This is a genomic window from Paenibacillus massiliensis subsp. panacisoli DSM 21345 (genome assembly GCF_000426545.1).
GTDB lineage: Bacteria > Bacillota > Bacilli > Paenibacillales > Paenibacillaceae > Paenibacillus > Paenibacillus panacisoli.
The window spans coordinates 173015-230685 of sequence record NZ_AUFO01000009.1 but is presented as its reverse complement, the minus strand read 5'-3'; the positions used below and the strand labels follow the sequence as shown (position 1 = coordinate 230685).

The 57671-nt window shown below is 50.7% G+C and carries 57 protein-coding genes, 1 pseudogene and 2 riboswitches (2 of these 60 running past the window's edge); of the genes and pseudogenes, 41 read left to right on the top strand and 17 right to left on the bottom strand.

Annotated features, from left to right (window positions below; translation table 11 throughout):
• From K331_RS0107765 to K331_RS0107750, 4 genes are all read left to right on the top strand, one after another.
• On the top strand, nt 1-1968 hold the 3' portion of the coding sequence (locus K331_RS0107765; RefSeq protein WP_028589842.1) for an ATP-dependent DNA helicase. Its footprint begins 387 nt before the window's first position; only the last 1968 of its 2355 coding nucleotides appear in the window; the start codon falls outside the window, past its left edge; its stop codon occupies nt 1966-1968.
• The gene (locus tag K331_RS0107760; RefSeq protein ID WP_028589841.1) at nt 1958-2521 is read left to right on the top strand and encodes a MarR family winged helix-turn-helix transcriptional regulator; all 564 of its coding nucleotides are present in this window, start codon (nt 1958-1960) and stop codon (nt 2519-2521) included. The genes K331_RS0107765 and K331_RS0107760 overlap by 11 nt, the downstream gene beginning before the upstream one ends.
• Before the next feature lie 199 nt (nt 2522-2720).
• Entirely contained in the window at nt 2721-3212 is a 492-nt protein-coding gene (locus tag K331_RS0107755) for a cysteine hydrolase family protein (RefSeq protein ID WP_028589840.1), read from the top strand.
• 45 nt (nt 3213-3257) lie between these two features.
• Nucleotides 3258-3503, top strand: a complete 246-nt coding sequence (locus K331_RS0107750; protein WP_028589839.1) for a DUF7660 family protein — start codon at nt 3258-3260, stop codon at nt 3501-3503.
• Between the two features lie 83 nt (nt 3504-3586).
• Here the strand turns inward: K331_RS0107750 and K331_RS0107745 are convergent, their stop codons facing one another.
• Complete coding sequence (locus K331_RS0107745; RefSeq protein WP_028589838.1) at nt 3587-4225, bottom strand: hypothetical protein; 639 nt, start codon at nt 4223-4225, stop codon at nt 3587-3589.
• 182 nt (nt 4226-4407) lie between these two features.
• Here K331_RS0107745 and K331_RS0107740 point away from each other — a divergent pair, with 182 nt between their 5' ends.
• The 13 genes from K331_RS0107740 to K331_RS0107680 all read left to right on the top strand — a co-directional run bounded on the left by K331_RS0107740 (nt 4408) and on the right by K331_RS0107680 (nt 18553).
• Nucleotides 4408-5298 (top strand): diacylglycerol/lipid kinase family protein, encoded by an 891-nt coding sequence (locus K331_RS0107740; protein WP_028589837.1) that lies wholly within the window; start codon nt 4408-4410, stop codon nt 5296-5298.
• Nucleotides 5299-5428: 130 nt separating this feature from the next.
• Nucleotides 5429-6382, top strand: a complete 954-nt coding sequence (locus K331_RS0107735; RefSeq protein ID WP_018884018.1) for a nucleoside hydrolase — start codon at nt 5429-5431, stop codon at nt 6380-6382.
• A 230-nt stretch (nt 6383-6612) separates the two neighbouring features.
• Complete coding sequence (locus K331_RS0107730; RefSeq protein ID WP_028589836.1) at nt 6613-7350, top strand: class I SAM-dependent methyltransferase; 738 nt, start codon at nt 6613-6615, stop codon at nt 7348-7350.
• Between the two features lie 64 nt (nt 7351-7414).
• The gene (locus K331_RS0107725) at nt 7415-8119 is read left to right on the top strand and encodes a Crp/Fnr family transcriptional regulator (protein ID WP_028589835.1); all 705 of its coding nucleotides are present in this window, start codon (nt 7415-7417) and stop codon (nt 8117-8119) included.
• A gap of 122 nt (nt 8120-8241) precedes the next feature.
• Nucleotides 8242-9081 (top strand): DNA alkylation repair protein, encoded by an 840-nt coding sequence (locus tag K331_RS0107720; protein ID WP_051289708.1) that lies wholly within the window; start codon nt 8242-8244, stop codon nt 9079-9081.
• Between the two features lie 159 nt (nt 9082-9240).
• A riboswitch (Lysine riboswitch) is annotated at nt 9241-9453 on the top strand.
• Between the two features lie 313 nt (nt 9454-9766).
• Nucleotides 9767-11302 (top strand): amino acid permease, encoded by a 1536-nt coding sequence (locus tag K331_RS0107715; protein WP_084165388.1) that lies wholly within the window; start codon nt 9767-9769, stop codon nt 11300-11302.
• A gap of 266 nt (nt 11303-11568) precedes the next feature.
• Nucleotides 11569-11919, top strand: a complete 351-nt coding sequence (locus tag K331_RS0107710) for a Na-translocating system protein MpsC family protein (protein WP_028589832.1) — start codon at nt 11569-11571, stop codon at nt 11917-11919.
• A 186-nt stretch (nt 11920-12105) separates the two neighbouring features.
• Nucleotides 12106-13173, top strand: a complete 1068-nt coding sequence (locus K331_RS0107705; RefSeq protein ID WP_028589831.1) for an ABC transporter substrate-binding protein — start codon at nt 12106-12108, stop codon at nt 13171-13173.
• Entirely contained in the window at nt 13173-14111 is a 939-nt protein-coding gene (locus K331_RS0107700) for a nucleoside hydrolase (RefSeq protein WP_028589830.1), read from the top strand. The genes K331_RS0107705 and K331_RS0107700 overlap by 1 nt, the downstream gene beginning before the upstream one ends.
• 11 nt (nt 14112-14122) lie before the next feature.
• On the top strand, nt 14123-14944 hold the full coding sequence (locus tag K331_RS0107695; protein WP_028589829.1) for an ABC transporter permease: 822 nt from the start codon (nt 14123-14125) through the stop codon (nt 14942-14944).
• Nucleotides 14945-14951: 7 nt separating this feature from the next.
• Entirely contained in the window at nt 14952-15740 is a 789-nt protein-coding gene (locus tag K331_RS0107690) for an ABC transporter permease (protein WP_018884026.1), read from the top strand.
• Nucleotides 15741-15755: 15 nt separating this feature from the next.
• Nucleotides 15756-16817 (top strand): ABC transporter ATP-binding protein, encoded by a 1062-nt coding sequence (locus K331_RS0107685; RefSeq protein WP_028589828.1) that lies wholly within the window; start codon nt 15756-15758, stop codon nt 16815-16817.
• A 23-nt stretch (nt 16818-16840) separates the two neighbouring features.
• Nucleotides 16841-18553 (top strand): adenine deaminase, encoded by a 1713-nt coding sequence (locus K331_RS0107680; RefSeq protein ID WP_028589827.1) that lies wholly within the window; start codon nt 16841-16843, stop codon nt 18551-18553.
• Between the two features lie 166 nt (nt 18554-18719).
• On the opposite strand, the gene K331_RS0107675 is transcribed toward K331_RS0107680, so the two are convergent.
• On the bottom strand, nt 18720-21278 hold the full coding sequence (locus K331_RS0107675; protein ID WP_028589826.1) for a GH36-type glycosyl hydrolase domain-containing protein: 2559 nt from the start codon (nt 21276-21278) through the stop codon (nt 18720-18722).
• Between the two features lie 536 nt (nt 21279-21814).
• On the opposite strand from K331_RS0107675, the gene K331_RS0107670 reads away from it, so the two are divergent.
• Nucleotides 21815-23035 carry a nitric oxide synthase oxygenase gene (locus tag K331_RS0107670; protein ID WP_028589825.1) on the top strand — a complete coding sequence of 407 codons (1221 nt, stop codon included), beginning with the start codon at nt 21815-21817 and terminating at the stop codon, nt 23033-23035.
• Nucleotides 23036-23294: 259 nt separating this feature from the next.
• On the opposite strand, the gene K331_RS0107665 is transcribed toward K331_RS0107670, so the two are convergent.
• Together K331_RS0107665 and K331_RS0107660 are read right to left on the bottom strand one after the other, a co-directional pair.
• Complete coding sequence (locus tag K331_RS0107665) at nt 23295-24014, bottom strand: 3-ketoacyl-ACP reductase (RefSeq protein ID WP_028589824.1); 720 nt, start codon at nt 24012-24014, stop codon at nt 23295-23297.
• A gap of 127 nt (nt 24015-24141) precedes the next feature.
• Nucleotides 24142-24450: an antibiotic biosynthesis monooxygenase gene (locus K331_RS0107660; protein ID WP_028589823.1), complete on the bottom strand. Its 309-nt coding sequence runs from the start codon at nt 24448-24450 to the stop codon at nt 24142-24144.
• Nucleotides 24451-24697: 247 nt separating this feature from the next.
• Between K331_RS0107660 and K331_RS0107655 the strand changes: the two genes are divergently transcribed.
• Nucleotides 24698-25066 carry a VOC family protein gene (locus tag K331_RS0107655; protein ID WP_028589822.1) on the top strand — a complete coding sequence of 123 codons (369 nt, stop codon included), beginning with the start codon at nt 24698-24700 and terminating at the stop codon, nt 25064-25066.
• A gap of 203 nt (nt 25067-25269) precedes the next feature.
• Here K331_RS0107655 and K331_RS0107650 read toward each other — a convergent pair whose 3' ends face one another.
• From K331_RS0107650 to K331_RS0107630, 5 genes are all read right to left on the bottom strand, one after another.
• On the bottom strand, nt 25270-26142 hold the full coding sequence (locus K331_RS0107650) for a DUF4097 family beta strand repeat-containing protein (protein ID WP_028589821.1): 873 nt from the start codon (nt 26140-26142) through the stop codon (nt 25270-25272).
• Entirely contained in the window at nt 26139-26741 is a 603-nt protein-coding gene (locus tag K331_RS0107645) for a DUF1700 domain-containing protein (protein WP_028589820.1), read from the bottom strand. The genes K331_RS0107650 and K331_RS0107645 overlap by 4 nt, the downstream gene beginning before the upstream one ends.
• Nucleotides 26728-27063 (bottom strand): PadR family transcriptional regulator, encoded by a 336-nt coding sequence (locus tag K331_RS0107640; protein WP_018884038.1) that lies wholly within the window; start codon nt 27061-27063, stop codon nt 26728-26730. The genes K331_RS0107645 and K331_RS0107640 overlap by 14 nt, the downstream gene beginning before the upstream one ends.
• Before the next feature lie 287 nt (nt 27064-27350).
• On the bottom strand, nt 27351-27884 hold the full coding sequence (gene nrdG / locus K331_RS0107635) for an anaerobic ribonucleoside-triphosphate reductase activating protein (protein ID WP_028589819.1): 534 nt from the start codon (nt 27882-27884) through the stop codon (nt 27351-27353).
• Nucleotides 27881-29824 carry an anaerobic ribonucleoside triphosphate reductase gene (locus K331_RS0107630; RefSeq protein ID WP_028589818.1) on the bottom strand — a complete coding sequence of 648 codons (1944 nt, stop codon included), beginning with the start codon at nt 29822-29824 and terminating at the stop codon, nt 27881-27883. Before K331_RS0107630 ends, nrdG begins: the two co-directional genes overlap by 4 nt.
• 295 nt (nt 29825-30119) lie before the next feature.
• Here K331_RS0107630 and K331_RS0107625 point away from each other — a divergent pair, with 295 nt between their 5' ends.
• The 7 genes from K331_RS0107625 (at nt 30120) to K331_RS0107595 (ending at nt 36415) form a co-directional block, all read left to right on the top strand.
• Complete coding sequence (locus K331_RS0107625; protein ID WP_025680537.1) at nt 30120-30554, top strand: Rrf2 family transcriptional regulator; 435 nt, start codon at nt 30120-30122, stop codon at nt 30552-30554.
• Nucleotides 30555-30950: 396 nt separating this feature from the next.
• The gene (locus tag K331_RS0107620) at nt 30951-31346 is read left to right on the top strand and encodes a Fur family transcriptional regulator (protein WP_018884042.1); all 396 of its coding nucleotides are present in this window, start codon (nt 30951-30953) and stop codon (nt 31344-31346) included.
• On the top strand, nt 31322-32131 hold the full coding sequence (locus K331_RS0107615; protein WP_028589817.1) for a response regulator transcription factor: 810 nt from the start codon (nt 31322-31324) through the stop codon (nt 32129-32131). Before K331_RS0107620 ends, K331_RS0107615 begins: the two co-directional genes overlap by 25 nt.
• Nucleotides 32132-32269: 138 nt before the next feature.
• The gene (locus K331_RS0107610; protein ID WP_018884044.1) at nt 32270-32683 is read left to right on the top strand and encodes a BlaI/MecI/CopY family transcriptional regulator; all 414 of its coding nucleotides are present in this window, start codon (nt 32270-32272) and stop codon (nt 32681-32683) included.
• A 2-nt stretch (nt 32684-32685) separates the two neighbouring features.
• Complete coding sequence (locus K331_RS0107605; RefSeq protein ID WP_028589816.1) at nt 32686-33546, top strand: M56 family metallopeptidase; 861 nt, start codon at nt 32686-32688, stop codon at nt 33544-33546.
• A gap of 67 nt (nt 33547-33613) precedes the next feature.
• Nucleotides 33614-34021 carry a DoxX family protein gene (locus K331_RS0107600; protein WP_226383550.1) on the top strand — a complete coding sequence of 136 codons (408 nt, stop codon included), beginning with the start codon at nt 33614-33616 and terminating at the stop codon, nt 34019-34021.
• Nucleotides 34022-34360: 339 nt separating this feature from the next.
• The gene (locus tag K331_RS0107595; RefSeq protein WP_084165385.1) at nt 34361-36415 is read left to right on the top strand and encodes a methyl-accepting chemotaxis protein; all 2055 of its coding nucleotides are present in this window, start codon (nt 34361-34363) and stop codon (nt 36413-36415) included.
• Between the two features lie 19 nt (nt 36416-36434).
• Here the strand turns inward: K331_RS0107595 and K331_RS0107590 are convergent, their stop codons facing one another.
• From K331_RS0107590 to K331_RS32615, 8 genes are all read right to left on the bottom strand, one after another.
• Nucleotides 36435-36650, bottom strand: a complete 216-nt coding sequence (locus tag K331_RS0107590) for an aspartyl-phosphate phosphatase Spo0E family protein (protein WP_028589813.1) — start codon at nt 36648-36650, stop codon at nt 36435-36437.
• A gap of 241 nt (nt 36651-36891) precedes the next feature.
• Nucleotides 36892-38322, bottom strand: a complete 1431-nt coding sequence (locus K331_RS0107585) for a DKNYY domain-containing protein (protein ID WP_028589812.1) — start codon at nt 38320-38322, stop codon at nt 36892-36894.
• Nucleotides 38323-38731: 409 nt separating this feature from the next.
• Nucleotides 38732-39001: a hypothetical protein gene (locus K331_RS0107570; protein WP_028589811.1), complete on the bottom strand. Its 270-nt coding sequence runs from the start codon at nt 38999-39001 to the stop codon at nt 38732-38734.
• A 201-nt stretch (nt 39002-39202) separates the two neighbouring features.
• Nucleotides 39203-39694, bottom strand: coding sequence for a hypothetical protein (locus tag K331_RS0107565; protein WP_028589810.1), 492 nt, complete (start codon nt 39692-39694; stop codon nt 39203-39205).
• 582 nt (nt 39695-40276) lie between these two features.
• Nucleotides 40277-40471 (bottom strand): hypothetical protein, encoded by a 195-nt coding sequence (locus K331_RS0107560; protein WP_028589809.1) that lies wholly within the window; start codon nt 40469-40471, stop codon nt 40277-40279.
• 167 nt (nt 40472-40638) lie between these two features.
• Complete coding sequence (locus K331_RS0107555; RefSeq protein ID WP_051289706.1) at nt 40639-41301, bottom strand: hypothetical protein; 663 nt, start codon at nt 41299-41301, stop codon at nt 40639-40641.
• Between the two features lie 643 nt (nt 41302-41944).
• Complete coding sequence (locus tag K331_RS32620; protein WP_226383549.1) at nt 41945-42391, bottom strand: hypothetical protein; 447 nt, start codon at nt 42389-42391, stop codon at nt 41945-41947.
• A gap of 264 nt (nt 42392-42655) precedes the next feature.
• Nucleotides 42656-43303, bottom strand: a complete 648-nt coding sequence (locus K331_RS32615; RefSeq protein ID WP_226383548.1) for a helix-turn-helix domain-containing protein — start codon at nt 43301-43303, stop codon at nt 42656-42658.
• Between the two features lie 327 nt (nt 43304-43630).
• Between K331_RS32615 and K331_RS0107545 the strand changes: the two genes are divergently transcribed.
• The 15 genes and pseudogenes from K331_RS0107545 to cobM form a co-directional block, all read left to right on the top strand.
• Nucleotides 43631-44449, top strand: a complete 819-nt coding sequence (locus K331_RS0107545; protein ID WP_028589807.1) for a uroporphyrinogen-III synthase — start codon at nt 43631-43633, stop codon at nt 44447-44449.
• A gap of 5 nt (nt 44450-44454) precedes the next feature.
• Nucleotides 44455-45048 (top strand): LOG family protein, encoded by a 594-nt coding sequence (locus K331_RS0107540; RefSeq protein ID WP_028589806.1) that lies wholly within the window; start codon nt 44455-44457, stop codon nt 45046-45048.
• A complete protein-coding gene (locus K331_RS0107535) occupies nt 45045-45239 on the top strand; it encodes a hypothetical protein (RefSeq protein ID WP_028589805.1) in 195 nt (64 codons plus the stop codon). The genes K331_RS0107540 and K331_RS0107535 overlap by 4 nt, the downstream gene beginning before the upstream one ends.
• A gap of 124 nt (nt 45240-45363) precedes the next feature.
• A riboswitch (cobalamin riboswitch) is annotated at nt 45364-45554 on the top strand.
• A gap of 400 nt (nt 45555-45954) precedes the next feature.
• Nucleotides 45955-46704 (top strand): energy-coupling factor ABC transporter permease, encoded by a 750-nt coding sequence (locus tag K331_RS0107530; protein ID WP_036634383.1) that lies wholly within the window; start codon nt 45955-45957, stop codon nt 46702-46704.
• Nucleotides 46704-46967, top strand: a pseudogene (locus tag K331_RS29090) (energy-coupling factor ABC transporter substrate-binding protein); the annotation flags it as partial. The gene K331_RS0107530 and the pseudogene K331_RS29090, both read left to right, overlap by 1 nt.
• A gap of 118 nt (nt 46968-47085) precedes the next feature.
• A complete protein-coding gene (gene cbiQ / locus K331_RS0107520; protein WP_028589803.1) occupies nt 47086-47874 on the top strand; it encodes a cobalt ECF transporter T component CbiQ in 789 nt (262 codons plus the stop codon).
• A 138-nt stretch (nt 47875-48012) separates the two neighbouring features.
• Complete coding sequence (locus tag K331_RS0107515) at nt 48013-48909, top strand: energy-coupling factor ABC transporter ATP-binding protein (protein ID WP_028589802.1); 897 nt, start codon at nt 48013-48015, stop codon at nt 48907-48909.
• A complete protein-coding gene (cobJ, locus tag K331_RS0107510) occupies nt 48906-50885 on the top strand; it encodes a precorrin-3B C(17)-methyltransferase (RefSeq protein WP_028589801.1) in 1980 nt (659 codons plus the stop codon). The genes K331_RS0107515 and cobJ overlap by 4 nt, the downstream gene beginning before the upstream one ends.
• Nucleotides 50886-50955: 70 nt before the next feature.
• Nucleotides 50956-52062, top strand: coding sequence for a sirohydrochlorin chelatase (locus K331_RS0107505; RefSeq protein ID WP_028589800.1), 1107 nt, complete (start codon nt 50956-50958; stop codon nt 52060-52062).
• On the top strand, nt 52059-52823 hold the full coding sequence (cobK, locus tag K331_RS0107500) for a precorrin-6A reductase (RefSeq protein ID WP_028589799.1): 765 nt from the start codon (nt 52059-52061) through the stop codon (nt 52821-52823). Before K331_RS0107505 ends, cobK begins: the two co-directional genes overlap by 4 nt.
• Nucleotides 52824-52897: 74 nt before the next feature.
• Entirely contained in the window at nt 52898-53542 is a 645-nt protein-coding gene (locus tag K331_RS0107495) for a precorrin-8X methylmutase (protein ID WP_028589798.1), read from the top strand.
• Between the two features lie 40 nt (nt 53543-53582).
• Complete coding sequence (locus tag K331_RS0107490; RefSeq protein ID WP_028589797.1) at nt 53583-54755, top strand: cobalt-precorrin-5B (C(1))-methyltransferase; 1173 nt, start codon at nt 53583-53585, stop codon at nt 54753-54755.
• Between the two features lie 85 nt (nt 54756-54840).
• Entirely contained in the window at nt 54841-56061 is a 1221-nt protein-coding gene (locus tag K331_RS0107485) for a bifunctional cobalt-precorrin-7 (C(5))-methyltransferase/cobalt-precorrin-6B (C(15))-methyltransferase (protein WP_028589796.1), read from the top strand.
• A 252-nt stretch (nt 56062-56313) separates the two neighbouring features.
• Nucleotides 56314-57027, top strand: coding sequence for a precorrin-2 C(20)-methyltransferase (cobI, locus tag K331_RS0107480; protein WP_018884073.1), 714 nt, complete (start codon nt 56314-56316; stop codon nt 57025-57027).
• Nucleotides 57024-57671, top strand: the 5' portion of a protein-coding gene (gene cobM, locus K331_RS0107475; protein WP_028589795.1) for a precorrin-4 C(11)-methyltransferase. It continues 156 nt past the right edge of the window; the window shows 648 of its 804 coding nt (coding positions 1-648); its start codon is at nt 57024-57026; its stop codon lies beyond the right edge, outside the window. Before cobI ends, cobM begins: the two co-directional genes overlap by 4 nt.

Here is a 57671-nt window from a genome sequence, read left to right as displayed (position 1 = left end):
GTGCAGCTGACATATGTAGATGTGGCTACGGGAAGTGTGAGCCGCTTGAGGCGCAAGCTGTCCGCTGCCGAGCTCGAAGAGCAGGTGCGGAGCATCCTGTCGGCCTATGCTCCATACGTACGAATGCTGCTCGCTCATGAGGAGCAACGCAATCGCAGCATCCGTATGCTGGAATTTCCATTCGCAGAGTATCGTGCGGGGCAACGAAGATTGGCAGGTGCCGTCTATAAGACGGTTGAGGAGGGGGCGGATCTGTTCGTTCAGGCCCCAACGGGAATTGGCAAGACGATCTCGACAATGTTCCCAGCGGTAAAAGCCTTGGTGACGGAGCATGCGAGCCGGATGATGTATCTGACGGCACGAACGACCACCAGAGCGGCTGCCGAGGATGCGCTTCGACTCATGCAGTCAAAGGGTCTACAAGTGCATGCCGTGACCCTAACGGCGAAGGATAAAATATGCTTCAAAGAAGAGCAAGGCTGTGATGCGGGTCAATGCTCCTTGTGTGACGGGTATTATGACCGGGTTAACCATGCCGTGATGGATATACTTAAGCATGAGACGATTATGACCCGCGAGATCCTGGAGCGCTATGCCCGCAAGCACCGCGTCTGCCCGTTCGAATTCTCTCTCGACGTAGCCTACGCGTCGGACTGTATTATTTGTGACTATAATTATGTGTTTGATCCCCGAATCTCACTCAAGCGTTGGCTGGAGGAGCAAAAGCGCAAGACTATACTGCTCGTTGATGAGGCTCATAATCTGGTCGATCGAAGTCGGGAAATGTTCTCGGCAGAGCTTAGTAAGCGCCCCTTTCTAGAGCTCAAGCGAGCGTACAAGCAGCGAAGCGGAGTGCTGGCTACCGCAGCGAGCCAAGTGAACAACTATTTTATTAAGCTGCGCAAGGAGCTGCCGAGCTCAGGAGCGATCACCCGCGGAGAATTGCCAGAGGAGCTGCTGTCGCTACTGGAGCCCTTTGTGGATGTGGCAGAGAGAGAGCTTCTTGCGATGGGGGCTGGAGGAGCGGATGCGGACCATGCTCTGCTGCTGGAGAGTTATTTTGCTGTACAGAACTGTTTGCGCATTGCAGGCTTGTACGATGAGCGTTATGTTACTTATATAGAGCAGAATAGCAGTGACGTCATCCTCCGTCTGATGTGTCTGGACCCGTCCAAGCTGCTTGAGCGAAGCGTCAAGTCTTATCGCTCTGCAGTGTATTTCTCGGCTACGCTCAGGCCACTGGCCTACTACAGAGAATTGCTTGGAGCCTGTGAAGATGATTACACCTTAACGGTACCTTCGCCTTTTCGGCAGGAGCAATGGGACGTCAGGCTGCTGCCTGTGTCGACTCGCTATCATGCAAGGCAGCAGTCGATTCGCCCGATTACAGAGCTGCTGACTCGGTTAGTACAGGAGCGTAAGGGCAACTATTTAGTATTTTTCCCGTCTTATACTTATCTACGGGACATAGCTCTGGCCTTCGAGCAGATGGGTACTGATGCCGAACTGCTCGTGCAGAGCTCAGGGATGACGGAGGAGGAGCGCACCGCATTTTTGGATCGTTTCCAGCCGGACCCGCCCAGAAGCCTGATGGGAATGGCTGTACTGGGAGGCGTTTTTTCAGAGGGTGTCGATCTGCCTGGTGAACGTCTGCATGGTGTCGTCGTTGTTGGTGTGGGACTTCCTCAAGTAGGAGAGCAGCGGGATGTATTGAAGGATTATTACCAGCGTGAGGGCAAGAATGGCTTTTACTATGCCTATGTTTATCCGGGGATGAACAAAGTGCTGCAGGCGGGCGGAAGATTGATTCGTACGCTTCAGGACTATGGGCTGTTAGTACTCGTTGACGATCGGTTCATGCAGGAGCCATATGCTTCCCTGCTGCCAGAGGAATGGCGCACATACCGGATCATATCGCCTTCCTCAGAATTAGATCATTCAGTAGAAAGGAATAGCCATGAACTTTAACTTTCACAACGATTCGATTCGCAAGACGCTTCGCAAGCGTGGTGCTACGGATCAGGACCTTATGGATATTGAGACCTTTGTATCGTTCGCCCATCTGGCTAATGGGATATTCCGTGATATGAACCGTGACTTTGCGCGGATTGGAGTGTCGCAGGGGCGAATTATCGTGTTGAGTGTGCTGCTCAGCCATGCTCCGCACGATATGACCCCATCCGAGCTGGCCGATGAGGCCGATGTGACAAGGGGCACGATGACCGGATTGATCGATGGTCTGGAGCGTGACGGCATGATTGAGCGGATTGCCCACTCCAGTGACAAGCGTATGATCACGATTCGTCTCAAGGAGAAGGGCAGAGACTTTCTGAGTCAGGTCATTCCGTATTACAGGAATCTCATTCAGACGATGCTGTCTGAGTTCACGTTGGAGGATCACCAGCTTATGAGGGGATTGCTGGACAAGATGAAGAGAGGCTTTGAAGCCTGTGAGGCGCAGCCATCCTTCACTATTCAAGAGCCTAAGCAGTCCTCCTGCCAAGATGATGGGGAAGGCTGAGGAAGAAGTCTGCGAAATCCTATGCTCATTAGCTATGGTCTAATCCATTATAGCGGAGTTCGACCCGTTCCCTATTTACTGAACAAGGCGGACGTCATGGATGAAGAGGTCGTTAAATAGCTTTAAGGAATACACCTATATTATGGTATGCTTAATTATGTCGTTTTACTAAAACTGTACGGAACGAGGGGGCTATTTTGTGAAAATTGGCTTGTTGATCATTGATTTGCAGCATGTACATCTGGAAGAGGAGCCTGTGGAGAAGAGTCTCCTGAACAAGGCATGTATGCACATTAACTATGTGTCTGGGCTGCTGCGCTCCCAAGGCCATGTCATCGTTCATATTCAGGATATTGAAGGCATGAATGACAGCAATCAGGCTAGCTATGATATTATCCCAGATATTCAGATCGAGGACGGAGATCTTAAGCTGACGAAGGAGATGCCGAACGCCTTCTGGCAGACAGAATTGGAGGACATGCTGCGCAGTCGTGGGGTCGAGCTACTCATCATTGCAGGCTTCGCGGCTGAGCATTGTGTGCTATTCACCTTTAATGGCGCCAGAGAGCGGGGCTTCAAGTCGGTTATTTTGCAAAATGGGATCGTCAGTGCCAGACAGGACGTTATCACCTCTACCTATCGTGATCGCAATCTGATCTCCTATCCTGTCGTAGAAGCGCTTGTGCAGTAGGGCTGATGTCCTTTGTTACACCCAAGCGAAAGGGAAGGTGAGCCTATGAAAAGTCTGTTTGAGCTTGTCAATGCGGTTACCGATGAAGCTTCATTTCTCCACTTCTTGCAGGAGCTCGCGCAGGACAAGGCAGAGGGGCATGAGTGGGCTAATGAGCCTGTCGAGGCGTTTCTGGAGGCAGCTCAGGAGTGGGGCAAAGCCTCTATTCACGGCCTGGAGTATTATGAGAAGCCTCAGAATCCCTGGAAGCGATGTGCCCAGATGCTGTATATGGGCAAAATTTACGAGTAGCCCATAAAGCCCTACATTGTTGAATACCAAAGCGGACCCGCCCAGCCTCGGACTACGAGGACATGGCATAGGGTCCGCTTCTTTTATTTAGGCTGTTCGAATGTAGGCTGTTCAGATGATGGTTGCCGCTCAAGTACAGGTTCGGGTTGCCCCTTGGATGGCGGCAGCAAGAGAGCAGATTGCTCATGAGACTCAGGGACCTCAAGCGGTTCAGTTGTGATTTGTGGCGTCTGTGCATTCTGGACGGCTGCCGCGAGATTCCGTTGCTCCAGAAGATGCTTCGCTACCTCATAGCATTCATCGACATGGCGATTGCCTATGATCCGCATTGCGGTATAACCAATGGCTGCGGAGAGACCTTGCCCAAGGATGGGTACAAATCGCGATACCTGTTTGGTTGCAATCCTTACCCCCATTTTGCGAAGCAGCTGGAGAATCAGCTCATGCGTAACGACGCGACCAATGATCTTGCTGCCAACAGAAGTAATGAATCCATAGATCATGGATTTGGTCTCGGCATCCAGGCCTTCTAGCTGTTCCTGAGATAGCTTGAATTTTTTATTAATTGAAGGCAGCAGCTCCATTAGGATACCCACATCCGTCAGGACATCCGCTCCCGGAACCGGAAGCAGGGATACCGTACCGGATACTGCCGCTCTCTTGGCCACCATGGACCTGCATTCTTCCCGTATGAGATCCAGCTCAGCGATCGTTTGCACCATGGTAATCACTCCTTTAATAACAGATTCAGATGGATAAGATCGGTTATGCTGACTATTGTACCTTATACATACCCCAGAATGACATGTGTTGACTCGTTGGGACAGCTCACACCGTTTATGGCCCTACCTCTTAGGGGTAATCTTATAGGGAGGCTTACATAGCTCTAATAGGAGGTGTGAGTATGTTCCGCAAAGCGCTACTAATCTATAATCATCATGCAGGTAAGGCGGGTGCAGACAAGCGTCTCGGTGATGCTGTAGCTGTCCTTGCTCCCCATATAGCGGAGCTTGTGCTGCGTCAGATCGAATCCCCCGGTGACGGCGAACGGATCTGTCGCAGTCTGTCGTCAGAGACAGAGGCTGTGTTCATCCTGGGCGGGGATGGCACGGTACATGAGTGTATGAATGGACTCGCTTCCCTGTCGCATCCTCCGAGTGTGGGCATTCTGCCTGGAGGCACCTGTAACGACTTCTCACGCTCACTCGGGATTCCCCAGGATATACCGGAAGCTGCTCGAATGCTATTGGAGGGGATGAGCCGCAGCTTGGATATCGGGGTAGTCAATGACAGGGTATTTACGAATTTTTGCGGCATTGGCCTAATCACAGAGACCTCGGAAAATATTGATCCCACCCTGAAAAGCTCGCTTGGCAAGCTCAGCTATTTTATCAGCACACTACAGACGTTACGCAGTGCGCAGCCCTTTCGTTTCACGATGGTAAGTAGTGGTGAGCGCAGGGAAGAGGAGGCCGTTATGATCCTGGTGGCGAATGGGCGCTATCTGGGTACCCATCCCTTGCCACTGCAGCCTGATTCCTTGTGCGATGGTCATCTCGATGTTCTCATTATTCGTGAAGCCGGATTACCCTTGCTTAAGGAGCTGCTTGCACGGAAATCGGAGGAGCCCTGGGAGCCCAAGGACAAGGCGATAGATTACTTTAGAGCCACTTCGCTTACGATTCAGACACATGAGCCAATGAAGGTAGATACGGACGGTGAGATTTATCTCCAGACACCTATAGAGCTGAGTCTGCTCTCAACACCGCTCAAGCTGTTGGTGGGAGCCGAATGATTCGATAACTGTAACCCTTGAGCATAGCGACAGAAGCACTGTCCCAAATCCTGCATTTACGGGCCCGTCTACTTTACGGCATAATATAGAAGACAGCTTCGAAATTGCAGGAACAGGAAGGAAGAGATCAATGAGCAAGCGTAATGTATATTTCAATCATGATGGAGGCGTGGATGACCTCGTCTCATTATTTATGCTTTTGCAAATGGAAGATGTTCATCTGACAGGTGTATCCGTGATCCCGGCAGACGGCTATCTGGAGCCAGCTACGGATGCGAGTCGCAAAATTATTGACCGTTTTGGCCATGGAGCACAGGTAGAGGTAGCCAAGTCCAACTCCCGTGGGAAGAACCCTTTCCCGGCAGCGTGGCGTCTCCATTCCTTCTATGTAGATGCTCTGCCTGTACTCAATGAGACGGGCACGATGGAAGCTCCACTGTCCTCATTGCCTGCCCATCTTCACTTGATTGAGAAGGTACGTCAGGCTGATGGCAAGACGACATTGCTGTTCACAGGCCCACTCACGGATCTGGCTCGCGCACTGGATGAGGCGCCGGATGTAGAAGAGCGGATTGAGAAGCTCGTATGGATGGGTGGCACCTTCGAGAAGGGGAATGTCGAGGAGCCAGAGCATGATGGGACTGCGGAATGGAACGTATTCTGGGACCCAGAGGCTGCCCTGCGTGTATGGCAGAGCGGGATTCCTATTGACCTGGTCGCACTGGAGAGCACGAATAAAGTACCACTGACCCCTGCGGTACGCAGACTCTGGGCCAGCCAGCGCTGCTATGAAGGTGTTGATTTCATCGGGAATTGCTATGCAGGCTGCCCACCGCTGGTCTACAGTGAGACAAATTCCACTTACTATCTGTGGGATGTACTGACAACAGCTGCACTTGGACGTCCAGAGCTGGTACGCAGAAAGACCGTTCATTGTACGGTTATTGCAGATGGACCTAGTCAGGGCAGAACGGTAGCCCAGGCGGATGGCCGTCCGGTTGAGCTTGTATATGATACAGATCCGGATGCGTTCTTCACCTATATGACAGATCTCGGCAAGAAGGCAGCACCTAAGCGCTATTAAGTGATTACATTGGCTATAGGAGCGGAGCGACCCAGAACGGGTCGCTTTTTCTTTAGATAACAGAATTTATAACCTTTCAACGGAACTGAACGATTCGCTGAGCGTAAGATAACTTCCGCAGAATGCGGTCGGTCATCTGTGAAGATATGTCGATAGCTGTATATCTTATGATTATGGCCTCTGTAGTTTGCAGTATAATGGTTCTATGCGTAAGGGAGGGTGCGAGAAATATGAAGGAGAAGATTGCAGCAGCTTACGATAGACTGGCTAAGGATTATGAACAGAATGTGGACGTGTACAGTGGACATAACGCCTATTACGAACGACCTGCTATGCTGAAGCTGATGCCTTCGGACATGAAGCAGCTCACGGTATTGGACGCCGGCTGTGCCGCAGGATGGTATACCGAACAACTGCTCAGTCGAGGGGCCACAGTGACAGCTGTAGATCTGAGTGCAGAAATGGTGGAGGCATGCCAAAGACGAGTTGGCGACCAAGCCACTGTGCTTCAATGCGACTTGTCGGAGCCCCTTCCTTTTGAAAATGAATCATTCGATCTGATTGTCAGCTCCTTAACACTCCATTACATTGAGGATTGGAAGCCTACATTTTGCGAATTTCATCGTGTGCTGAAGGCAGGAGGGAGCCTGCTCTTCTCGGTGCATCACCCTTTTATGGATTTTACGTATTTCGACCGACCAGACTATTTCGCGCATGAGCAGCTGCGTGAGGTGTGGCATAAGAAGGAGTCAGGTCCCGTGGAGGTCACGTTCTACAGGAGGCCGATTCAAGACATCATCAACGTAACAGTGGAACAGTTCTCCATTCAATGTATGGTCGAGCCACAGCCTGTAATGGATAATAATGCAAGGGAAGTGTCTGAAATCGCCAATTGGTACGACAAGTGGTTCGAGCGACTGATGACCCATCCTCATTTTCTAGTGATCCATGCCTGCAAGCGCTCATAATACATCAATACAGAAAGAATCTGTAACTATCAGTCAATATAGCTTCGATAACTCAGGAGGAATCATGGACCGTATTGAATATTTGTCACAGTTCAACCTGATGCGCTCGCTGTCCAGGGAAGATTTGATTGAAATGGATAAGCTGACCTCCATCACAACGTATCCGAAGCATACGTACATCCAGACACCCGATACATTCGTTGACGGGTTATATTTTGTGAAGAGGGGAACCGTGCGGCTGTATCAGCTTAATGAACAGGGAAAGCAGTTCACCTTGGATATTTTGAGTGAGGGGAACATCTTTGGAGAGATGGGTGATATATCGCTGGGAACGAGGAGCCTACTAATCGAGGCGATCGAGGATTGCGACATTTGTGTGATGGACCGTGAGCGGTTCGAAAGCTACCTCATTCAGCATCCAAGGTTCATGATGAATATGATCAAGGCCATGAGTCAACGCTTGTCTCAGCTGAGCAGTCTGGCTCAACATCTAGCGCTGGGCAGGCTACACGATAAGATCATTCATGTGCTTGCTGAGCTTTCAGGACGCTACGGTGTTCAGGACGAGGGTAATGACTACCGCCGTATCGACATGCTTCTGTCACAGCAGGAGGTTGCTCATTTCGTGGGCGCTTCGCGGGAGGCCGTCTCTGTGGCACTGAAGGAGCTCGTGGAGGCTGATATGATTCGTACCGGATTCCGAACAGTATCTATCCGCTATGACATTCTTGCAGCAATACAACAAAAAGCTACTGGCTACAGCTTGTAATCTAGATTACATCTATTCACTCCTTTCGTCTCGTATCCTTGGTGAATGACCTGGATTCTATAACGAAATGGAGCGATTCCCATGAAAGATACACCGAAGTATAAGGTTGGAGGGTGCTGCTGATGGTGCTCGACAACAAAGCTCTCATTCCAGAGGCTATAGTGCATCGGAAAGGAGCCCGTAAAGCCGGCGATATTCTACCCGAGGTGCTCGAATGGTTGAATTACGGTCGAATCGAGTCCGTCAATCTGACCGAATGGCTGGCTGTTGATCATATCCAGTTGCTCAAGCACGTTCTGAATGAATGTGGGCTACGCCAACGAACTCATGAGGTAATGTCTGCCCTGGGGGGCATCATGGGACAGTCGACTATAAAGATGATCCCCGCTATTGCTGGCGAATGGCTTGGAATTCTCCGGGAGCAGTCGGATCAAGAGCGTGCGAAGCTATTCGTGCACCTCTCGACGCATCGCTCGGATAGTGTGCGGTGCTGGGCAGCCTACGTGGTAGGATTGGATCAGCTAGAGCTAGATTACAAGCTAGAGCTCATTCGTCCGTTCGCTGCAGATCTTCACTTTGGCGTGCGCGAACTCGCTTGGATGGCCATGCGGGAGACTATTTCACAGCAAGTGAAGCCAGCAATCCATCTGCTCAGCAATTGGGTGCTTGAGGAGGACGATAACATCCGGCGGTTCGCCGTCGAGGCGACTCGTCCGCGCGGGGTGTGGGCTCGGCATATTGTGGAGCTTAAGGATAATCCAGCGTGGGGACTCCCCTTGTTGGAGCCGTTAAAATCGGATCCATCCAAGTATGTGCAGGACTCGGTGGCCAACTGGTTGAATGATGCTGCTAAAACTTCGCCAGATTGGGTGGCTTTTGTATGTGATGCATGGCTAAAGGCATCGGACGGGAAGACAACCAAGCGAATCACTATGCGTGCACAACGTAATTTGAAGTGCTAATATGTGGAAGTGAGACGGAAGCTATTGCAACAGATTCGCAGGAGCAGTATACTAAACGTCTATCTAGGAGGATGCTGCCGTCTTATGTCAGTTACCTGAGCCTGGATGTGGATACTAACATTAATGATAATTGAATACATGCAGATACACCTCATCCTATGATGAGGTAGAGGTCGCGGATATGATCAGTAAGCTGAGGGAGGCGTCAAGGAACCGCCTATGAATTCAGCCGAAAGGCACATCCGCCGAAGTCCGCGGGACCGTTTCCTTGGTTCGTCCTGCGCGGCTGGGGCTGCTGCCGAAAGGAGCAGAACTGTCACTGGAGATATGGCACCATTGTGTGTCAGACTCCTGTGTTGAGCTATCTTCATCATCAGGACAGGTGCGAACGTTCATGGAAGAACCGCGGCCTACAGCCTGCGGTTCTTTTTGCTATACCTGGATGCAGGGGATTGCCGCTAGTAGTAAGCGCCTTGTGGGGGAGCACGGAGTTCACTGAGATGAATGCTGACTGACTTTTGATAGATACAACGCAATGCTGATCTTCCTGATCGCATGCATGCTCCGTTAACCGCTGCTGAATCATTCTGACCCATCCTGGGGACCCTGAGCCTCATACGGTCAGTTGGGATTCACTCTCTGTGTGTCTGTTCGTTATCAGCTATTCAAGAAGGAGTGTTCTCATTTGCAAGCAAGCCATCATACAAGCAACAATCAGAGCAGTACCCACCATCATTCCAGCAATAATAGTAATAACAGCAACAGCAATCCTCCCACACTGAAGAAATCGTTGCGCGCTCGTCATATGACGATGATCGCACTGGGGGGTTCAATCGGAACAGGTCTGTTCCTCGCCAGCGGTACAGCGATCTCCAGCGCCGGTCCTGGCGGGGCACTGCTCGCTTATGCAGCGGTCGGCATCATGGTCTATTTCCTGATGACCAGTCTGGGAGAGCTCGCGACGTTCATGCCGGACTCCGGGTCATTCAATACGTACGCAGCCCGCTTCGTTGATCCGGCTCTCGGGTTCGCGATGGGCTGGAATTTCTGGTACAACTGGGCGGTCACGATTGCTGCCGAGCTGGCAGCGGCCACGGTATTGATCAAGTACTGGTTCCCGGAGAGCAACTCGATGCTGTGGAGTCTGCTCTTCCTCGTGCTTATATTCGGGCTGAACGTCATGACTGTAAAAGGCTACGGAGAGTCTGAGTACTGGTTCGCGATTATTAAGGTCGCTACGGTGATCATCTTCCTGACGGTCGGGGTGCTGATGATCTTCGGCATTCTGGGCGGCGAAGCTGTCGGCTTCACCAATCTGACGATAGGAGATGCCCCGTTCCATGGCGGATTCTTCGCTGTGCTTGGAGTCTTCATGGCAGCAGGCTTCTCGTTCCAGGGCACGGAGCTGATCGGAGTGGCTGCTGGGGAGAGTGAGGAGCCTGCGAAGAATGTTCCGCGTGCGATCCGGCAAGTATTCTGGCGCATCTTGATTTTCTATATTCTGGCCATCCTAGTCATCAGTCTGATTATCCCTTATACCCACCCGAATCTGCTCAAGGACGGGCTGGAGAACATCGGAGTCAGTCCGTTTACGCTCGTCTTCGAGAAGGCTGGCCTTGCGATGGCGGCTTCGGTCATGAATGCAGTCATCCTGACCTCTGTCCTGTCAGCTGGTAATTCCGGGATGTATGCGTCAGCCCGGGTGCTCTACGCTCTCGCCAGAGACGGTAAGGCACCGCGTTTCCTGAAGCAGCTGAACAAGCGTGGTATCCCGATGAATGCGCTGCTGGTTACGACGGCTGTAGGTATGCTGGCCTTCCTCGCCTCGCTCTTCGGGGATGGTGTCGTATATACCTGGTTGCTCAACGCCTCTGGCATGTGCGGCTTTATTACCTGGCTTGGTATTGCTATCAGCCACTACCGCTTCCGCAAAGCCTACGTGGCACAGGGACGTGACCTGAGTGCACTGCCATACCGTGCGCGCTGGTTCCCGTTCGGACCGATATTTGCTGTTGTGCTCTGCATTATTGTCATTCTGGGACAGAATTATCAGGCCTTCACAGGGGATCGAATCGACTGGAATGGTGTGCTGATCTCGTACCTTAGCGTACCGCTCTTCCTGGTGCTATGGCTGGGATATAAATGGATTCGCAGGACCCGTGTGGTTCCGCTGCTGGAGTGTGACTTTACGCCACCTACCGATTCTGAGCCAAGCAAATGAGATTCCAGACCCACTAAGTCCTGGGTGCACTAAGTCCCGGGTCCAATAAGATTCCAGACAGTGTGTACCTTCTTCCCTCTGCTGGCTAGTGTTTTGAGAAGCACAGTCTCAGAGGGTTTTTTTTAGGGTGAAATGGTGAATTGTTCGCTTTTTGCAGAAGTGAGCTATGGATTTTGGTATTTTACTTGCTCTCTATTATATAATTATGTATAATCGAACGTGTTGGCGGTCCAAATGTACGTTAGTCTCTTGATGAGGGTGTGTTCATGAAGCTGCTGGACAGTAATGAGAGTAAGAAACGAATGTGTCAGATTTATAATGAAATCTCCAAGGAATTGTTTGGCTTCGGTACCACGCTCTTGCGGGCTACTGTTGAGAACAATATGGTGACCTTCGTAGCGAAGCACCGCCGCTCACCTAGATCAGCTGCACTGGAAGGGGAAGCCCCCGGCTTGAAGCTGGAAGTGGATTTCCGAATGTCCATGCTGTTCAAGAAGCGGCTGCGCGAGAGGCTGGAGCAGGCCATGGAACTGGAGATTGATGCTTTGCTGCGCGATTATGATGCAGCTACACAATGGGCGGTTACGAATGTGATGCTGAAGGAACCTTCGGCATAGCCATGATGAATTGCATAGATTGGCTTCTCGGCACGGATCTATCTGGGCGGAGGCCCTGTACTGCCTATAGCGGGTGTCGCTTATCTTTGTTTACGGAGAAAAGCGTTCTTGTTCAACACGACAAGAATGCTTTTCTTTTTTATTTTTCATAATAAGACCATATTATCCAGCAGGAGGATGAATCAAATGAAAAAATGGTTAGGCGGAATGGTGACAATGGCGCTTGCGTCCACTCTATTGGCAGGCTGTGGGGGCACTGAGCCAGTAGCCGATGGAGGAGCATCCAACACAGGAGCCAAGCAGAAGCTGGTCATCTCGACCTGGGGCTTCTCGGAGGATTTCTTCAAGAAGGAAGTGTACGCTCCCTTCGAGCAGGAGCATAATGTGGAGATTGTCCTTGAGATGGGGAACAACGCTGAGCGTCTGAACAAGATTCGTCAAGGCAGCTCCGACGTCGATCTGATCTATCTGTCAGATTATTATGCGCAACAAGGTATTCAAGAGGGCTTGTTCGAGACGGTCGATCGCTCGAAGCTGACGAATCTAGAGCATGTGTATGACATTGCCAAGGCTCCACTTGGTGAGGAATATGGCCCTGCCTACACGGTAGGTCGTCTGGGAATTGCCTACAATCCAGGGATGGTATCGAAGGAAGTCACCTCGTGGAGCGATCTGTGGGGCCCTGAATTCGCAGGCAACGTAACGCTGCCGAATATTACGGCGACGGCTGGACCTATGGTCGTGGATGCAGCTTCCAAGGTAGCCGGAAATGCTGAATTTAATGAGGATGCTGCCTTCACGAAGCTCGCAGAGTTGAGCCCGAATATCGTGAAGTTCTACAGCCAGACCTCGGAGTTCGTGAATATGTTCAGCCAGGAAGAGATTGCTGGTGGGCCGATTATGGAAATGTACTTCAAGGATCTGAAGGCGGCGGTACCTGATGCCAAGTTCGTAGCACCATCCGAAGGGGCATATGCCGTAATGAATACACTGAATATCGTGAAGGGCTCTGATCAGAAGGAGCTGGCAGAGGAGTTCATGAACTGGCAGCTGAGCAAGGAAGTACAGGAGAAGTCTGCTAAAGCCAAGGTAGACTCCCCGGTAAATACCGAAGTGGTATTGTCTGGTGAAGAGACCGAAGGTATTACTTATGGTGCGGACGTAGTTGAGAAGCTGGTGAAGCTGGATATGGCGTTCGTGAATAGCCAGATGGCAACCTGGACGGACCGCTGGAACCGGGAAATTGCGCAGTGATGAAGAAAATTATACTGGATGTAGACACAGGAATTGATGATGCACTGGGAATCATTCTGGCCGTCAAGAGCAAGCAGCTCGATATCCAGGCCATTACTACCGTGTGCGGCAATGTATCACTGGAGCAGGCAACAGTGAATACGGGCAAAGTGCTGGATCTCTTGGGTAGACCGGATATTCCGGTCTACCGTGGGGCGGAGACGCCCCTGATCCGCCCGGAGTTCAATGAGACACGTATTCACGGTCAGGATGGAATAGGGGGAGCGCTGCCGTATGCGGTCCCTTCTACTGCTCCTGCTTCAGGGTTCGCTGCCGATCTGATGATCGAGCATGCACTGAACCTAAAAGGCGGACAGGACAGACTTACGCTGGTCTGCACAGGGCCACTCACCAATCTCGCTCATGCACTGCTCAGATATCCTGAGCTACCCAAGCATATTGAGGAAGTCATCTTTATGGGTGGCGTCATTCATGGCTGCGGCAATGTCACTCCAGTGGCTGAGTACAATATGTACGCAGACCCTGAGGCGGCACGTATTGTATTCCATGCGGGCTTCCGCAAGCTGACTCAGGTCGGTCTGGATGTGACGCGCAAGGCGCTACTTACCGCCGAGCATATTGCTCAGATTGCTGATCCGCAGATCCGTAATTACGTGGAGCAGAGCACCTCTGAATATACGAAAAGATATGAAGCGCGTAACGGCGTCCGTGCCTGTGCACTGCATGATCCGTTGGCTGTTGGCGTTGCCTTATGGCCGGAGCTAATGGACATGAAGCCAATGTATGTGGATATTGAGACATCCAGTCGCCTGTGCGACGGACAGACGGTCGGAGATATACAGAATCGTCTTGGTCAGCCTCCCAACATGCAGGTCAGCGAGGGTGTTGACCATGAAGCATTTTTGACACGGTTCGTTCATGTGACAGGACAAATGTAAAGGAGTTAGTCATGAAGAAAACGTACTTGTACTGGCTGCTGCTTCCGGGACTGCTCTTTTTGATGGTATTTATGATCATTCCGATCGTACTGACGATCGGCTCGACTTTTGTCCGGGACAGCTCGTTCTCACTTGAGGGCTATCTTCATTTCTTCAAGGACCCTTACTTTCTGAAAATATTGCTGACTACGCTACAGGTCAGTGTCATTACGACCTTGATCTGCATAGTAATGGGCTTCCCCACAGCTTACTATATCTCGCAAAAGGCACCCCGGCGCAAGGGTATCCTATTGGCCTTGGCGATCTTCCCGCTGCTTACGAGCCCCGTGGTGCGCTCCTTCAGCTGGATGGTCATTCTGGGACGCAAGGGGCTGCTGAATAATACGTTGATCAGCCTTGGGATTGTGGACAAGCCGCTGGAGATTCTGTATACCCCGGCAGCTATGGTCATCGGTCTGGTGCATTTATTCCTGCCCCTGATGATCATCTCATTGGTCGGTGTACTGGAGAATATTGATCATGATCTGATCCGGGCTGCACAGAGTCTGGGGGCATCGCGTATTGCGGCCTTCCGCAAAATTGTCTTCCCGCTCGCTGTGCCGGGGCTCATCATCGGCGGCATTCTCGTCTTCGTAGGTAGCCTGACTGCATATACCACGCCGGCCTTGCTGGGAGGCAAGCAGCGTGTCATCGCTACATTCCTGTATCAGAATGCCATGACGCTGAACGATTGGTATCTGGCGTCGGTCATTGCGACCATTATGATCGTTATTACATTTCTGGTTATCGGCTTGGTGAATAAGGGAGCCGCCAGACTGAATCCGAAGGGGTAGGTGGATTATGAAGGACAAACAATATGGACTTGGCTTGTTCAGTCTGCTGGTCTTCGTGTTCCTGCTGGGCCCGCTTCTGATTATTTCGGCCACATCCTTTGAGCCAGGCACAGTGCTGAAGTTCCCGCCGGAGGGCTTCTCCTTGCGGTGGTATGAGAACATATTTGAGGTCAGCATGTTCATGAAGACCTTCAAGACCTCCATGATCGTATCGTTGTGCGGCAATGTGCTGGCCCTGCTGCTGGGCGTACCAGCGGCTTATGCGCTGAGTCGCTTCTCCTTTCGGGGCAAAGCACTGCTTAACGCCATATTTCTCTCGCCTGTACTGATTCCGGGAATCGTGCTGGGCTTCACACTGCTGAAATACCTGATTGTCGTATATCAGCTGCCGATCTATGCCGGACTCCTGATCGGTCATACGGTCATTATGCTGCCGTTCATTATTCGGGTCATCGCCTCCAGTCTGTCCAACTTCGACTTTGCTATTGAGGAGGCGGCGCTTAGTCTGGGTGCAGGGCGCTTCGAGACCTTCGTGAAGGTCGTGCTGCCTAACATCCGCTCAGGGATCATTGCGGCGGTGTTGATTGCTTTCCTGGAGTCCTTCAACAATGTAGACATCTCTGTATTCATGACGGGTCCAGGCTTCAGTACATTGCCGATTCAGATGCTGACCTATGTAGAGAACTATTTTGACCCGACCATTGCTGCGCTGTCTGTGCTGCTGATGGTGTTGACGGGTGTGCTGATGTTCGTGATCGAGCGAATGATGGGATTATCATATTTCACTAAAAGGTAATGGAGGTGCAGCCACATGGCATTGCTGACATTGGATCATGTATCCGTTGCATACGAGAATCAGCTGATACTTAAGGATTTTGATCTCAAGCTGGAAAAGGGTCAGCTCTTGTCCTTGCTCGGACCAAGCGGCTGTGGCAAGACGACAACACTGCGTCTGATCGCAGGCTTCCTGGAGGCGAAGCAGGGTCAATTCCTCTTCGGAGGGAAGGACTATACTCGTGTCCCTGTGAACAAGCGGAATTTCGGATTCGTATTCCAGAGCTACGCCCTGTTCCCGCACCTGTCGATTTTCGACAATGTTGCGTTCGGACTTCGCCTGCGCAAGGTCAAGGAGGACGAAGTGAAGCGTCGTGTAATGTCCATGCTGGACACAGTAAGCCTTACTGGCTTCGAGAAGCGCTTCCCTGCCGAGCTGTCTGGTGGACAGCGGCAGCGTGTAGCGATTGCCCGCGCACTCGTCATTGAACCGGATTTGCTTCTGTTTGACGAGCCGCTGAGCAATCTGGATGCGAACCTGCGTGTGAACATGCGCGTGGAGATTCGCCGGATCCAGCAGGAGTTAGGGATTACGACCGTCTACGTATCTCATGATCAGGAGGAATGCTTCTCGATCTCCGATCAGGTCGCCATTATGAACAAGGGGAATATCGAGCAGCTTGATGCGCCTCCGGCCATCTTCAAATATCCAGCGACCGAATTCGTGGCTCGTTTTATCGGCTTCAATAACTTCCTGGAGTTCGACGGACCTGCCGTAGAGGAAGGAGAGCATCTGCGTCTGACAGCGGGTGACAGCACGTTCCGGCTCACGCGTAATCCAGGTACCGCTACGATAGGTGCACGCAAAGGTGCTATCCGTCCAGATGACCTCGTCATCCGTGATGCTGTAGGCGAACTGGGAGATAATGAGCTAGCCGGAATTGTCAAGGTCAGTACGTACCTGGGGCGCAGCTATCAATATGTCATTGATACGGCTCACGGTAGCTTCACCGCCAATCAGGAAATGGACACTCCATATCAGAGCGGACAGCAGGTACGTCTATATGTGCCGCAAGACAAAATGGTATTGGTGCAATGAAGGAGAATCCGGATATGCGTGAAATGCGAGCGGACAAGCTAATTAAGCAAGTGAAAGTGTACAACAGTTACTTCAGACGATTCGAGGAAGGAAATGTCGCTGTACTGGATGGCCGTTTCATCTATATTGGCAATCGAGGACAAGAGACATTCCAGACGGCTGAGATCATAGACGGTAGTGGGAAATACATGGTTCCTGGGCTCATTGACATTCATCTGCATATTGAGAGCTCCATGGTGACACCAGCCTCGTTCTCTCATGGACTGATACGTAGCGGAGTGACAAGCATTGTCCCCGAACCGCATGAGATGGCGAACGTGTTCGGACTTGAAGGCATCGAAGAGATGATGGCTGTCAGCAAGTCATGTACCGCAGATATGTTCTACTCAATTCCCAGCTCCGTCCCGGCTACGGGCCTGGAGACAACAGGGGGCGAGATTGATATCCCTGAGATTGAAGCGCTCTTGCAGACGGGCGAGATGATCTGCCTCGGAGAGATCATGAATTACGTAGATGTCATCCGGGCTCCTGAGAGCAAGACGAACCGGATTCTGGAGTATGTACGGACGCATCACCCCGATCTCATCATCGAAGGCCATACGCCGAAGCTGTTGGATCTGGATCTACACCAGCTCATCAGCGCGGGTATTGGCTCGGATCATACGCATCAGAGCATCGAGGGTATGACAGCCCGCATCGCCGCGGGCATGTTCATCGAGATTCAGGAGAAGTCGATGACCACTGAAGTGATGGACTATCTCATTCGTGAGGACGTCCATCAGCATTTCTGCTTCGTAACGGATGATGTGATGCCGGACTCCTTCATCGAGCATGGGCATCTGGATCACATTGTGCGTAAGGCAATCGGTATGGGAATGAAGCCCGAGCACGCGATCTATGCAGCTACGTTCACCCCGGCATCACGGATGCGAATGCATGATCGTGGTAGTATCTCGCCAGGCAAGGTAGCGGATTTTGTACTGTTGTCGGATCTGGAGTCTTTTGCGATTGCACAGGTCTACAAGGACGGCAACAAGGTCTATGATCATACGGAGGAGTATCGGCAGGAGCGTCATATCGGTGCATTTCCCGAGCATTTCTACCGGAGTGTGCAGCTGGAGAAGCTGTCAGAAGCGGACTTCCACATTCATACCAGTGAAGCAGACGGAGAGCACAGCTGCCGCATGATGGTTGTGAAGGATGGCTCGACGTTCACGGAGGAGGCTATCGTCACGGTTCCGGTGAAGGGCGGACAGGTAAAGTGGGAGGGCAGTGGTCATGCTCTGATCGCTACCTTCGAGCGCTATGGCAAGAATGGGAACCGTGCTTATGGACTCATTGGTGGGGATACCATTCAGCGTGGAGCGATTGCTACAACCTACTCACATGATAACCATAATCTGCTGGTCATTGGACATAGTGTGCCGGATATGATCCTTGCCGCGAATACCGTCATTGAGAGTCAGGGCGGATTCTGTGTAGTGGATAGCGGACAGATCAAGTCGCATCTGAAGCTTCCTGTAGGCGGTATTCTGACCGAGGAACCGCTGGAGGAGGTCGCTGTGCAGGTGGAAGAGCTGCGCGCAGCGATGCTTCATCTGGGATATCGACATTACAACCCCATTATGTCCCTGAGTACGCATTCGCTTCCAGTCAGTCCGGCTCTGAAGATTACGGATTATGGACTGATTGATGTGAATGAAGGCAAGGTTGTGCCGTTGATTGTACAACGTTGATTGTTCAGTAATGGTTGTTTAGCAATGGTTCTTCAGCAATGTTTATTCAGAAATGATTGTTTAATAAGGAAAGCCAGGGGGCTCCCGAGTAGGGGGCCTCTGGCTTTTTGATAATGGATAGCTACAGAGTCGCTTGGAACGAATAATTAAGACTATAACCCGGTTCTCAGATGACAGGGAGCTTCACCTGCACCTGATACAGTGCCCCTGAGTTCAATTCCTTCAACACACCGTCAGGGATCAATATGCCTTCAACATACACTTCTGTAGCAGACACTCCGGCTGCTCGTGTGATCTGGATGTCGAGCAGGGCACCTCGGAAGCTGCGTTTGATTGCAGCCTGCTGCCATGCTGAAGGGAGCTGAGGCTGGATACGTAGCCCTTGGGCAGTACCCTGAACGCCGAATAGTCCATCTACGAGACAGCGATATACCCACGGTGCCGTTCCTGTATTGAAGAGATGACTGGAGCGGCCAGCTGTCTTCGGAAATTGGCGATAGGCTCCGCGATAATAATTCGGAATGAAGACGGGAAGCTGACCGCGCTGGAGGATGTCCTCACGATCAGGTCCAGGCAGCATCTTCCGCAGGAGCCGGTAGGCGTGCTCCTGCTCACCAACCTCATAAAGACCATAGATATAGAAGGCGGCAGCATGATTGTACACAGCTCCGTTCTCCGCACTGCCTGGATGCTTCTGGGTTACGCGTCCCACATCCTCACGCATAGCTGTGAAAGAGGGAGCGAGCTTTTCCACCCCATAGGGTGACTCCAACTGTTCCTCCACAGCACGGATCAGCTTCTGTTGCTGAGAAGCATCCGCAGCGCCACTTAGCAATGCCCAGCCCTGTGGATTAATGAAGATACGCCCTTCCTTATCGGTGTGGACTCCGAACACGACATTATCGTCCGTAATGCCGCGCGCGTACCAATCGCCATCCCACAGATACTGGTTAACGATCGCATTCGTCTCCTTCGCGGCCAGACGGTGCTGTGCTGCATGTTCCGCATGCCCACCTGCCTCGCAGATGTCAGCCCATACATTGAAGGCATATGCAGTAGCAATGGTGAGCCAGCCGGATACGCCCTTGCCCTTATAGCCGACCATATTCATTGGGTCGCACCAGTCACCCTGCCGGATGTAATTCAAGCCGCGTTCGTCCCGGTCCTGTGCCAGCCATTGCATGGCTCGGTTCATATGCTCGAATACAGTTGCAGGTTCACTGCTGTCGGCAAAGGGCAGGATTTCGGCCAGCAGTGCATAATCGTTCGTCTCATCTAGATACGTACTGAGGCAGATGGGCAGCCATACACAATGGTCCGTATGAGGGACCTGATTAATATATTTCAGCTCCGCATCCGGGTGCAGGATAATCCCGTCTGGCATCGCGCCGCTGGACTCTTGCTGAGCGAGAGCCGTCATGAATGCATTTCTAGCTACCTCAGGCATGATATAGCTCATCCCCATATGATCCTGAAGGTAATTCCGCGTCTGCGGGTCGGTCGTCAGGCGGTTGGTTGCCCCGTGATAGTACATCTGGCGCGGCAGCCAATGATTAACGAAGTTGTCCAGATCGACGTCGGGTGTATGAATCTCCAGCGGTCCCTTGCCTGCGCTGATATATGCGGCATATTCCTGTGCAGCAGCGGTGAAGCCGTCCTGAGCTGGCGTGCTCAACAAGTTCTCGCTTGCTGTATGCCTCATCGTCTCTGTATGCTCTCTATCCCCTGTATTCTCTACATCAGAATAGGTATCCTTGCTCTCGAATGTACGCTCTAATGATCCCGAGGTAGCCGTGTAGGTATGCGCATAATCCTTCAGATCAGTATGCTTAGCAGGATCAGTAGGCTCAGTAGGCGAGAAATACCTGCGGCGTATATCTGCGATCTCGCTCTCATGCTGTGCCGGACCGAACACCAGTCGAAATTCCTGCTCCTCGCCTGCCTTCAGGTCGAGCTTGTATTGCAGCACGGCTGCAGGGGTCTCGTAGCGGGCTTCGCCGCCAGCGAGAGTATCCGCATGCAGGGCAGAGGGATGCATAATGCCGCCTTCTCCCTCAATTTCCTCCTGATTGGCTTCCCAGGCTGTAGGCTCGCGCTCGGCCAGCAGGAACGTTTTATCCTTCAAATGCTTAATCTTATCGTAATCCTTGTATTTCTGGTAAGGGGTGATGGAGGAGGCCACAATCGCCTGCAGGTCAGGCCGATACTCGCCAGACTGATTCATCCACGACATATAGCCGATTGTAAAATAGGGATACAGGCTCACCTTGCGGTGTGCCCTGGACACATTCCTCACCGTGATCTTCCATAGCTCATGCGGATCATTTTTGGGCAAGGTTAGCGTCATGCCGATCTCAAGCCCGTTATGGAGCACTTGCCAGTGTATATCATGCTTTCCTACCGAGAATGAATACTGCTCAAGCTCAGCGCGGACGGGCTCGTATGGAGCAGAGAAGACAGTTCCATCTTCCTCGTCCTTCACATACACGAATCGACCGGGGTGGTGTGCATAATAAGGCTGCTCCGGCTGCATGAAGGTCTTGGCCTCCAGATTCGGCGCATGCGAATACTTCGCAGGCTCTGGCTGCATGAATTGAGCCACGATATATCCGCGGCAGTTGACATGCACCATCATGCTCTCGTTCCACAGAAAGCCCGAAGCTCTCGGCAGCAGGGTTGGGCTAAGCAGTTCGTAGCGTTCATCGTTATGGGTGGCTTGAATCATACGTTATCCCTCATTTCATTGGAAATGTGCTTGCACGGAATGGAGTAATGAGAAAATTTGTCAGCGCTTACTCTACACCTTACCACAGGTTCGCCCGGAATGCAGTGTAGGAGTAGAGCATGGGACACTAAGTGTATAGAATCCATGGAGTACGGACTGAATAGAGCGCGGAATGAGTAGAGGATGTGATGGAAGGTGCATCGAATGGATGGTGCATGGAATGGCTTGGAATGAACAGAGCGCGGAAGATGGAATAGATCCAATTGAATGACTAGATAAAATGGAACGGATCGTCAGATTGCTTGTTGTTGGAAAAGGTGTGGAGATGCAGTGAACAAATAGGCAATGCCCTGATGGGTTGTTGTATAAGAGCGTATAATATGAACACAAGCACATTCAATATTCTGGAATCTACTCAAAAATGCCGTACAGTAGCGTCATGCCGTACAGAAGGTAGCAAGTAGTCATAGTATAGCGTGAAGTATGGGAGACAAGTACATGAACGGTGCGGTTATACCGCAGGATGGAGGAGCAGGATGTCGCAGATAGAGCATTCCGAGCTTATACAAGAAGCAGAGCAATTCATACATACGGCTTATCAGGAACTGGGGCGTAGCCCGGAGGAGGCTGAGCAACGTCTACAGGTGATTCGGCAGAATATTCATGACCGCGGCACCTACGAGCATAGCTATGAGGAGTTGGAGCATGGTGCTCGTATGGCTTGGCGCAATAGCAACCGTTGCATTGGACGCTTGTTCTGGGACAAGCTCCGTGTGCGTGATGAGCGCCATTTGACTGATAGCAACGCCATTGCAGGGTCCCTGCTGGAGCATATTGAGCTTGCTACGAATGGAGGCCGGATCATTCCGACCTTGACCGTATTTCGCAGCGCACAGCCTGCTCTGCCGACGATCCGCATCTGGAATCACCAGTTGATCCGGTATGCCGGGTACCATACGGAGCACGGGATTATCGGCGATCCGCTCTCTCTGGAGCTAACGGCCTGGTGCCAGCAGCAAGGCTGGCAAGGGAAGAAGACCGACTATGATATCCTACCGCTCGTAGTACAGATAGGCGATCAGGAGCCTACGCTTCATCCAATCCCGGATGGACTAGTGCAGGAGGTAGCTATTGAGCATCCCGATATTACAGCCATTAACGAGCTGAGGCTTCGTTGGTATGCCGTGCCGATTATCGCTGATATGAAGCTGGAGATCGGGGGGATTGAATACACCGCGGCTCCCTTTAATGGTTGGTACATGGGCACGGAGATTGGTGCTCGCAACTTCGCAGACACATTTCGTTATGACAAGCTACCTGCAGTGGCCCATGCTATGGGGCTGGATACGGGAAGTGATACGACGCTCTGGAAGGACCGTGCATTGGTGGAGCTGAATGCAGCGGTACTCTATTCGTACAAGCGAGATGGGGTAAGCATCGTAGATCACCATACAGCAGCAGCTCAATTCAAGCTGTTTGAGGAGCGTGAGCAGAGAGCCGGAAGAGAGCTGACAGGGAACTGGACCTGGCTGATACCGCCAATGTCTCCGGCAGCGACACACATCTTCCATTCCTCATATGATAACAAGCTGGTACGCCCGAATTTCTTCGCACAGGACAAGCTCTATCCAACTGGTGATGGGGATCAGGCTTCTGATTCGGATCAAGCTGAAGGGGGACTGAAAGGGGAGGTCTCTGATGTGGTGCGTCAGCCGCAGAGTAAGAGTACAGTTAGCGGTGGCTGTCCCTTCCATTGATGGGCTCGGGCCACGAGCTCAAGCACAGGGTTAGGTGTTAGTTGGGGGGAATCCCGCCAAGATACTCAGACACATTACCGAAGAATAATGGCTACTAACTTTTAGGATCAATTCATAACCGCTTTATAGGATCTGACGGTGAGATTCATGACAATGTAACAAGGCTGCTCCCTGAAGGGAAGCAGCCTTGTTTGTCTACAGCAATAACACTTATCCTGTTAGTCATTCGTGCTATTCTGCCTGCCAAGGCTACAAGGGCTTATTGCGGATTCGTTGTCCAGATGCCTGCAGTCTTGATGAATACACGCTTAGGTAGCTTAAGTACGGATACGATCAGTTCAGCGACATCCTCTGGCTGCATCATGCGATCCTCATCGCCAATCCCAAGTCCTGCATTTACGGCAAGCTCCGTATTTACGGTACTCGGCGTCAGAGCCGTCACGCGGATATTGGACTTACGGACTTCCTGCATTAATGCCTCGGTGAAGCCCATAACCGCGAACTTGGAGGCATTATAGGCAGAGCCTGTCGCAAAACCGCGCTCCCCAGCAGTAGAAGCTACATTGATGATGGCACCGCTGTTTTGAGCGATCATGCTCGGCAGGGCTGCTCTGGTAATGTAGTAGGTTCCCATGAGATTCACATGTACGATGCGCTCCCACTCTTCAGGGTCCATGTCTATGACTTTGCCGAAGGAAGCCGTTCCCGCATTATTAATCAGAATATCCACAGCACCGAGCTCTGTCTCCAGAGAGGCGATTGCCGCTTCTGCCTGTGTGCGGTCAGATACATCCGCTACGGCACATACGACCTTTACACCGTATTTGGAGGACAATGTCGCTTGAAGCTGCTCCAGATCGGCTACGGTACGGGCAATCAGTCCCAGACTAACGCCCTCCTTCGCCAAGGCGATAGCTGTGGCTTTGCCGATTCCTTTACCAGCCCCGGTAATGATAGCTGTCATGTTCTTAAGTTCCATTTTGTTCGTTCGCTCCTTTGTCATGTGCATTCCTTGGCTCTGGCCAAGTCTTATAGCTGAATGGATATGTTGTATGTACGTGAATGGATATCAGGTGTGCTGCGATTAAGCAGTAATATCAGTCTGATTAATCCTCTGCAGAGATATGAGCCAGCAGCTCATACTGATCGAGAGAAGCTCCCAGGATATCTTCGTTCTTCCCCCGTCCCTGATGGGCCTTGCGGAAGCTCTCGCTCTGGGTCCAACCACGGAAAGCCTCTTCATTGTCCCACAGCGTGGACACCTTGATCTCTTCCTGATCTTTGTTTACCCCATGCCATACTTCCATACGTACAAATCCGGGCATTTCCGAGACACCTTCGCCTTCAGTGAATCGTTCTGCCAGCTTCGCTCCGGTTCCCTGCTTGACTTTGATCGTATTCGTTACTACGAACATGGTAATCTCCTCCTGAGAAAGTAAGGTCCGCAGACACTGCGGTCAGGCTCTCTTTTATTATACTTGGATTAAGCAGGCAACACCAAATACAAGGAAGATCCATAAGGAGCAAACGTCTGCTCCACAAAGATGAAATGGTCTTAGAAGAAATTGAGAAAGTGGTAAAACGCTACTGACATACTGTTGGCAAGAGGGGGGATGTACAATCGAGATATTAAAAATGAAATACAAAGGAGGACATTTCAATATGTCAGCAATTGGACCCGACTTCATTTCACTTCAAGTGACTAATCTTGAAGGCTCTGCAGAATTCTATCAAAACTATCTCGGGCTTGTCCGCTCACCGGCGGGGCCACCTCATGCTGTGGTCTTTGATACAAAGCCTATTGCATTTGCTCTTCGTGACCTTATGCCTGGAGTAGAGCTCGGCTCGGGTACTCAGCCTGGACTTGGTGTCGCCTTGTGGCTTCATGCTCCTGATGCGCAGGAAATCCACGACAAGCTTGTTCAAGCAGGAGTAAAGATTACATCTGCGCCAATAGATGGACCATTCGGGCGAACCTTTACATTTGCCGACCCAGACGGTTACCTAGTTACCCTTCATAGTAAAGCCTAATACGCGAATATATCCACCTACACAAGCTAAATACTTACACACTCAGTCCACGGGTTATTAATAAATGGCGCTAGCAATTCCTTCAAGAAAAACCGTCAGGGTCACTTCACACCTGGCGGTTTTTTCAATCTAATACTTTAATTTTCAGTCCAGTCCTGCAGTTTCGTTGGACATCTGACACTCTGTTTGATCTGGTCAAGGTGTTAGTTAGTGATGACTACATCGCCGGAAGTTGCACGTACCTTAATGATATGCTTTGCCTGTGCGCTGGAAGGAGGAGTCACGATATCACCGGAGGTGGTGCGTACATCATAGATGGCCTGTGATCCAACTGGAGTCTCGATGCGGACATCTCCCAACTTCATGGATATATCCAATCCCCCAGCTTCTCGTTGACTGATCTCGACACCACCAGAGGTCGCCTGAACCTTCCCTTCACCACTTAGCCCGTCAACCTTAATATCACCGGAGGTCATCTGAAGCTCAAGGTTCGCAGTAGCATTGAGGATGCTGAGTTCTCCTGATGTCATTTTACTTGTGAAGTGATCTGCGGTCAGGTTGTTTAGATTCAAATCGCCAGAAGTTAGCTGGACGGAGGTCTGATCTGCATGAACATCCTGGAGATTATAGCTGCCTGACGTGCCGCGGACATCCAGATTGGACAGCACTGCACCTTGTGGCATATGAATCGTCAATGTGCTTTTATTATATTCATGGTTCCTGAAATTAAAGAAGGATATCCTTGTCTCCGGCTTCATGATGAGCTCAAGCTGTCCATTCTGAATGTGAGCTTGCTCAAGCTGATCAAGTACCTTCTGGTCGAAGTGTCCTTCTAATGTGATTGTCCCTTGTGTATCCTGACTGTCCGCGAATTGTACATATAGATCATCGCTTAGCAGTTCAACTTTCAAGGTCTGCAGCTCATCAGCGGCAAAGCTCCATTGCTGCTCATGAGCGATTCGCTCAGAATTGTTCGAGCCTAAGATGCTTTGGTTAGCATCAAAGCCGAGTGCAGCCATCCCGGCTATTCCGACCAGCATGCAGAGTATAGCCGTCATTATCCACTTGCGCTTCATGATGATTTTCCCTCCACATAATTCAGATTCTTGCGCCAATATTGCACGGTAAAGTAAGCCAGTCGCTGCATCCATCGTCTAACTGCCATGAAGAGCAGTATGCCTGCTCCTGCCATGAACAGGGATAAGAACAACTTGAACAAGTGGAATTCGCGATTCATGACCCACTCTGCGATCAGAGCCAGCGGTGCGACCAGACAGGATATAGCAATGGCAGCAAATGAGAGCCAGAGGCTCCAGATCACGGAGAATACGGGAAGTCCGATCATCAGATTCAATAGTACAAGTCCAATGATGATAAGGGCTGTCGCTACCGGGTGTCTCTTTTTTACAGGTGCAGATATCCAATCTTGCATTGTCGAAGCTTGTAGGGTCTCATCTTGTATTCCCTCAACCTGTGCAGCCGGAAATTCCTCTAGTGCTTCGATCGCAATATCAACGGGATGACCCAACTCCCTGGAGATATCCTCCTCGCTCTTCCCGCTGGCCATTCCGAATGTGAAGTGCTGCTCCATATCCTCCAGCAAATCCCTGCGAATGTGCGGTGGCAGTGGTCTAAGATGCGTCTCTAACTCTTTCATAAACTCATGCTTCTTCATGCCCGTGTCCTTCCTCCAAGAGATTGGTGACATTGTGTACAAAATGATTCCATTCCATATGCAGGACCTGCATATACTCCCTGCCCGTGGGGGTGAGGTGATAATATTTGCGTGGCGGCCCTTCGCTCGATTCCTGCAAGTAGGTTGTGCAGTAGCCCTCAGTTACTAGACGACGCAACAGAGGATACAGCGCCCCCTCCGCGACCTCTACATGCTTGGACACCGCCTGCACCAACTCGTAGCCGTAACGGTCTTGGCGGCTTATTAATACAAGAACGCACAGTTCCAATACGCCTTTTTTAAATTGAATATGCACGTTCAATGGCTGGAACCCTCCAAGTTCGTAATCAAAATGTGAATCAACAACGAATCATATCCAGAAGACATGATCCATGATCAATGAATCGTCATGAGCTATGCAACGTTCAGTACTGTGCATTGAACAGTAGCTGGATATAACTTATCACCCTCTACTGAATAATGCAAGGTACTGGTCATGAAAAATAACCAGCGTTCTTCGGAACAGCCAAGGAGCTGTTGAAGATTGCTGGTTAGTTAGGGATAGATTAGTCTGGAATCCTGTACTGGACATCTGAGCTCTATTGAGAGCTACCAGCGGGCAGAGCCTGAGGGGACCACCGCCTGATCAGACCAGAGCACGCAAGCCCCGGCCCGGATACTGGCTGGCACATCGACAAGGCGCTGATTGCGGCTACCCCGGAAGGGGAGAGACACATCCTTCTCGGCCTGAACGAAGCGTCCATCCACGATCACATCGCATAGCTCGGCCAGCGTCCGCCGCTCCTCATCCTCCAGCAGCTCTTCATACACGAATCCGGTATAAGCCCAGACGCTCCGACTCGGACAGCTTTGTCTGAACTTGCGTACGAATTCAGCACATTCTCCGGCGGAGAAGAAGGGATCTCCCCCGCAGAGGGTCAGCCCGTCCAACAGCGGATTGCCCGCAATCTCTCGAATGATCTCCTGCTGGCGGACTTCCGTGAACAGTTCTCCGCTGCGGAAGCTCCATGATTCCGGGTTAAAGCAGCCAGGACAAGCATGCCGACAACCGCTGATGAAGACTACCGCTCGCAGGCCTATACCTTCATTCAGTGATTCAGGGATGTATCCGAGCAGATTCACTGGTGCTTCACCCGATCACGAACTTCCGCCTGCTTGGCTCCATTGAAGCGTACAGTGTAGTCCCCAGTAAGGTAGCCGGTCACGCGGCGCAGACGCTGGAAGTGGGTCGTGCTCTCTTCGGCTTCACATTTCGGGCATTCCGAGCCAATAATCCCTTCATAACCGCAGCATGGGCAACGGTCGATCGGATGATTGATCGAGAAGTAGCCTACATTTTGTGACAGCGCGTATTGCACAATCGAACGGAAAGCAACAGGATTACTACGCACATTACCATCCAGCTCAATATAAGAGATAGCGCCCGCATTGCACCAGAGGTGGAAAGGAGCCTCCAGTTCGATCTTCCGTGCAGCTGGTAGCGGATAGTATACCGGAATATGGAAGGAGTTCGTGTAGTATTCACGATCCGTAACTCCTTCAATAACGCCGAACTCACGCGCATCCAGTTGTGTGAATTTGCCTGACAGTCCTTCGGCAGGTGTTGCGAATAGCGTAATATTCAATTCATGCTGCTCACTCATCCGATCGCAGAAGCTCCGCATGGCTGTGATGACGCGTTGAGCTTCACGATAGACTGTATCATTCTCTCCGTGATGCTGACCGTACATCGCCTTCATGCATTCAGCCACGCCGATGAATCCGAGAGCAAGGGTCCCGTGCTTCAGCAGATCGCCGACCTTATCCTCAGGAGATAGCTGCTCGCCACCCTCCCAGACTCCTTCTCTCATCATGAAGTCTGAAGCCTTCGCAGGCTGATTCGCTTGAATACGATAACGATGGATCAGACCCTCGACAGCGATCTCCATCATCTCTTTGAGCTTGTCATAGAAGCCTTTAATATCAGGCACGGTACGTTGTCCTTGGCAGGTTCCGAATTCGATGCCCAGACGTGGGAGGTTGATGGTGTTGAAGGACAGGTTGCCCTTGCCGCTCTGCCGATTGCGTCCGAAGCGGTCGCCGATTGTACGGGTTCTGCAGCCCATGGTAGCAATGATGGTATCAGGTTCATTTTCACGGTAGTATGGCAGGTTGAAGCTCGCATCCACATTCACGAAGTTCGGATACATCCGCTTGCTGGAGCATTCAACGGCGAGCTGGAATAGATCATAGTTCGGATCTTCAGGAGCCTGATTTACTCCTTGCTTACATTGGAAAATATGCTGTGGAAATACCGGTGTCTCTCCGCTACCTAGTCCACGAATCGTGGATTCGAGCAGGCTCTGAGCGACCAGTCTTCCTTCCATTGAGGTACACATTCCATAGTTCAGCGATGTAAAAGGAATCTGTCCACCCGCCCGGCTGCTCATCGTATTGAGGTTGTGGATCAGGGACTCGGCAGCTTGTCTTGTCTCACTAACGGTCTCTTCATGAGCGAATGCCCATGAGCGTGGGCACTCAGCTTGTACCTCTTCGCTGCTCATCGTAATTAGCTGTTCTTCCATTGTCGTAGACTCGCCGAACAAGCGCATTCCTTTCTGGAAATGTTTACGGAAGGAGCGGGCTACGTAAGGAGCCAGATCCCAGTCAATCTTGTTCGCGGATACCCCGCCGAATTGGCTGTTCTGCTGCGCCTGGAAGATGATGGCGACCAGCGCCATAGCAGACATGATCGTCTGCGGCGTACGGACGGAGCCGTTGCCTGTATTGAAGCCGGATTCCAGCAATCGATCGAAAGGAATAAAGATGCAGTTCGTCGTACCGAGCGCATATTGATCCATATCATGCACATACACATAGCCATCATCAATAGCCTTCAGCAATGCTGGGGGCAGCACCTGCTCTCTTGTGTACCATTTTGCATATTCCGAGCCCAATTTACTCATCTTACCGCTGAAGGAGTCTCCGTTCAGATTCGCGTTTTCCCGCAGCATTTCAAGATCTTGAGCTCCAATGACACGTTCGCCTATAGTATGAACAGATGTTCCTGAGGTTGTCTTCATAGTGGGTTACCCTCCGTCAATTCACAATATATTGTTATATGATTGTCCCATTGTATCTACATATGGTGTTTTTTGAATGTGACATTGATCACACCAAGTAGGTGCCCAATGCCGGAAAGCCCACAGTGTACGGGGAAGAGAAGCTTGAGATATTTTTTGAGGTTCGATATGATGAAATAGTTGATAACGTTTACATGAAATGATGCGAAATGTGTAGTTCCTTGAAGTTCCCTGGTGGTTCACGTACAATATATTAATTCGGTAAGTCCAAATGGGATCGAGGTGTCCTGGGGTTGTGAGCAAAGAGAAAAGAATGCGTCAAGCCACGCCTAAATGGCTTGGTGTAGCTGTGCAGGCGCTATTGTTCCTGGAGCGTGATGGGCAAATGTGCGCTAGTGGAGATATAGCTGCTTGTATCGGTAGTGAGGTGACATTAGTCCGCAGAGTGCTTGCACGGCTGGTACAGGCCGGACTCATTACGGCGAAGGAAGGGCGAGTAGGAGGGTATTGTCTTACCCGGTCCTGCAAGGAGATTACACTGGCTGATGTATATCGGGCTGTGGAGATCTATGAGCCTATATGTCCAGGGATGATACCACCGTCGCCCAATACCTATTGTGCAGGTGTGACATCTGCGCTTACGAATATCATACAGGAATCGGAGCAGCAGATGTTGAAGTCATGGGAGCAGCATACACTGGCCTCACTCGCTGTCTATTGTGAGAATTAGCAGAACTTGAGCGGATCCCTTGTACATCTGAAGAGATTTGCTGGCATGTGTAGATCTGAGGGTGGACAGGCCCAATGGTGTCAGATGAAGTCAGTGATTTGTGCTGTGAATATTTGTGCTGTGAATAGGGGTAAGGTAAAGAATATCTAAATAAAATGGAACCGAGATGATGCCTGCTGGCTTCATCTTTTTTTTATAGCTTCCGTGTTGAACGGGGGAGTCCAGCAGCTTCATATTCACATTTTATCTGGGCAGAACTAGCCTGTGTAAGATGTACCAATGCTCATTATCTTGACGATCCATGGATTTAGATTTATACTAGGTCTAAATTGTTATTTATACTCATTACAAATTAAGATAAAATACAAATCGTTGATATAGAAGGAGTGATTCTTTATGAAATCCTTGAATCTCACCATTCAAAGACAGGCTGTATATGATGTTGTACGTGAATCACACGATCACCCAACAGCCGCGGATGTGATGGAGCGCTTGAATGAACGGGGATATAATCTGGCTTACGGTACCGTCTACAATTCACTTCGTTATCTGAGTGACAAGGAGCTCATTCGGGAGCTGAAGCTTGGGGATACAGCAAGTCGCTATGACGGATTGATGGATGATCATCAGCATGTCATTTGCCAGGTATGTGGTCGTGTGGATGAGGTCATGAGCAGAGTGCCCGATGCATGGATGAAGCAGGTTGCTGTCGAGACAGGCTACGATGTAGCTCACGCCCATGTCGTATTCGGAGGAGTGTGCCCTGAATGCCAGAGCAAGCGAATCAGGTAACATCAGAAATTTCCATGAATCAAGTGAATAACGTGCACCAAGCGAATTCCGGAAATCAAGTCAATGATGTGAATCTCTATGAGCCGTTGTATTGCCCTGTGACGAGTCGGATTACTTTGATAAGCCCGGTGCCTGCCCATGTCCAGACCTGGATCAGCATGCTCTCGGCCTCCTGCTATGATGTGATGGTATTCCACCGCTGGGAGCCGCAAGTCCAGGGACAGCTGACGACGGATCTGCTGGTACTCGACTGCACCTCACTGCATGGCATTGGCGAGCTGAAGAGCTGGTACGACCAGACTCGTCCTGAGCTGGAAGGGCTACAGCGTATGTTGCTGGTTACTCCAACGGTGCTGGAGGAGGCTGGGTCACTACTGCCCGAGGAAGAGCTGCTCGCTTGGCCAGCCTCGGCGAATGTGACGATCAGTCGGGTAGAGGAGCTAATCAGTCGCCTGCCAGCTACCGCTGGGCAGCAAGCAACCAGCCGCAGAACCGTGTTCAAGGACATCTGGATTGATCAAGACAGGATGACTGTCCAGCTAAGCGAGCAGAGCATCAGCCTGACCAAGACGGAATATGACCTATTGCTTATGCTCATTGAGGCGCAGGGTCGCGTCATTTCCAGAGAACAGATGATGAAGGAGATCTGGGATACGGATTTTGCGGGCGGAAGTAATGTGGTAGATGTCCATGTGAAGAGTCTGCGCAAGAAGCTGGGAGACAGTGCCTCGGCTCCGAAATATATTGCTACGATTAGAGGAGCAGGCTACCGTCTGGCGGACTAACTAGCTGGGAATAACTAATTTAGATTGACCCGAGCTCTTAACATCCTCAGTTCAATCTATATATATCATAAATTGACGAAATCAGGAATTTGACTTTCGATTAATAATCACTACAATGAGTAGTGTGAGGTGTGCATGATGAAGAGACTCAACTTCAAGGGCGGAGAGACAGGCTTGAATCGTTTTTTTGGACCATTGGAATCCAAGATCATGGATCAGCTGTGGAATCAGCCAAGACAGAGCATCAAGGAAGTTCAGACGGCACTTGAGCATGATAAGGACATCAGCTTCAATACGGTTATGACGGTCATGAATCGCCTGGTGACCAAAGGAATTCTGAGCAAGCAGCTACGTGGGCGGACCTCGCTCTATGAGCCTGTTCTGACGCGAGAGGAATTCATGGAGGCCCAGTCCAAGGAGCTAAGTCATGATCTTCTGGAGCAATTCGGACCGCTGGCTGTCAATCACATGATTGATGCGCTGGAGGAGGCCGACCCTGAGTTGATTGAGAGGCTTGAACAAAAAATCAAACAATGGAAAAAGGATAGGTGACCATGTGGAAAAGCCGTTCCCGATTGCTTTTTGCTGCCGGAGCGGGCTTGTCCGGCCTGATGCTGGTGCAAATGTTCATGTATGCTGGCCATACGTTATTGAACTGGGATTTGAACTTTAATGTATTTCAAATCTGCAGACAGTTGTTGGAATCCCTGCATATTGGTTATCTTGTAGATGGCTTGAATCTGCTGGTCCTGCTGACGTTTATAGTGTCCTTGATCATGACCATCCGTCAGATTGCTGCTGAACGAGCCGCTCTTCGACATCTGGATAGCCTGGAGCATAGCGTATGGACGAAGCAACTGAATGCGACCTATACCACTGCGGGATTAGGGCGAATTCAGGTCATTGAGTACGATCGTCCTGCGGCCTTTACATTGGGATTGCTGCAGCCCCGGATTATAGTGTCAACAGAGCTGCTGTCCATGCTGGACGAGGAGGAACAGGCCGCTGTCATCTATCATGAGGCCCATCATATGCGACATTATGATCCGCTGAAGACCTGGACGCTTCAGCTCAGCGCTGTGCTATTGTTCTATATTCCCGTCCTGCGTCACATTCTTGAGCACTATAAGACAGCACGTGAGATTCTTGCAGACAATGAAGCGATCCATCGCACAGGGAGCCCTGCTGGACTGGGCAGTGCACTACTGAAGCTACTGAAGAAGCCTTCGGCAGAAGTCACGCCGGTCACAGGAGCAGTACATTCCTTCTTTGCGGGCACTTCTATTAATTACAGAATCCTGCGGATTCTTCATCCTGATCAGGATCTGCCGCCACGAATGCCACGCAAGCCCGTGATGATATCGGTACAAGTATTATCGGTATTAACTTTGCTATTCGCGTTCGCTGTGATCTAGCATCACAGCAACGTTTATTTTTACAAACAACACTACACATTGTAGTGTAATAAAAAAAGGAGGAAATATGATGAATCAAAAGACGCTTCATATTGGATTGTTATTGGTGAGGTTGATGACAGGTGTAATCTTCCTGGTGCATGGTATGCAGAAATTTCAGGGACTGGAAGGGACAGCCGGTTTTTTCGCCAGCATAGGCATTCCGGGGCCACTGGCCCCTGTCGTTGCAGCAATAGAACTGCTGGGTGGTATTGCCCTGATTCTCGGCCTGGGTACTCGCTTTGCCGGTGCGGCCTTGACCGTGATCATGTTAGGTGTCCTGCTGACAGCGAAGATGGGACAGCCTTATATGTCTCTGGAATTTGATCTGATCGTATTGTTCGCTTCTCTTCAGCAGGCGCTCGTAGGTAGTGGCCAATATGGACTGGATGCCGTTCTGTTCCGCAAAAAATCAGCCCCAGCGATCAGTGCGTAAACGAGCCTGAGAAATCTGGTAGTCTCCACGTCGGATGTGACAACGAATCCCGTGGGCATTCCGATACGTAGTGAATAGTTGGAACCTAGCATAATCCTATCTGAAAATCAAGTACTATGAAGCGGCCGAACTGTCTCGGCCGCTTTTTGTCATGTCGTCACATGCTGATCAGGATGACAGTAATTCTTGTAACAATATAATTAAGTTACTCATATTTATGTGCCAATAATTACTAAAATAAAGAAGCAATTTTTAAATTTATTTAATTAAACATCAGGTTCTCTACTGCCGATAATTAACACTGCTAGTCATATAAAGAGGCTAAAAGGGAGAGGTAGAATGAGACGAGGATTGAAGTTCAAATCTGATCAAGAGACAAGGGTGGTAAACAACCAAGCAGCAGAGATGCAGGGTCGCACCCCCGAGGTCCGTAAGCGCAAATTTGTACTGACGCTGCGTCTCCGACTGTATGTGGCCTTTCTATTGGTCCTGTTAATTCCAAGTGTATTTATCGGATGGATGACCTACTCTACATCACGTGACACAGTGGCTAACCAGATTAGAGAGGATGCGGCAGAGGCGGTCTCCACTGCTAACATGATGATTGAATCCAGTGTCTCGTCTAAGTGGCATAATGTCGGCTACCTGTCGGAGCAGTTCGATGGCTCCATGATTGATGGCAACCATAGCCCACTGATTGAACCACGGCTGGTAGAATATGTGCAGCTACATCCTGATGTGATAGATACTTTTATAGGGACTCCTGAGGGTCTGATGATTCGCGGAGTACCCAAGGAAGATGAGAATGGATTTGATCCACGTACTCGAGAGTGGTACAAGCTGGCTATGGAGCAACCAGGGAAGACTGTAATTGCTCCAGTGAATATTAATTCATCGGGAATCCCGGTCGTTGTCATGGCGAAGACACTTCCTGACGGTTCAGGTGTTCTGGGTATGTCCTTGAATCTGGAGCGTGTCCAGGAGCAGGCCTTGATTAAAGTCGGCAAGCAAGGGTATATTCTTATCCTGGATGGTACCCAAAAGGTGGTGGTCCATCCTACCATTGAATCTGGGGAAACGGTAGATGCTGACTATTTGTTGAAAATGTATGATGCACCAGGCGGGTATTATGCCTATTCGAATGAAGGACAAAACATGAGCCTTGATTATGTAACGAACGAGACGACAGGCTGGAAAATTGCAGGTACCATGTCCAGCTCAGAGATTGATGACACGGTTGCAGGAATACGTAATACGACACTGATTGTAATCTTGGTGTCACTGGTCGTGGTTGTTGCGATGATTACAATTATCGTGCGTGCGATTCTGGTGCCGATTCGTAGACTACAAGTCTCTGCCGAGCGGATTAGCCAGGGTGACCTGGGTGGGAAGATCGAGACGGGGCCTGCTGATGAAATCGGTATGCTGGCACGTTACTTCCAGCAGATGGTGGAGAATCTGCGCACCATGATTCAAGGAGTAGGTGAGACGACGAATCGCGTCAATGCTGCCGCAGAAGAGTTAGCCGCAGGGGCTGAGCAGACGACACAGTCGATCGAGCATGTAACGGTGGCCATTCAAGAGCTGGCTGAAGGAAGCGAGCGTCAGATTGAGCGCATGGGTAACAGCTCGGATCGAATGAATGAGGTATCCAGCAATGTAGGTAGCGTCACCGGGCAGATCAGAGATATGTCTGACCGACTGCGTAGCACGTCTGCATCCGCCCAAGAGGGTAGTGGTTCTGTATTGCAAGCCGTGGAGCTGATGCATGGGATGCAGCATACCGTGAATGATCTGGGGCAGGTCATCGAATCACTTACGCTACGGTCTGCCGAGATCGGGGGCATCGTAGAGGATATCTCAGGCATTGCCAAGCAGACGAACCTGCTGTCCTTGAACGCTTCGATTGAGGCATCGCGGGCAGGTGAGCACGGCAAAGGCTTTGCGGTCGTCGCGAATGAGGTGCGCAAGCTGGCGGAGGACTCGGCTGGATCGGCTGCCCGAATTGGCAGACGAATTGCGGCTATTCAATCCGATATGGACAAGGCCCAGCGTGCTATGCGTGATACGCAGGAGCGTATGACTGAGGGAGTAAGTGCAGTGCAGAACTCCGGGGAGTCTTTCAATCTCATTCAGGCGGATATCATAGCGGCGTCCACGAGTGCCGAGGTGATTCGTGAGGCTGCTCAGGAGATGGAGAAGAGTACATCCGAGGTGGTTCAGTCCATACGCGAGATTCTGAATCTGTCCTCGGAGTCTTCTGCGAATACACAGTCGATATCCGCAGCCGCGGAAGAGCAGCTTGCGTCTATGGAGGAAGTGTCCTCTGCAGCTACAGACCTGAGCAGCATGGCAGAAGAGCTTCAAGGGATGGTAGGCCGCTTCCGCGTCTAGAGCAGTATAATATAAAAAGTTAGATTGACTCGCTCAAGCCGATTGTATGGACAATCGGCTTTTTGCGTGTGCCATGTAACCGGAGTTCCTGATTGTATTGGTTCAGCCATAAGTCCAGTTGCTCGGAGTGCTCAAGGACCTCGGGATGGAGCAGATTATCCCGTTCCTCAGCAATCTTATGTAGCTCTGCTCGGGCCAGCTCAATTCGTTGCTGTAGATAGTTTAGATTAGCCATGCTTCTCATCCACCTCCTATTGTCATATTTTAGGTGTTATTGCCAGATTATAGATTGTAATTTGTATTGCAGAAGATGGAGGACTGGCAAAGGAGTTGAGCAGGAGCTTTTCCTACGTTCGAGGATAGGGAACCCTAGCAAATTATACAGATGATAGGGAGCTTGAGCGAAGCATACAAAAGAAAGGAGGCCACTCAGGCGAACGAGTGACCTCCAATTATGATAAGCAGGCTGTTCGGCGTTATAGCCCCGTTTTCTTCGTCTTTTTGATATCTCCATTCTTGATTGCATAGTAATGGGTCTGGTCCTCTGCTCCGCCCATGTCGTCGTGGACTTGAAAGGTGGAGGCGTCAGCAGACTTTTGCACGCTGCCTGTTACAAAGCTGAAGACAGTTTGCATATCCTTTCCCCAGAACCGATTCAGCATCACAAAGCTATTGCCGTCCACTCCCTTGACGGTACGTTTGCCGTTAGCATTATAGAGATGGGTCTGGTCCTTTGCCCAGCTTTGTGGCTCATCGTTGAACAGAAACTGAAAGCTGGCCCTATCTATGGCTTTGGCGAGTGTACCCCATAAATAGACGTTATTCACGTCTTGCGCCCAGCTTCCTGTAGGAGACAACAATTCAAAGCTGGCGGGATCTGCACCTTTCATAGGAACCAGCACCTGATCAGGATGCCCGAAGGGCAAGCTTGTCCGCACGAAGTCGGCATGGTACACATGATGCGTGTCCTTGGATAGGCCGTGGTGACTCGCGGTTGGGTAGGATACAAAGCTAGGGGAATCCGCATCTGCCACCAGATAACCGTTATAGTACACATGGTTCTTATCCCGTCCGCACATATCGTCCAGCGGAACAAAGGAGATGGGATCGGCTCCTTCGATGATACGCCAGCGGAAATAGACATGCTGCTGATCTCGCGCGAATTGTTCGTTGAGAGGCTCGAAGGATGCAGGGTCCGCTGCACGCACCAAATTGCGCGTCGTCCGCGTTATGTCGCCGCGCCAGTCGCTTGAATCCACGACATAGAAGATAGCTCTTCCCGTCGTATGCCAATTCCATTGCAGAGGCTGCAGCCCGGCTTCATTATACTCATAATCGGCATGCCACCAGCCACGAACATGCGGGTAATTGTCCAACAGCCAATCCTTTATTTCATCTTTGCTTTCGTTGGCGTAGGTAAGCGAATTGAAGTAATGGAAGAGATGATCCCGATCGGTCACGTATTGTTGATAGGCAATAGCGGTGGAGGCATCCACCTCGTTCATGGTGAAGAAGTGATTGCTTCCTTTGACATACAGTCTATGCTTGTCTCGTGCAAAGTAGGGAGAGTGAGGCAATAGCTCGAAGCTGGCGGGGTCCGCTCCGGGGATGGGCTTGTCCTCCAAAAACACGTTCTGGTCATCCAGACCGTAATCATCGTCCAGAACCGTGAAGGTACCTTGGTCTTGTGTCTTGCTAATGCGAGAGGCTTTGTTGCTGCGCCCGTTGTACCACCAGATTCCGCTGCCATCACGCAAATACCCGAAGGGAATCCAGCCACGTGTGAATAGGTGAATCACCTCGAAGTGATCTGCCGAAATACCGCCTTTGACTGCAACGTGCTCTCCATTCTCTGTATCTGTGCGGACAACCTGATGATTGTGAATCGACAAGATATTTTCTACCACGCGATTACGCTCCGATCCGAGTTTTTACCCAATAGTAACCAGCCTGTCAGCGATTGAAACAGGAGCTGCCGCGCCTGAATCCAGACCAGGAGTATACTGAATAATTCCACATATAGCTATAAAGGTACTTATTATGTACGCGAATATCATAATAATCCCCCTCAATAATCCCCCTCAGTCTACATAGTGGGGTCAACAATTCGCCCCGGATTATACCATTGTCCAGTTATTAGTACGGGGACTAAATTGATGATTATGCCTATCACAAGGCTTGCGCATAATTTTTTACTCATTAAATATTCCTCCATTTTTATTATGTATCTTGGTATGAGAAGTGACAATTTAATGTTAGGTGAAATGTATAAAGTTAAAACGCTCATTGGGGAAATCCTCCAGAGCGTTTAAGCAACTAATTATTTTTTTTTCTGAGATGCTTGGATAATGAAGCTGCCACAATTATAAATACCACTATGGCAAAATAATGATATGAATCGGAGCTACCTCCATTGATAAAAGCTTTGATGACTGCATAGACTGCCACTAATCCAATGAGGCCAACAACGAACTGAGCATTTCTTCGTGTGGGCTGTTTTGAACGCTTAGATATGAATAAGACAGCTACAACGCCCAACAGAGCATAAAACACAAAAAAAGAAATAACATAAAAAATCGGGTCCATTGTCATCTACCCCTTATTATCATATAGACAATACAAATGATTAATGGTAACCCCCAGCCATAACAACCTGAATGTCAGCTAATCAAGCCTAAGCTACTGTCATCTGAGGCGGTTGTATTTTTTTTTTGAAAAAATGTCTGTTTACTACCCAGTGGTCTTTATTGGGGCCTAGCTTATGCACACGCTCTTTATAATCCCCTATTATTCTAGGCCATCCCAAACAGAAACACTAACTGCAACTGCCGAACCATCATTAGTGTCGAATTTTAATATCCAAGTTCCGGCCTGTTGACTATCAAACCAATGTTCAGTGGTAAGAGACTTGCCTGCTCTAACTGGCATATCTACCCAGTTATTTCCTCTTGGGGATACCAAACGATAATTCACATCTACTTTTTTATTATTGCTAACATGGACCCGAACTTTTTCTCTGCTGCTCCCAGCTTTAAACTGAAAATTTCCCGTACCTTGGCCTGAAGAAAAATTGTAGGTGGTATTTAAGAGTACAGAGTGCAGGACAATTTCACCTGGATCATATAATCCATTAACGATTTTCATTTTTGGAACTTCTTTAACAATACTAGCTTGATTAGTAGTATTACTGACGCTGGAACTATTATTACTTGCAAAAATAGGGGCAGCAGCACAAATAAGAGCAGTAGATAAGATAGTGGAGACAATCCTTTTATTCAAGATGGCTCACCTCCTTAATATTTACAAAAATACGCTAAGATTACTCTATATTTAGATTTTAAATGGTAATATACTTGCAGTTTGCTGTTGTTGATGACTGCTCCTGATAATATTTAGGTAAATTTGTTAAATTATGTTCCTTAGGGGGAGTATTATTTTGAATGTGTAATAACGTGATATATAACGAGCAGGCCAATAATTTCTGCCAAAATTATACGGATAACTTCAGCAGAAATTATTGTGGGATCAACAATTCGCCCCGGATTATACTGTTGTCTCGGCTATGCTACGATGTGTGTAGCTCATGGTGGAGTCTTCTTGTGGAAAGTGGTGTAGGAACCTTTCATTCTACACGAATCCAGCCAGGGGCCCTTTGTCTTTTTATTTCCGGCAGGAGTCACACTTCATATTACAATCCGTCATGTACAAATGTACGATAAGATTACTCTAAAGGTGTTTTTACTTAGTAAGTGGGGACTACACACCGTTGACTGTTGTTGAGATACTGACCCTGATCTTAGAAAGCTCTATAAGTAAAGTAATTGAGATGATTTGGTGAACTATGTTCCGTTGAAGGGAGCATTATTTGGAACGTGTAATACCGTGGTATATGACAAGTAGACCGATGATCCAAGCAATTGTTCTGCCTAAAAACTCAGCAGCTATAATAGTAGTGTTAACAATCTTGCCTGGGTTGTACCAATCTCCTGTTAAGAACACGGGTACTAAAATGATGATTATCCCTATCACAAGGCTTGCCCATAATTTTTTATTCAATAATATCCCTCCTATCTATTTACAAATTTTAGAATACCATAAAAACAATAATTGTAAACATCTGGAATGAGTGGATTCGAAATATCTATTAATTCAAGTAAACGAGAAACGAGCCTTGCAGATTCAAAAGGCTCGTTTCGCTAATGTTTACTTTTAAGCCATTCTTTTTAGTATAAGAAATCCCCTTCCTCGTAATGGTATCTGAAATGATTAGCTTCATTAGTAATAGTGAAATTCATCTCTCCAAAACCTTTTAATCCAACTGCACCGCCACCGGAGACTGTTGTTGTTCCATAATTGAAGAAATCACCGTTTACAATCCAGTGTATTTTATTGGCATGCTCCAGATTAGTGTAAAGTGTGCCGCTAAATTGCTTGGTAGTACCATTGTGCTCTCTGAGAAGTTGATAAGTGAGAATTTGTACAATCCCTCTAAAACTTCCGCCACCTTCGGTAGTTTGACAATAAAACTTCAATTGAGGCTTGTAATATGAGCTTACATCAAGATATTTACTGAATGTCCTGTACGTTGTGGCAGCTAACTGAGCATCACTTTTGGAGGAGTTTCCACTACTTTCTTTGAGTAAAGTTATAGCTTCATTCATTGAAATATCCATATCGTCGGATATTTCCTTAACAATTTCATCGAAAGTTTTTACTTCACTAACTGTAACGCCATCAGATATATTTCCTGGTTCCAAAGAAATGCTACTTTCTGTGGATATCTGGGGCGTAATTACATGTGAGCCGGACTCATTTGCCGAGACGGGTATGGAGGCAGTAGTGGCTAATAATGCAGCAGTTAGAATCGTGTAGGCAGTTTTTTTCATAAAAATCGCTCTCCTTTAGAAAATCATTGGATTAAGGAACCAAGCTTTCTTTATGTATTATCTAGGAAGTGTTTTTATGAGTACTGTTGTAATATCTAGTTGATACAGTTTTGTTTTTTTACATTAATCACCTCCATATTCTATATATTAGCTTTTATTGCCAAATTTTTGTTGGTGAAATGTATTGCAGTAAATTGAGATTATTAGCGGGAACTGTTAGAACACATTTGCGGAAGTATGAATGGGGATGTTTTAAGAAGTAGTCGTATGAGTAGTATTTTTAAATTTTAGTGAATAGTAATTTTCTGATTTTTTTCAGAGAATTTGCTAATCACTGGGAATAAAATTAGCCCTCTGTTCAATTATGAGAGGGATAATATCTTAATGGGATGACAAATACATCCCCAGGATGATCTTGTAGTTGGAAAACAGATCACCCTGAGGATGTAGAGTAGTTTTATTACGCTGAGACTTGTGTTCTTTTGAATACATATAATTTAAAAATAGAATTAACCACCGAGACCATGTCCGTTAATTGAGACCGTAAGAGCTAAGGGGGGCGTAGACTCTGTAGGAAGTCCAGTAATAGGTAAGGTGACCATAGTTACTAGTGTAAATACTATAAAAAGCTTGTGAATTTTTCTCACTCTACTTGCACCTCGCTTGTTAGAATATTGAATTCATTCTTTTCCAAGGGTGTAGCCTTTACTCTATGCTTCTCAAACAAGACTAAGCACTTAATAATGTTTTTTTCACTATTAATTTTAAGAGAATAATGTAGTGCTTTCAGGATATATTGTATTCCCGATTTTCTATTATTAGATAAGTGGTATTTTGCTAATTCATTCAACAAGAAAGCATACTGCTCGCCTATAATCTGCTGGTCGTACTCGGCAATTTTGTTTTTATTGCGTCTTATTGATACATAGGAAGAGAAACGCTCTAGAATCGGGTCAATATTGTAGTTGTAGCGGTTAGCGACTACTACAATATTGAAAATTGCCGTAAAGATCTCATCTTCCCGAGATGAAATATATGTTAGGTAATCTGGCAAAATGTCAAAATGACCGGACATGAGGCGGTATAGCATTGTGTTTGCAACTCCCCATTCCTGAAATTGCTCTATCGTTCGTCTGGATTCTTCGGTATTCTCTCTCAACCAATCCGGGCTGGAGTACAACTGGACATAGCGAAGAGCTTCCTCGTAATCCCCCTTCTCTTCATATACGGCTGAGCGAAGAAGTAAGGCGTACAGCGGATAAGAACATAATGGTCTTTCTGGGCTTTTTTCTATTGTATTCGAACGCTTTTCTCCTATGCGTAACCTATATTCACTTATTCCAATCTTGTAAAGTTATTGAGCTAATTCATCGACCGTATTCCACCGTCGTAGGGCACAATAGGTATACGCTAACTTAAGAAGTGCATCCAACTGATCTGACTCGTCGAGATAATTGACATAACCTTCAAATCGAATGGCAGCTCTAAGGTTGGCGTCCAGATCCTGACCAAGCGAAATAATAAACATACGGTAGTGACACAGAGCCAGCCGCTCAGAGTGCTGCATTTTCTCGCTCTCCGCCACGCACTGGTAGAGCACCATTGCTGCGGCCTTGTTATCCTCTCCGAACCACTGTTCAGCCAGATCGAATAGCATAGGAGTGTATGAGAGATTATCCATAATCTCGTTCGTCACCTTGGTAATACAGTCGAGCTTCCCGAGCTCCGCGCAGCGGCCCAGAAACGGGCGCAGCCTTCGCCAATCTGGAGTAGCACCAGCAATGAATTCATCTATGTATAGTTCGTAGAAATGTCCTTCTGGCAAAGCCATACCCGATGTAATTCCATCCAGATGCTGCATGGAGATCGGTCGGGTTCCATTCAATATACTGCTAATTGTTCCTGAATTGATGCCAGAGCGCTGTGAGAACTGACTAATGGAAAGTGTATTTGATTTTATATAATGCTCCAACTGATCGCGTATGGTTACTTTCGATTTCACTACTGTATCCTCCCTTGTATCATGTGAAGATAACCTAATGATTTTACTCACTTTAAAAAAGTAAATGTATTCCATCTATCGCATTGATTATACATCGTTTTCCAAAATGTGGTCAATTCTGGCGTATTGCATAATATTGAGTAACGAACACGGTTATCGACTGCTAAAGAACATTTCATCGCGGTATTCCGCTTTGTCTGTTCGAATTGTATACTTGTACCAGATTAGAATAATTATTGCGAGCTAGAGCCCTGAAACGATGATGAAAGCGGAATGATCTGAACAGAAGCAAGATAAGATGAATTGAAGGATTGGGAGGTTGGCACGGTGGCACAACGTATGGCAGGAAAAATCGTAGCCCTGGCGGGTCCGCGCAAATCAGCAGAAATGGCAACATTGGTAGAGAAAATGGGAGGTACCGCCTGGCTGCTTCCAGCACAGGGAACGGTGTTTCTGGATGATGCGGAGCTGCGCAAATCCTTGGAGCAATGGCTTGCGGCTCCACCGGAATGGGTGATTCTGACGACAGGTATGGGACTCGACGCCATCTTCAGTGTGGCTGAAGAGATAGGCGTCTCGGAGCGCCTCTTGGCGGTATTGCAGGACTCCAATATTGCCGCTCGCGGCTACAAGACCGTGAACGCGCTGAAGAAGAAAGGTCTTACCCCTATTGTACGGGACGACGACGGCAGTACAACCGGACTGATTCGTTCCTTTGGCGAGACACAGCTTCAGCTTCAGGGACAACGTGCTATCCTCCAGCTTCATGGCGAGTCTGCTCCAGAGCTGCTCGCATGGCTGACAGAGGAAGGAGCGGAGGTCACGCAAGTCCTTCCTTACAAGCATATTCCGCCGCAGGAGGAGCATCTGGAGAAGCTGCTGCATAGTATCGTTACTCGCGAGTTGGATGCAGTCACGTTCACCAGTCGTCCGCAGATTCATTTCCTCGCAGCATATGCCCGTGAGAAGGGGCAGTTCGATGAGATGCTGGAGGCTTTTCGTGACAAAGTGGTAGCCGTAGCCATAGGCAAGGTGACAGCACAGGCGATGAGAGAGGAAGGCGTTGAGCCACGGGTTGTACCTGAGGAAGAACGGATGGGCAGCATGATGGTGGAGCTGGGACGTTATTTTGCGGACAGGAGCTGATATTATTGCAATCCATTTGTGTATTTGCAGGGTCGAATGACGGACGATCTGCGGCTTACCGGGAGCAGGCTGTTGCGCTGGGCACAGCACTCGCGAAGCAAGGAATTCGCCTTGTCTACGGCGGCTCCAGCTACGGATTAATGGGAGCTGTAGCAGATGCAGTATTGGAGCACGGCGGACAGGTGACGGGAATTATGCCTACAGGGCTATTTCGCGGTGAGATTGTACATACCGGCTTGACGGAGCTGGTCGAGGTAGCAGACATGCATGAGCGCAAGGCCACCATGAACCGACTGGCGGATGGCTTCATTGCCTTGCCCGGTGGTCTTGGAACCTTCGAGGAGCTGTTCGAGGTGCTATGCTGGGCCCAGATTGGTATCCATACGAAGCCGATTGGACTGCTGAACGTGAACGGCTACTATGATCCTCTGGTAGAGCTGATTCGCCATAGCGTACGGGAAGGCTTCGCCGGGGAGACGCATCAGAATCTGATTCGGGCCGCGGAGCAGGCTGAGGAATTAATCGGACAATTGCAGGCCTACACGCCGCACACGCTCGGGACCAAATGGAACATCAAGGCACCAGAAGGAGAAGCATGAACAGAGAGCTAGGCAAGACCTTTCAAGCCTTTGTACTAGAGGGACGGATACCGTTCCCCTTTGAGACACCCTTGGAGGATGTCCAGCAAGCGATGGGCACCTCTACTACATATACTATTGATCAGAAATATGGCACATGCTCGTGGCTGGAAGGGCAACGGCGCTTAAGAAGGAGTTCAGACGTGTCCTGAGCCAAGCCAATCTCGCCTGACTGAAGCAAGCCTATGCGGGACTGTTTTTGTCTTGCGCTGGTGACGGGGCGAGGGTATCATAGAGAGCATAATCATATAGAGTGTATTCATATACAGCATAATCATATACAGCCACAGACTGGGTGCCTTTGCTTCACACAAAGGGTAACAGGGAATCGGGTGCAAATCCCGAGCGGTCCCGCCACTGTAAAGGGGAGGTCTACTTCATCACGTCACTCGAGTACTACTACACGGGGAAGACGAAGCAGACCAACGAGCCTTAGCCAGGAGACCTACCCAGTCTATTTCACCGTAGTCCTTCGCGGAGAGGAGCAAGGTGTACCGAATCAATTGAGGAGTGACCGGCTAAAGCTCACACAGGCTTGCTGAATCCATCGTGTTCAGGTTGACGGCAGACTATGCGGCGCAGCCTGGGACAGGTGTGCCTTGCAAGTAGTGAAGGGGTGGCTGTGCTTCTCGTTGTTATTTGAGTACATATTTGAGACCCGATCCGAACAGGATCAGGGTCTTTTTTAATGGATTCTTCCGCCTGTGAGAGGGAGCGCCTGACGACATACAACCAGACTAAGCACATATAGTGAGCATTTTGCATACAACCATCGAGCGACTATCATCCACAGTACGATTATGCAAACTGCCGATAGCAGGTATTTCATTGAATGGAGGAAAGAGTGTGTCCACACGACGTCGATCGATGGCTTTTGCTGTTCTGGTGCTTGGCTTTACCTTGTATTTCCTACTGGCCTCTCCACAGGAAGTGTACGCGATGCATATTATGGAGGGCTTCCTGCCACTCGGGTGGGCTGTGTTCTGGTGGCTATTATTTATTCCGTTCTTTGCTCTTGGTGTGCGTAGGCTCATCCGCATTACGCGTGAGCATCCCGAGCTGAAGCTGATGATGGGGCTGGCCGGGGCATTTACCTTTGTATTGTCAGCCTTGAAGCTTCCATCTGTCACGGGCAGTAGCTCTCATCCGACAGGGACAGGGCTTGGGGCGATTATACTGGGACCGCTACCGATGAGTGTAATTGGCTCGATCGTTCTGCTCTTTCAGGCTGTCCTGCTGGCACATGGGGGACTCACAACGCTGGGGGCCAATGCCTTCTCCATGGCGGTAGCTGGACCGTTTGCAGGCTATGCCGTGTACAAGCTCCTGATGAAGGGAAAGAGCAGGGAGAACATCGCTGTATTTTCAGCGGCGGCAGTAGCGGATATGACTACATATCTTGTTACTTCCTTGCAGCTCGCACTAGCCTTCCCTTCCGCTCAAGGTGGGGTACTGGCATCCCTTGCGAAGTTCGGCGGCGTATTCGCCATTACCCAGATTCCGCTTGCAATAACCGAGGGCTTGTTGACTGTGCTGCTATGGAACTGGTTGAAGTCCTACAGTCCTCATGAGCTATCCATCCTGAGCCGTCATGAGAGAGGAGCGCGCCAAATATGATGAGTAGAGGTCAAGTGGTCTGGATCTTGGTGGCGGTCATTTTACTGGCGGCTCTGCCACTATTGCTGGTGCAGGGGAATTTTGGCGGAGCGGATGGGGCGGCAGAGGCTGTCATTCAGGACATTCGTCCGGAGTATGAGCCTTGGTTCCAGCCGCTGCTGGAGCCTCCCGGCGAGACGGAAAGTATGCTGTTCGCGCTTCAAGCCGCACTGGGTGCAGGGCTAATCGGCTACGTACTCGGTCTCATGCGAGGGCGTAGAGAGCAGCGGGCCAATAATCTATCTAATCCATCTAGTGTATCTAGCGCCTCCGATGCCTCGCTATCGACTGAGACTAGAGATGAACAACCGAATAGCAGCGTGATGCATTCCTCCCAGTCTCATGCTAAGAACCATTGATTCGGTCTCGTATGGCAGTCGCTTTCGCAAGTATTCGCCCGTATGGAAATGCGGCTTCGCTGTAGCGCTGCTCCTGCTAGCCTACGTGACGCATCCGTGGGTACAGGCTATCTTATGGGGCTGGCTGGTCGTCTGGACGGTCGGATATGCGGCGGTGCCGTGGAAGCTCTATGCCGTCCTGAGCGGGAGTGTATTCCTATTCTATCTCGTGAGCCTGCCTCCGTTGCTGCTGGAGCTGGGCTCGCCTGAAGATCACGGGATAATCCTCCTGGCGAGGGGCACATGGTCTATCTACATGACACCAGAGCATATTCAGCGGGCGTTGCAGCTAGGAGTTCGAATAGGAGCCTGCACTGCCTGCCTGATGTTCCTGATCCTGACTACCCCATTCGCCGAACTGCTCGGCGTAATGGCACGAATGAAGCTGCCGGCCATTGTTACAGAGCTGATGCTCATTATGTACCGCTTTTTATTTTTTCTGTCCGACACGGCCTCAGGCCTCATGCGTTCACGGCGACTGCGTGGGGGAAAAGGTGGGGCCCGTGCCATGATCAGGGATGCCTCTGCGATGGCGGGACAATTGTTCATGAAGACGATGGGACGATACAGAGGACTGGAGCAAGGACTGGCTGTGCGGGGATATGACGGCACGCTGCTGCTATACCTGCCTGCCACGTACCCTATGCCGCTCAGGTATCGTATGGAGGGTTGGGCAGGCGTGGTTATTCTTGCTGTGCTGGAGCTATGGTACACATTGGGCCTGGTGCCTTAGCAGTGGTCGACGGGGCTCCCCACTTGCAGTGACCTACACTCACGGACGATCCAGTCAAAGGTGCAACCTGATCCAGTCCGTGAATCAAGTTCGTGAATCCGGTCCGTGGATCAAGTCATGATTATAGGTGGTCTTAGCATGAAATTCATATTGGAATGGAACGGGGTCTCCTATCTCTATCCGTACACCCGGCTTCCGGCATTATCGGACCTGTCGGTAGTGATTCCGCAAGGAAGCCGAACTGCCATCATCGGGCACAATGGCTCTGGCAAGTCTACTATGCTTCTGCACGCGGTGGGCTTGGTACAGCCCTCTGAAGGTAGCGTGGAATTAGCTGGAGCGAGGCTTGGCTACAGCAGGAAGCAGCTTGCAGCACTGCGACAACGGATCGGGCTGGTGCTTCAGGACCCCGAGCAGCAGATTATTATGAACACGCCGCTGGCGGATATCGCCTTCGGATTGCGCAACCTGGGGCTGGATGAGGTGGAGATTGGTGATCGAACCAGACAGGTGCTTGAGCTGCTAAGGCTGCAAGAGCTTGCTGAGGTACCTGTCCATCATCTGAGCCTGGGGCAGAAGAAGCGAACGGCACTTGCCGGAATCCTAGCTGTAAGGCCAGAAGTGCTGCTGCTGGATGAGCCTACGTCCTATCTGGACCCCCATTCCGAGCAAATGATGCTGCAGGGACTAGCTGAGGTACATGCTGCGGGGACCACGGTAGTCATGGCTACCCATGATATGGATCTGGCGTATAGCTGGGCGGATTGGGTGATTGTGCTAGAGAAGGGCACCTGTCGTATGCAGGGGCGCCCGGAGGATGTGCTGGCACAGCAGGAGATGCTTGAAGGGGCAGGACTTGCGCTGCCATTGCTCATCGAGCTATGGCTCGGGCTTCCGCCGGAACTCCGGAGAGGACGGCCTGCACCTCGGAGCAAGGAGCACATGAAGAAGCTGTTGCGGGAATGCTTAACGGCTCAACAAGAGTCGAGGTTGACAATACATGATGGAGATTCATCGAATGGGGGAGACGAATGAGTACACTTGGCAAGCTGCTGGTGATTGGTTTTGGGCCTGGGGATATGGAGCATATCACCAAGCGGGCACTGGATGCTCTCGCGGAGAGTGAGGTCATCATTGGCTATAACACCTATGTGGATCTGATCCGGCCGCTGTTGACGGCTGAACAGGAGATTGTGCGTACAGGGATGACGGAAGAGGTGAGTCGTGCCCAGGAAGCGGTGAGACAGGCCGAGAATGGGAAAAAGGTAGCGGTCATCTCCAGTGGAGACGCCGGCGTCTATGGGATGGCCGGACTGATCTACGAGGTGCTGATTGAGAAAGGCTGGACAAGAGCAGAAGGCGTCGAAGTCGAGGTCGTGCCGGGTATTTCGGCTATTCAGTCCTGTGCTTCATTGCTGGGGGCTCCGGTCATGCATGATGCCTGCACTATTAGTCTTAGTGATCACTTGACGCCATGGGAGACTATCATTCGCAGAGTTGAAGCGGCTGCTTCGGCGGATTTTGTAATTGCACTATATAATCCGCGCAGTGGACGGCGGACCCGGCAGATCATGGAGACGCAGGCGATGCTGCTCCGTTACCGTGATCCGAAGACACCAGTGGGACTGGTCAAGAGTGCATATCGCGATCGCCAGCAGGTCATTGTCACGACACTTGAGGATATGCTCAATCATGATATCGGCATGCTGACGACGGTCATCATCGGCAATTCCTCCACGATGGAGTATGATGGCCTGATCGTGACACCGCGCGGCTATCAGCGCAAATATACGCTGGATGCCGAGGTACAGCCATTGCGGCCGCATGAGCGTCTGCGGACGGAGGCTGAGCCATGGTCCCTTAGTGCAACGGAGTCCAGTAGCACAGAGCCAGAGAGCTCGGCGGGAGCGCAGGATGTGGAGACCCCTGTATCCAGCTCTGGTGTAGCTGGTGCGGCAGCTGTGAATCCAGCAGCATCAGCTACGCCGATGAGCCAGCAGACAGGTGGATGGACTGGTGAACAGACTGGTGATAATGCACAGCCAGCTCTCTCCTCACTCGCGCTGGCCGAAGATGCGCTACGCAGACTTGCTGCCGGATCTACTGGCACAGAGAGCGAGGAGGCTGCCTTTCAGCAATTGTGGGGCCAACCTACGAATAGTGGAGCTGTAGCGGGAAGCTTCGAAGCTCATACGGGCTCGACTGTAGCAGGCTTAGCAACGGCAACAGCAGGGTCCGCAACTACAGCAGCTGCAACAGCAACCGGAGGCGTGGCAGTATTGGCATCCTCGCCAGCTCCGGCAACGGCTCCTACAGCAGCCACTGCGGGTGGAGCAACGCGTAGCTCAGCTATGACAGCACGTGCTCCTATCTTCGAGGTAGGCGTGGCACCAGGTGTCGGCAACAAGAAGTTCAATGCCAGACAGATGGCCCTGTTGGCAGAACTAGCCGGGGAAGAGGGAGAGCTGGAGTACACGACGGACCATCAGATCATTCTGCGTGTGCCGTGTGCCGAGCCTGAGCAGCTGGTAGCCAGCCTCCGTGCAGCCAGTCTCATTGTGTCTCCGATCGGGGACGTCTTCAAGGTGAAGGCCTGTGACTTCTGTGATATGGAGAAGAATGATGCCGTGCCGACCGCTGAGCGCTTGCAGGCGGTAATAGGTGGTCTGAAGGCCCCCAAGACAACGAGTGTCGCTGTGAATGGCTGTGCCATGGCATGCTACGGTGCCGTATTGGAGGATATTGGGGTAGTGTACCGCAAAGGAGGCTATGATCTGTTTCTGGGGGGTAAGAAATTCGGCCGGAATGCTCACCCTGCGCAGTCTGTCGCAGAGGGCCTGACCGAAGAGCAGATTGCCGCAGTCGTGGAGCAGGTTGTCGCGGAATACAAGGAGAAGGGCCATCCGAACGAGCGATTCCATAAATTTTTCAAACGTGTAGGCGTTGTGGCCGGGTTCCGTCATGAGGATGCACCCGCTACCGTTGAAGTGAACGTCGTATGTGGCGATTAAGAGCTATAAAGGATCAATGTAAGCAAAAAAACTACTAAGAGCTACAACCTGAGAGGAGAGGGAAGACTGAATGAATACAATATTACTGATCGGACATGGAAGCCGCGACCCGGAGGGGAATGAGCAGCTACTCGCCTTTGCGGAGGCGATCGCAGCCAGAGTACCAGATACCTGTGTGGAGACATGCTTCCTGGAGCTGACTCGCCCTACCATTGCGGAGGGTGTCACGGCTTGTGTGAATCGGGGGGCGACCCGTGTCGTACTGATTCCGATTATTCTGTTCGCAGCTGGACACGCGAAGATTGATATTCCAATGGCAATCGACCGGGCGAAAGCCAAATACCCTGAGGTCGAGTTCGTGTACGGACGACCAATTGGGGTACACGAGAAGATTGTGCGTATTCTGGAGACTCGTCTGGAAGGTGCTGCAGCGGTACTTACCGCTGGAAACGAGCTGTCTGGCGGGACGTCAACCGCAGTAGCAGATGTGGCAGATGAGGATACCGCCGTGCTGGTGCTCGGGCGAGGAAGCAGCGACCCGGATGCGAATAGTGACTTTTATAAAATTACCCGTATGCTGTGGGAGAAGCTCCCGTACAAATGGGTGGAGAGCAGCTTCATCGGCGTGACGCAGCCGTCCTTCCCGGAAGGGCTTGAGCGTTGCTTGCGCCTTGGTGCCAAGAAGATTATTGTACTGCCTTACTTCCTGTTCACAGGCGTCCTGATCAAGCGTATTCAGGAGATGACGCTGGAATTCGCTGAAGCGAATCCTGATACCGTTGTAGAGATGGGTGATTACTTCGGCTTCCATCCACAGCTGGAGGAGCTGGTGCTGGAGCGTGCAAATGAGGGGCTGAATGGACGAGTGATGGCCAACTGTGACAACTGCCAGTTCCGTTTGATTGCCCAGGAGCACCACCACCATCACCACCATGATCACGATCACGATCACGGCCACGACCACGATCATCATCACGATCATCACCATGACCACGACCACGACCACGACCATAGTCACCATCATCACCATGGTCATGAGCATCACGCACACGGGCACGATCATGACCACCATGACCACAGTCACGACCATGATCATGAGCATGATCATAATGAGCACCACCATGAGGACCATGCGGCGGAGAAGCAGCTGTCTGGTTCCGGGGGGAATCGGGCATGATCTTTATGCTGTGTGGCACGAGTGATGCCAGAGAGCTGGCGCTAAGCATTCAGGCTGCCGGATATGACGTGCTGACTTCCGTGGTTACCGATAGTGCAGCTACAACGCTCAGGGAGGCAGGCTTGTCGGTACGGACGGGTAGACTGACGGCTGATGAGATGGGGGCACTGGTAAGAGAGCATGGAGTACGTGTTATCGTGGATGCAAGTCATCCCTTTGCCGAAGAGGCCCATCGACAGGCCATAGCAGCTGCGCAGGAGCAGCAGATTCCATATATTCGCTATGAGAGAGCAGGGCTGGTATACGACAATCACCCGTTGCTGCATGTAGTTCCTACCTATGAAGCGGCAGCAGAGGTTATAGACCGCATGAAGGGCTCAGTCATGCTGACTACGGGCAGCAAGACATTAGGAGTATTCACGAAGCGACTGCTGTCAGACCCCGATATTCGACTGGTAATTCGGATGCTCCCTCGCCAGGACAACATGGAGAAGTGTGCTGAGCTAGGAGTCGAGCAGAAGAATATTGTTGCCATGCAGGGGCCATTCTCGCGTGAACTGAATGAGGCGCTATATCGACATTTCGGAACGACGATCATGGTGACGAAGGAGAGCGGCAAGACTGGAGCTGTGGATGAGAAGGTGCAGTCGGCGTTGGAGCTGGGCATTCATGTGGTATTAATTGCACGGCCTGAGGTAGACTTTGGGACGGTATTCGATCATTATGAAGGGGTGTTAACTGCACTGTCCGAGCTATTTTAGCCTTAATTTTCATATTTCAAATTTGCCGCGCAAGTCGTGTACAACAATCGAAGTTGGGTAAAGGAGCGGGATAAATGGATTTCAAGACAGAATTTAAGCCATTAACGGTGCAGCCTCAGGAGATTGAGGGCAAAAGCTTTGAGATGATTACCGAGGAGCTGGGCGAGCATCCTTTCACAGAGGAGCAATATCCGGTTGTACAGCGGGTCATCCACGCTTCGGCTGATTTTGAGCTGGGACGGAGTATGGTGTTCCACCCGGATGCGATTGCCGCAGGGATTCGTGCCATTCAGGCAGGAGAGCCACTGGTAGCCGATGTACAAATGATTCAGGCGGGTATCAGCAAGGATCGTCTTGCCCGTTTTGGTATGGACGTTAATGTATATATTTCTGACCCGGATGTCATTGAAGAGGCGAAGCGACTCAATACGACCCGCGCCATCATCTCAATGCGCAAGGCGATCAAGCGTGCGGATGGTGGGATCTATGCAATCGGTAATGCGCCTACAGCGCTGCTGGAGCTGATCCGTATGGTTAAGGAGGGCGAAGCGAAGCCAGGGCTGATTATCGGCATGCCAGTAGGCTTCGTATCCGCTGCAGAGTCCAAGGATGAGCTGCGTAAGCTGGACATTCCATATATTACGAATATCGGACGCAAGGGCGGCAGTACTATTGTCGTCGCGGCAGTGAATGCCTTGTCCCTCATGGCAGTACGTTGATCCAGATCTGCATGCCTTGTGTCTTAAAGGAGGAATAGCGATGGAGAAGGGAGCAGCAGCGAGCGGCGAAGGTCGCCCCAGACGTCCCAAGAATGGAGAGGCACCTGCACCGGACAAGCCGATGCGCTCCGGGTTCACCACCGGGGCTTGCGCGGCGGCAACGGCCAAAGGAGCAACCGAACTGCTCGTCACAGGCCAGGTGCCGCAGCATGCTGTCATTTGGCTGCCGGCTGGCTTTGACCACCAATTCGAGCTGATCGACCAGCAGCTGGAGGGTGGCAGTGCGACCTGTGCCACGATCAAGGATGGCGGCGATGACCCGGATGCCACGCATCTGGCCAAGATCGTAGCTACGGTAAGCTGGCGGGACGAGCCTGGCATTGAGCTGGACGGTGGTATTGGTGTAGGACGGGTGACGAAGCCCGGTCTACCTGTGCCAGTGGGTGAGGCGGCGATTAATCCCGTGCCACGTCGCATGATTACTGAGGCCGTCAAGCAGGTACTGGACGAGTACGGTGTGGAGACCGGCGTGAGGGTCGTCATCAGCGTGCCTGCTGGTGAGGAAATCGCCCTCAAGACCTTGAACGCGCGGCTCGGCATCCTCGGCGGGATCTCCATTCTGGGTACTCGGGGAGTTGTCGTGCCGTTCTCTACCAGCGCATACATGGCGAGTGTTGTGCAGGCTATCTCTGTCGCACAGGCATCAGGCTGCAAGGAGATTGTGCTGACCACGGGAGGAAGAAGCGAGAAGTATGCAATGGATATGTATCCTCATTTGCCAGAGGAGGCCTTCATTCAGATGGGGGAATTCGTTGGATTCTCCATCAAGCACGGCAAGCGTCTTGGCATGGAGAAGGCGACGCTCGTCGGGATGCCAGGCAAGCTATCCAAGGTAGCCCAAGGCGTCATGATGGTTCACTCCAAGAGTGCACCTGTGGATTTCGCATTTCTGGCTGAAGCCGCCCGCGAGGCGGGAGTATCCCCCGAATTGGTGGAGGCTGTGGCGGGGGCGAACACCGCTTCTCAGGTAGCGGAGATGATGGTGCAGGCCGAGTGCTACAGTTTCTTCGAGACGCTATGCAGCTATGGCTGTCGCCATTGTCTGGAGCATGTTGGCGGTGGTCTGACGGTGGGCATGGTCCTTGTTGCTATGGATGGAACCTTATTGGGTAAGGCAACCGTCAGTGATCCCGACAGCAGTGCGACCAAATAGATCCAGTGGGTTGAAAATGAAGGAGAGGCAGAGCAAATGCCTGGTATCGGCTCTGCCTGTCCGTGATGTACAAGAGTGGGGGGCAATGATGAACAAGATTAAGGTGATCGGGGTCGGGGAGTGTGGAGCCTCCAGCTTGACGGATGAGCTCATTCATACGATACATAAAGCCGATCTATTGGTCGGCGGAGAGCGTCTGCTTTCTTTTTTTCCTGAGGCTAAGGGAGAGCGTGTAGTGTTAAAAGGTGGACTCGCAGCTGTCGTGGAGCGACTAACTGGGCTTGCTGAGGGCCAATCGGCGGTTGTTCTGGCATCTGGGGACCCGCTGTTTTTCGGAATTGCGGGATATCTGTCTTCCCGTCTCGGGAGAGAGCGTCTGGATATCCTTCCGCATCTCAGCTCCGTTCAGTTGGTGTTCGCCAAGCTCGGCGAGAGCTGGCAGGATGCTCAGCTTGAGAGCCTGCATGGTCGGCCGATACAGGGTTTGGCTCAGCGACTGGATGGACGGGCGAAGATCGCACTGCTCACAGATGACGTGAACACACCATCCGCACTCGCCGCCTATCTGCTTCATTTCGAAATGAACGAATATGAGGCCTTTGTAGGAGAGGATCTGGGCGGACCTGATGAGCGATTTACGCACTGGTCACTTGCGGATATGGCCGAAGCTGAATTCGGACCACTGAACGTAGTGGTGCTGCGACGACTGAAGGACACACCTCCGGCCCGTGTAGGGTTCGGCTTTGCGGACGAGGAATTCCACCAGCGCAAGCCGGAGAAGGGCCTGATTACAAAGCGAGAGGTCCGTGTCTTCAGTCTGTCCGAGCTGCGCTTGTCGGAGCGAAGCGTAGTCTGGGATATCGGGGCAGGCTCTGGCTCCGTCGCCGTGGAGTGTGCCCGCCTTGCGAAGTATGGGCAGGTATTTGCCATTGAGAAGAATGAAGGTGACCTGCAGAACGTCGAAGCGAACAAGATCAAATTCAGAACGGACTTTCCGGTAATTCATGCCAAGGCACCAGAGGGGTTGTCGGAGCTTCCTGATCCGAATGCAGTCTTCATTGGAGGCAGCGGTGGTGAGCTGAAGGAATTGATTCATCTGTGCGGTGAGCGGCTGCAGAGCGGCGGACGCGTGGTGGTGAACGCAGTGACCATTGAGACACTCCACGATGCTATGAAGAGTATGCAGGAGGCAGACCTTGCCCCTGAGGTGACTTTATTGCAGACCGCGCGCAGCAAGCCGATTCTGAATATGACCCGCTTCGAGGGTCTGAATCCGATCTACGTAATTACCGGAACGAAGTCCTAATACCCTGACAGAATATAATTTAAGGTTAAATATTCAGGTGAGCATCGTCGTTAGCCGAAAGCGGGGAAGTCCTAGAGAAATGCGGTCGACAGGGCTCCCCGCTTGCAGCGGCTTCATACTCACATTTGATCTGGTCAAGGTGCCATCTACGCAACGAAGCAGTCGCACAACAAAAGAGCACACGGATAACTGTGTATCATCAAGCGAAATTCATGCCGTGCAAGCATGGCTGAACAGATAGGAGAGAGTGGAATGGATGCAGTGACAGGCACACTGTACGGTGTCGGTGTGGGACCCGGCGACCCGGAGCTGATTACGGTCAAGGCGTACCGGATGCTACGTGAATGCGAGGTCATCGCATACCCTAAGAAACGAATGGGCGGCAAATCCTATGCCCACGAGATTGTGGAGCTATATGTGAACCCGTCTGAGAAAAATATGCTCGGTCTGGTATTTCCGATGACCAAGGACCCGGCGGTGCTGGAGCGGGAATGGAATAAGACGGTAGCCCTGTGCTGGGAGGAGCTGAGTCAGGGGAAGGATGTTGCCTTTGTAACCGAGGGAGATCCTAATCTCTACAGCACCTTCATTCATTTGGCGAGGCTGATGCGAGAGCTTCATCCTGAGGTGCCTATCGTGTCAATTCCGGGAATTTCCTCGGTACTGGGAGCAGCCGCAGCTCTGGAGCAGCCGCTTGCTGACGGGGATCAGCAGGTGGGGATCATTCCGGCTACTGATAATCGTGAGGATATGCGCAGAGTCATAGAGCAGCATGATACCGTCGTCTTCATCAAGGTAGCCAAGGTGCTCGACCTGATCCTGGATGTATTGGAGGAGCTGCAGCTGGGTGACCGGGCCTCGGTCATCACGAAGGTGACGTCTCCGTATGAGATGGTATGGCGTGACGCGCGCGAGCTGCGCGGTCAGGAGCTGGAATATCTGAGTCTGATGGTGGTGAGCAAATGAGTGCGAATGTGCTGAGTCCAAAGGTGTATATCGTGGGTGCGGGTCCTGGTGATCCAGAGCTGATTACCGTCAAAGGCATGCGGATTCTGTCTCAGGCCGATCTTGTGCTCTACACCGATTCTCTTGTGAATGATGAATTGATTGCCAAGGCAAAGCCGGAAGCTGAGGTATTGCATAGCTCTGGTATGGATCTGGAGCAGCAGGTAGAGCTCATGGTGAAGGCTGTACAGGCTGGGCGCAGTGTAGCGAGAGTGCACACAGGTGATCCTGCAATGTATGGCGCGATTCTGGAGCAAATGGTGCTGCTCAAGCAAGCCGGGGTTACCTATGAAATTATCCCGGGTGTGAGCTCTGTATTCGCTTCAGCAGCGGTATTGGGAGCTGAATTAACAGTACCTGATCTGACGCAGACCGTCATTCTGACCCGTGCTGAAGGACGGACGCCAGTTCCTGAGCGGGAACGATTGCGTGACCTGGCAGCTCACCATTGTACGGTGGCCTTATTCCTTAGCGCTACACTGGCGAAGAAGGTCGTTGCCGAATTCTTGGCTGCCGGCTGGAGTGAGGATACTCCAGTGGCTGTCGTGCAGCGGGCGACGTGGCCTGATCAGAAGATCGTACGTACGACGCTGGCGCAGCTTCCC

What these genes read in the sequence shown, in the direction of transcription:
- K331_RS0107495 (WP_028589798.1), top strand. Translation starts at nt 52,898, where the DNA reads ATGGATTTCAAGACAGAATTTAAGCCATTAACGGTGCAGCCTCAGGAG.
- K331_RS0107710 (WP_028589832.1), top strand. Translation starts at nt 11,569, where the DNA reads ATGAAGCTGCTGGACAGTAATGAGAGTAAGAAACGAATGTGTCAGATT.
- K331_RS0107645 (WP_028589820.1), bottom strand. Translation starts at nt 26,741, where the DNA reads ATGAAGAAGCATGAGTTTATGAAAGAGTTAGAGACGCATCTTAGACCA.
- K331_RS0107655 (WP_028589822.1), top strand. Translation starts at nt 24,698, where the DNA reads ATGTCAGCAATTGGACCCGACTTCATTTCACTTCAAGTGACTAATCTT.
- K331_RS0107650 (WP_028589821.1), bottom strand. Translation starts at nt 26,142, where the DNA reads ATGAAGCGCAAGTGGATAATGACGGCTATACTCTGCATGCTGGTCGGA.
- K331_RS0107505 (WP_028589800.1), top strand. Translation starts at nt 50,956, where the DNA reads ATGAATACAATATTACTGATCGGACATGGAAGCCGCGACCCGGAGGGG.
- K331_RS0107680 (WP_028589827.1), top strand. Translation starts at nt 16,841, where the DNA reads ATGCGAGCGGACAAGCTAATTAAGCAAGTGAAAGTGTACAACAGTTAC.
- K331_RS0107745 (WP_028589838.1), bottom strand. Translation starts at nt 4,225, where the DNA reads ATGGTGCAAACGATCGCTGAGCTGGATCTCATACGGGAAGAATGCAGG.
- K331_RS0107695 (WP_028589829.1), top strand. Translation starts at nt 14,123, where the DNA reads ATGAAGAAAACGTACTTGTACTGGCTGCTGCTTCCGGGACTGCTCTTT.
- K331_RS0107615 (WP_028589817.1), top strand. Translation starts at nt 31,322, where the DNA reads ATGCCAGAGCAAGCGAATCAGGTAACATCAGAAATTTCCATGAATCAA.
- K331_RS0107490 (WP_028589797.1), top strand. Translation starts at nt 53,583, where the DNA reads ATGGAGAAGGGAGCAGCAGCGAGCGGCGAAGGTCGCCCCAGACGTCCC.
- cbiQ (WP_028589803.1), top strand. Translation starts at nt 47,086, where the DNA reads ATGCTAAGAACCATTGATTCGGTCTCGTATGGCAGTCGCTTTCGCAAG.
- K331_RS0107720 (WP_051289708.1), top strand. Translation starts at nt 8,242, where the DNA reads ATGGTGCTCGACAACAAAGCTCTCATTCCAGAGGCTATAGTGCATCGG.
- K331_RS0107730 (WP_028589836.1), top strand. Translation starts at nt 6,613, where the DNA reads ATGAAGGAGAAGATTGCAGCAGCTTACGATAGACTGGCTAAGGATTAT.
- K331_RS0107725 (WP_028589835.1), top strand. Translation starts at nt 7,415, where the DNA reads ATGGACCGTATTGAATATTTGTCACAGTTCAACCTGATGCGCTCGCTG.
- K331_RS0107600 (WP_226383550.1), top strand. Translation starts at nt 33,614, where the DNA reads ATGATGAATCAAAAGACGCTTCATATTGGATTGTTATTGGTGAGGTTG.
- cobK (WP_028589799.1), top strand. Translation starts at nt 52,059, where the DNA reads ATGATCTTTATGCTGTGTGGCACGAGTGATGCCAGAGAGCTGGCGCTA.
- K331_RS0107700 (WP_028589830.1), top strand. Translation starts at nt 13,173, where the DNA reads ATGAAGAAAATTATACTGGATGTAGACACAGGAATTGATGATGCACTG.
- K331_RS0107670 (WP_028589825.1), top strand. Translation starts at nt 21,815, where the DNA reads ATGTCGCAGATAGAGCATTCCGAGCTTATACAAGAAGCAGAGCAATTC.
- K331_RS0107630 (WP_028589818.1), bottom strand. Translation starts at nt 29,824, where the DNA reads ATGAAGACAACCTCAGGAACATCTGTTCATACTATAGGCGAACGTGTC.
- K331_RS0107485 (WP_028589796.1), top strand. Translation starts at nt 54,841, where the DNA reads ATGATGAACAAGATTAAGGTGATCGGGGTCGGGGAGTGTGGAGCCTCC.
- K331_RS0107530 (WP_036634383.1), top strand. Translation starts at nt 45,955, where the DNA reads ATGGCTTTTGCTGTTCTGGTGCTTGGCTTTACCTTGTATTTCCTACTG.
- K331_RS0107595 (WP_084165385.1), top strand. Translation starts at nt 34,361, where the DNA reads ATGAGACGAGGATTGAAGTTCAAATCTGATCAAGAGACAAGGGTGGTA.
- K331_RS0107535 (WP_028589805.1), top strand. Translation starts at nt 45,045, where the DNA reads ATGAACAGAGAGCTAGGCAAGACCTTTCAAGCCTTTGTACTAGAGGGA.
- K331_RS0107705 (WP_028589831.1), top strand. Translation starts at nt 12,106, where the DNA reads ATGAAAAAATGGTTAGGCGGAATGGTGACAATGGCGCTTGCGTCCACT.
- K331_RS0107760 (WP_028589841.1), top strand. Translation starts at nt 1,958, where the DNA reads ATGAACTTTAACTTTCACAACGATTCGATTCGCAAGACGCTTCGCAAG.
- K331_RS0107515 (WP_028589802.1), top strand. Translation starts at nt 48,013, where the DNA reads ATGAAATTCATATTGGAATGGAACGGGGTCTCCTATCTCTATCCGTAC.
- K331_RS32620 (WP_226383549.1), bottom strand. Translation starts at nt 42,391, where the DNA reads ATGCTATACCGCCTCATGTCCGGTCATTTTGACATTTTGCCAGATTAC.
- K331_RS0107690 (WP_018884026.1), top strand. Translation starts at nt 14,952, where the DNA reads ATGAAGGACAAACAATATGGACTTGGCTTGTTCAGTCTGCTGGTCTTC.
- K331_RS0107555 (WP_051289706.1), bottom strand. Translation starts at nt 41,301, where the DNA reads ATGAAAAAAACTGCCTACACGATTCTAACTGCTGCATTATTAGCCACT.
- K331_RS0107740 (WP_028589837.1), top strand. Translation starts at nt 4,408, where the DNA reads ATGTTCCGCAAAGCGCTACTAATCTATAATCATCATGCAGGTAAGGCG.
- K331_RS0107675 (WP_028589826.1), bottom strand. Translation starts at nt 21,278, where the DNA reads ATGATTCAAGCCACCCATAACGATGAACGCTACGAACTGCTTAGCCCA.
- K331_RS0107660 (WP_028589823.1), bottom strand. Translation starts at nt 24,450, where the DNA reads ATGTTCGTAGTAACGAATACGATCAAAGTCAAGCAGGGAACCGGAGCG.
- cobI (WP_018884073.1), top strand. Translation starts at nt 56,314, where the DNA reads ATGGATGCAGTGACAGGCACACTGTACGGTGTCGGTGTGGGACCCGGC.
- K331_RS0107610 (WP_018884044.1), top strand. Translation starts at nt 32,270, where the DNA reads ATGAAGAGACTCAACTTCAAGGGCGGAGAGACAGGCTTGAATCGTTTT.
- K331_RS0107570 (WP_028589811.1), bottom strand. Translation starts at nt 39,001, where the DNA reads ATGGACCCGATTTTTTATGTTATTTCTTTTTTTGTGTTTTATGCTCTG.
- K331_RS0107590 (WP_028589813.1), bottom strand. Translation starts at nt 36,650, where the DNA reads ATGGCTAATCTAAACTATCTACAGCAACGAATTGAGCTGGCCCGAGCA.
- K331_RS0107665 (WP_028589824.1), bottom strand. Translation starts at nt 24,014, where the DNA reads ATGGAACTTAAGAACATGACAGCTATCATTACCGGGGCTGGTAAAGGA.
- K331_RS0107685 (WP_028589828.1), top strand. Translation starts at nt 15,756, where the DNA reads ATGGCATTGCTGACATTGGATCATGTATCCGTTGCATACGAGAATCAG.
- K331_RS0107605 (WP_028589816.1), top strand. Translation starts at nt 32,686, where the DNA reads ATGTGGAAAAGCCGTTCCCGATTGCTTTTTGCTGCCGGAGCGGGCTTG.
- K331_RS0107620 (WP_018884042.1), top strand. Translation starts at nt 30,951, where the DNA reads ATGAAATCCTTGAATCTCACCATTCAAAGACAGGCTGTATATGATGTT.
- K331_RS0107735 (WP_018884018.1), top strand. Translation starts at nt 5,429, where the DNA reads ATGAGCAAGCGTAATGTATATTTCAATCATGATGGAGGCGTGGATGAC.
- K331_RS0107750 (WP_028589839.1), top strand. Translation starts at nt 3,258, where the DNA reads ATGAAAAGTCTGTTTGAGCTTGTCAATGCGGTTACCGATGAAGCTTCA.
- cobJ (WP_028589801.1), top strand. Translation starts at nt 48,906, where the DNA reads ATGAGTACACTTGGCAAGCTGCTGGTGATTGGTTTTGGGCCTGGGGAT.